The following is a 57,671-nucleotide window of genomic DNA, read 5'->3' as shown; positions in this document are numbered from 1 at the left end:
ACCATGCCGGTGCAGTCGCGGCAGATCCCCTTGGGCTTGTAGGGCGTGGCGAAGAAGCGATCGAGCTTGGCGTTGAACGCCGCGCGACCGCCGAGCGCACTGGCGAGTCCGCCGACGTCGTGCGGCACCAGCCACAAGGTCGACCAGCCCGACGCCTCCTTCATCATGAAGTTGTAATAGGGCTCCTGCGGGTCGAACGGCGCGATCCATGTGCCGTCGTCGGTACGGCCGCGGATGAAGCCGGTGCGCTTGTCGAACACGTTGCGCCAGTTGGCGGCGCGGCGGCGGAACAGCGCGGCGTCGTCGCGGCGGCCGAGCCGCTCGGCCAGCTCGGCCATGGCATGGTCGTCCCAGGCATATTCGAGCGTCGTCGCCGCACCCGCCTTGCCGTCCGCATAGGGCGGGCTGGGGTTGCCCGCGGGCACCTCGTCCGAGATCCAGCCGCGGCGCATATATTCGGCGAGATAGCCGCGCGGCCCGGCAGGGTCGGTCGCGTTCTTGCGCATGTAGTCGTAGGCGGCGGCATAATCGAACGGGATGCCGCGCCGCATCGCGCCGAGATACAGGAACACCGCATTGTCGCCGTGGAACGAGGTGTTCATGAAACCGCGCTCGCGCGCCATGTCGAGTTCGGACGACATGATGTCCCGCACGACCTCGGGCTCGAGCAGCTCGAGCAGCACGATCTGGTTGCGCCCGGTATCCCAGAACGGCACCGGGCCGTAGCGGTCGTGCGTCGCGGTCTGCACCTCGCCGTTGCTGTCGGCGAAGCGCTCGCCCTTGCGCGCGATCAGCCGGGGGCTGGCGAAGGACTGGAACAAGGTGGAGTAGAACAGCCGCCGCTGCTTCTCGCTGCCGCCGCTCACCTGCACTCGGTCGAGCAGCGTCGACCAGGCCGCGCGCGCCGCGCCGCGGATGCCGTCGAAGTCCCAGCGCGGGCTCTCGGCGCGCAGCCGCGCCTCGGCGTCGGCGTAGCTGGCGCCATGCGCGACCTTGACGAGTACCTGCTCGCCCGCGCGGGTGGTGAAGTCGGCGTAGGCGCCGGCGAACCCGCCCTCGATCGCGCGCGCATCGGGCATCACGTCCGCGCCGCCGATGCCATAGCCCTGACCACCGCCAGCGGACTTGCGGAACGTGCCGAAGCGCTTGAACGGCTTGGAGAAGACCGCGACGAAATAGCGGCCATCGCGCGCGCCGTGATCATCGTTGGCGGTCGCGGCACCGCGCACGGTGCGGTCGTTCACCACCTCGACCGCGCCGCCGCGGCGGTTGAGGTTGAGGATCAGATGCGCCCGCTCGGTGGCGGGGAAGGTGAAGCGCATCAGCCCGGTGGCGCGGGTCGCGGTCAGCTCGGCCTTGACGCCGATGCTGGTGAGGTCGGCGGCGTAATAGCCCGGCGACGCCAGCTCCTTGGCCTTGTCGTAATAGGCCTGGGTCGACGCGGGCGGCACCGTCCAGTCGCCGACCACGGGCATGACGAAGGGCTGCGCGCCCCCGCCATAGGTCGGCCCGCCGCCCGCGGTGAAGCCGATCATCGTCGGGTTGCTGTAATAATAAGGCGTCGCCACGCCGGTGGGATAGCTGAGCGGCACGTTGACGTTGACCGGCGCCGCCTCGACCGCGCTGTGCGGCAGCCGCGCGCCCGGCGAGGTGATCCCCGAGTAGGTCGGCTCACCCGGCGGGGGTGCGTTGCCGATCAGCTCGGGGCGGTCGAGCGGCGCGGTGCCGACGCGCGGGTCCGCGAGGTCGACGCCGGACGGACCCGCCTGCTGGCCGCGGCCGCCGCTCGCCGTCAGCGCCGCGAGCGCCACCGCGCTCGCCCATGTCGTCGCTCGCCGCATCGTCACTCTCCCGCCCGCGTCGGATGATCCGCTGCCACCCGGCTACACTTCTGATTAGACAGATAAATTAATTTGGTTGTCAATGGGGTGTTGGGCGCGATGCACCCGAACGCCGTGCCCGGCCGTTGCACGCGCGCGAAGGAGTGAGCGGATGGTGGACGGGCGCGGACGCGCGGTGCCGAGCGGGCGATGGTCGCGGCTGGGTGGTTTCGGCAAGCTCGCCGGCGGCGTCGCCGGTGGGGTGATCGCCGAGGGCGCGCGGCGGCTCGCCACGGGTGAACGGCCGCGCATGAACGAACTTTTGCTCACCCCCGCCAACGCCACGCGCGTCGCCGACCAGCTCTCGCAGCTGCGCGGCGCGGCGATGAAGCTGGGGCAGATGATCTCGATGGACGCGGGCGACGTGCTGCCACCCGAGCTCACCGCGATCCTGGCACGCCTGCGCGAGAGCGCGCACCACATGCCCCCGGCGCAGCTCGACCGCGTGCTCGCGCAGCAATGGGGCGAGGGCTGGCGCAAGCGCTTCCGCCACTTCCAGGCGCACCCGATCGCGGCGGCCTCGATCGGCCAGGTCCACCGCGCCGAGTTGCGCGGCGGGCGGGTGCTCGCGATCAAGGTGCAATATCCCGGCGTGGCGGAGAGCATCCATGCCGACGTCGACAATGTCGCCACGCTGCTGCGCGTCACCGGGCTGCTGCCGCGCGAGCTCGACCTGCGCCCGCTGCTGGAGGAGGCCAAGCGCCAGCTCCAGGAGGAGGCCGATTACGCGCGCGAGCTGGCGATGCTCGATCGCTATCGCGATCTGCTCGGCGACGACCCCGCCTATGTCGTGCCCGCGGCCGAGCCGGCGCTGAGCACCGAGCGCGTGCTGGCGATGGACTTCGTCGATGGCGCGCCGGTCGAGGCGCTCGCCGAGGCGGCGCAGGAGACGCGCGACACCGCCGGGGCGGCGCTGGTGCGGCTGGTGCTGCGCGAGCTGTTCGAATGGGGTGTGATGCAGACCGACCCGAACTTCGCCAACTACCGCTGGCAGGCGGAGACCGGGCGACTGGTGCTGCTCGACTTCGGCGCGGCGCGCCCCGTTCGCGCGGAGACGCGCGCGGGCTATCACCGGCTGCTGATGGCGGGGCTCGACGGCGATCGCGCGCGCGTGCGCGACGCCGCGCTGGCGGCGGGGTTTCTCGGGCAGGCGGCGGTGGAACGCCACGGCGCGGCGGTCGACCGCATGATCGACGTGATCCTGAGCGAGCTCGGCCGACCCGGCCTGTTCGACTTCGGGGATCGGAGTTTCGTCGGCGTGATCCGCGAGGAGGCGACCGCGGTGGCGCGGGATCGCTCGACCTGGCACCTGCCGCCGGTGGACACGCTCTTCGTCCAGCGCAAGGTGAGCGGCACCGCGCTGCTGTGCGCGCGGCTCGGCGCGCGGGTCGACGTGCGCGCGCTCGTAGAGCGCTATCGCGGGGTAGAGCTGGCGCAGATAGGGTAGGGGCCTTCAGCTGACCTGAACGAACTACCCTGACCACCTTCTCGCACCATCCTTTCCCCATGACGCGTCACCCTGAACTTGTTTCAGGATCGATCCGTCCGAGCCTACCGCCGATCGGTCGGATGCGCGGCACCGTGGATCCTGGAAACGAGTTCAGGATGACGTCGGGGGCAGGACGGGAGCGCGCCCGGCCACGCTCGACGCGTCAGCCCGAGCGCGCCCATCACCCTCACAGGTTCGCCTGCTCCTCCTCGGGCAGCTCGGCGTCGGGCGGGTAATAGAGCGAGGCGCATTCCTCGCGCAGGCAGCCGCCCTCGATCACGATGTCGTCGCGGTAGGCGTCGGTGATGAACGATAACGTGTCGACGTGCTGCGCCTCCCAGTACATCGCGTGGACGTCCTCGCGTCCGGCGCCGTAGACGACACGGGCGACCTTGGACCAGATCGAGGCCATGGTGCACATGCCGCAGGGCTGTAGCGTCGAGTAGAGCGTCGCGCCGCGCAGCTCGAGCTCGCCGCTGCTCTCGCAGGCGCGGCGGATCGCCATCATCTCGGCGTGCGCGGTGGCGTCGGGCAGCTCGTGGGTCTGGTTGCGCTCGGCCGCGAGCACCTTGCCGTCGAGCACGATCACCGAGCCGAGCGGCGAGGTTGACGGGTCCGATCCCTTCGAGCGCGCCACCGCGATCGCCTCGCGCATCCAGCGTTCGTCTTCCTCGGTCATGCGCACCTCCGTCGCGCTCAACGCCGCCGCCGGTCGGTCGGTCCCGGCCGGCACGGTCTGATCCGGAAATAGCAATGGCTTGGCCGCGGCGGGCGGGGTGGTGTTTGGAGTAGCAAACGCGATGGTCCGACGGTTCGTCGCAGCCGAGGCACGGAAGGCGGTGAGCGGTGGTCGATGCGGCGCGAGCGGAGCGCGCGTCGTCGCCCGTCGGCTATCTCGCAATCGCAGCAACATCTACGCCGGCGCCGGGGGTCGAGGAGGAAGATGATGTCGGATACCGATCAGCCGCGTCGGGCCAGCCGGCGCGACGCGCTGCGGCTGGGGGTAGGCGCGGCGGCGACCGCGCTGGTGGCGTGCCGAGGCCAGGCCGTCGAGGTGATCGGGCTGCGCCAGGACGGCATACCGACGCGCCAGCTCGGCGCGATCACGGGCAATGATCCCGCCGCGATGCGGCAATGGGCGCAGTGGCTCGGACGGCAACAGGACCATGACCTGCTCTATTTCAACCAGGACAGCTGGGAGCAGCTGGAGCAGTCGATCGACTATATCGCCGGCATCGGTCGCCAGGTCCTGGCGCAAGGACGGCGGGTGCAATGGTCGGTGCCGGTCGGCGGACCGGGCGGGTACGACAGCGTCGCGTCGGGTCAACGCGACGACATCTACCGCCGCGTCGCCCGCGCGATCGTCGCCGCTTACCCGCGCGGCGACAGCCGCATCTATGTGCGCCTGCCGTGGGAGTTCAACCTGCCGTCGCAGTCGCTCGCCGCGCGCGACGCGCGCGGGCGCTGGGCGGCGCGGCTCTATGTCGCGGCGTGGCGTCGCATCGCCGGCCTCTTCCGCCAGGTGTCACGCCGCTTCTACTTTGACTGGTGCCCCAACATCGGCGAGGGCGGGATCAACCCGGAGCAATGCTATCCCGGCGACGACGTGGTCGATGTCGTCAGCCTCGATCTCTACTACCAGGGTCAGTATGATGACCAGAATATGCGCGACGGCGGCCGCTCGATCTTCGGCTACCGCCTGTCGCAACCGTTCGGCCTGACCTGGCTGTCGAGCTTCGGCGCGCGCCACGGCAAGCTGATCGGCCTGTCGGAATGGGGCGTCGACGACGACCGCGCCGTGGTGTTCGCGCAGCTGCTCGCCGCCTGGATCGTCGCACAGGGATCGCGTCTGTCGCACCACAATTACTGGAACCGCGCCGACGGCGGTATCAACGCGAAGCTCACCGACGGGCACCTGCCGCGGGTGGCGCGCGTCTACCGCACCGCCTTCGGGCGCTGATCCGGCGCGGGGCTGTCCTACGCCAGCGTGGCTGCGCTAGGGAAACGTGATGTCCGATGACACCTCCCTCTCGAAGGAAGGCGGGGGTGGGGCGCTTCCGCGAGCGCCACGCTGTCGGATATGCCCCCCAACCCTCCCTTGAAGGCGAGGGGCTTGGATCCATCGCGACATTCACCTCTCGGTGATGCGCTCGATCTTTCTCATCGGCGATGGTCTGAACGGCCGGCGCGGTCGATTATAGCTCTCGCACGGATATCCAACATGACTCAACATTCGCGCCAGCCGCGGCCGGGAGAGGAGCCGCAATTACAAGAAGGAATGTGGCGTAGTCAATTGCTTGCGTCGAACAGGTGAGATGCAGAGTGACATGCGATGAAGGTTGAGTCCCGTGCGTGACACCGTCCAGCGACTCAACTTTCTCAACATTCGCGACATCCCGTCCCTAGCTCAGACCCAGCCCTCCAACACCTGGTCGGGCGGGCGATGGCCGTCGGCCCAGCTGCGAATATTGGCGATGACGCGCTCGCCCGAGGCGACGCGGCCCTCATACGTCGCCGAGCCCATGTGCGGGGTCATCACCACGTTGCGCAGCGCGAGCAGCCTTGGGTCGATCTCGGGTTCGTGGCGCCACACGTCGAGCCCGGCGCCGGCGAGCCGCCCCCCCTCGAGCGCGTCGACCAGCGCGTCCTCGTCGAGGATGCCGCCGCGGCTCGCGTTGATGACGAAGACGTGCGGGCGCAGCAGCGCGAGCCGGCGCCGGTCGATCAGGTCGCGGCTGTCGGCGTTGAGCGGCGTGTGGATCGTCAGCACGTCGATCGTGCCGAGCAGGTCGTCGAGCTCGGCGTGCCAGGTCGCGCCGAGCTCGCGCTCGACCGCCGCGGGCAGCCGGCGACGATTGTGGTAGTGGATCGACAGCCCGAAGGCGCGTGCGCGCCGCGCCACCGCCTGGCCGATCCGCCCCATGCCGACGATGCCGAGCGCCTTGCCGCCGATGCGATAGCCCAGCATCCCGCCCGGACTCCAGCCGGTCCACTGGCCCGAGCGGACCAGTTTCTCGCCCTCGGCGAGGCGGCGCGGCACCGAGACGATCAGCGCCATCACCAGGTCGGCGGTGTCCTCGGTGAGGACCCCGGGCGTGTTGGTGACGATGATGCCGCGCGCCCGCGCGGCGCGCAGGTCGATGTGGTTCACCCCCGCGCCGAAATTGGCGATGAGGCGGAGCCGCTCGCCCGCGCCCGCGATCAGCGCCGCGTCGATCGTGTCGGTGACCGCGGGGACGAGCACGTCGCTGTCGGCCATGGCGGCGGCGAGCGCCGGGCGCGAGAGCGGGCGGTCGCCGCGGTTGTTGCTGGTGTCGAACAATTGCTCGAGCCGCTGCATCACGACCTCGGGCAGCTCGCGCGTGACGGTCACCTTGGGATGGGCGCAGCGTCGCGGATCGGCCATGCGCCCGGATTGGCGCAGCCCCGCGCGGGCGTCAACGGTAAGCGGTTGCTGGCGCGCCGCGCGCCTCTTACAGGTTCGCGCGTGGACAGCGGGATCTCAGCGGGACGGCGCGCCGCGGCGGCGGCGGCGATGGCGGCGGCGATGGCGTGCGGGGCGGCGGCGGACGCCGCGCCCGACCTGCGCGAGCCGCCCTATTTCGCCTCGCTCAGCCCGTCGCGCGCGCGGATGCGGACCGGCCCGGGGCGGACCTTCCCGTCGAGCTGGGTCTATGTCCGCGCCGACCTGCCGGTGCGCGTCGTCGCGGTGTTCAAGGAGTGGCGCAAGGTCGAGGACCCCGGCGGCACGCGGGGCTGGATGCTCGCCACGTTGGTGAGCCATATCCGCACCGCGATCGTCACCGGCGGCGAGCCCGCCGAGCTGCGCGACCGCCCCGGCGGCACGCACGTGCTCTGGCGCGCGCAGCCCGGTGTGGTCGGGCGATTGAGCCAGTGCGGCAACGGCTGGTGCCGCTTCGACGTTCATGGCCAGGCCGGGTTCGTCCAGACCGAGCGGCTGTGGGGCGTCGCGCCCGGCGAGGTGCTGCCATGAGCTTCGTGCTGGAGGGCTTCGACACCGACGCGTTCGTCGATTCGACCTTGGCCGAGGACCTGGGCGGGATCGGGGACATCACCTCCGCGGCGGTGATCCCGGCCGCGGCACGGTTCGCGGCGGTCATGGACAGCCGCGATGCGATCATCGTCTGCGGGGTGGAGCTCGCCGCCGCCTTCTTCCGCCGGCTCGACGCTGACGCCGTGATCGAGCCTCTGGTGCGCGACGGTGACCGGGTGTCACCCGGGGCCAAGCTGCTGCGAGTCACCGGAGCGGCGCGCGCGGTGCTGACCGCGGAGCGCTCGGCGCTCAACACGATCCAGCACCTGTCGGGGATCGCGACGCTGACCGGCGCCTATGTCGCGGCGCTGGAGGGCACCGGGGCGACGCTGCTGGACACGCGCAAGACGCTCCCCGGGCTGCGCCGGCTCGAGAAATACGCCACGCGCACCGGCGGCGCGCGCAACCACCGCATGGGACTGTGGGACGCGGCGATGATCAAGGACAATCACGTCGCGGTGGCGGGCGGGGTCGGCCCCGCCGCCGCGCTCGCGCGCGCCGCCGGGATCGCCGACATCATCGTCGAGGTCGACCGGCTCGACCAGATCGCGCCCGCGCTGGAGGCGGGGGCGACCCACCTGCTGCTCGACAACATGCCCCCGGCGATGCTGCGCGCGGCGGTCGCGCTGGTCGACGGGCGCGCGCCGACCGAGGCCTCGGGCGGGGTCTCGCTCGAGACGATCGGCGCGATCGGCGCGAGCGGCGTGACCTATGTCAGCGTCGGTCGCATCACCCAGTCGGCGCCCGCCGCCGATATCGGGCTGGACGTCGCCGCGGCGTGAGGCTGGCGGCTTGCGTCGTCGCGCCCTCCGGCGCAGAGCGCGCGCGCAACCATGAGAGGTCTTCGTGACGCGTCCGCCCCCGATCGTCCGCTTCGAGCGCCTGTATCTGACCTCCTTCGCGCTCGGGCTGCTGATCTGGGCGCTGACCTGGGAGCAATTGTCGACGCGGCTCGCGGCCGACCCGCGCACCGCCGCCTTCGGCTGGATGCTCGCCGCGGCGCTCGCGCTCAACGTCGCGATCGCGCTGTTCCAATGGTATGCGGTGGCGCGCCGCGGGGTTGCCTGGGTGCGCTGGGTGGTGGTGCTGCTGACCACCCTCCACCTGCTGGGGCTGCTGCCCGGCCTGTTCATCGCGCCCCTCGCGCCACCGACGCTGCTCGGGCTGGTGCGCGTCGTGCTCGAGGTGACCGCGGCGGTGCAGCTGTTCGCGCCGGCCGCGCGCGACTGGTTCGGGTTGGACGGGACCGGCAACGACGGGTTGGACGGGGAGCAGGAGGAGCTGGCATGACGCGCTGGTTGGCCGCCGCAGCGCTGGTCGCGCTGCCCGGGAGCGCGGGGGCGCAGGTGCTCTCCTGTGCGCTGCCCGATATGATCGCGGCGCCGCGCCCCGACGGGCCGAGCGCCAGCCAGCCGGCGCGGCGGCTGCCGATCGCCAGCTACACGCTGGCGGTGACGTGGAGCCCGCAATATTGCCGCGACCACGGCGACGACCGCGACGCGCGCTTCCAGTGTGGCTCAGCCAATCGCTTCGCCTTCGTGCTCCACGGTCTGTGGCCCGACGGCGAGGGCAAGACGTGGCCGCAATATTGCCGCGCCACGCCGATCCTGCGCGCTGCGGTGCTGCGGCGCCATCTCTGCGCGACGCCCTCGGCGCAGCTGCTCCAGCACGAATGGGCCAAGCACGGCACCTGCATGGCGGGCTATTCGCCCGAGCGCTATTTCAGCCAGTCGAACGCGATGTACGGCCGGTTGCGCTTCCCCGACATGGCGGCGCTGTCGCACCGACCGCTGACCGCGGGCGCGCTCGCCGGGGCGGTGGCGCTGGCCAACCCAGGGATCCGCGCTGACATGATGCGCGTCACCGCCACCCGCGAGGGCTGGCTCGACGAGCTCTGGCTCTGCGTCGACAAGGCCTTCCGCTACACGCGCTGTCCGGCGCATCAGGGCGGGATGCGACCGGGCGCGCCGCTGCGGATCTGGCGCGGCTGACGCGCGATCAGCGCCGGCGCGCCAGCTCGCGCGTGGCGGCGTCGATCCCGTCGAGCGTCAGCGGGAACATCCGCCCGCGCAGCAGGTCGCGGATCAGCGCGGTTGAGGCGGCATAGTCCCAGTGTGCTTCCGGCGCAGGGTTGAGCCAGGCCGCGGCGGGATAGGCCTCGGTCAGCCGCCCCAGCCAGGTGGCACCGGGCTCGTCATTGTGGTGCTCGACCGAGCCGCCGGGATGCGTGATCTCGTACGGGCTCATCGCCGCGTCGCCGACGAAGAGCAGCTTATAATCGCGGCCATAGGTGTGGAGCAGCTCGAGCGTCGGCGTGCGCGCGTCGAAGCGGCGGCGATTGTCCTTCCACACGCCCTCGTAGACGCAATTATGGAAGTAGAAGAATTCGAGCTCGCGGAACTCGCTGGTGGCAGCCGAGAACAGCTCCTCGCAGGCGGTGACGAACGGGTCCATCGACCCGCCGACGTCGAGGAAGAGCAGCAGCTTGATCGCGTTACGCCGTTCCGGGCGGAGACGCACGTCGAGCCAGCCTTGGCGCGCGGTACCGGCGACGGTCGCGTCCAGGTCGAGCTCGTCGGCGGCGCCTTGGCGCGCGAAGCGGCGAAGCCGCCGCAGCGCCAATTTGATGTTGCGCGTGCCGAGCGCGCGGGAGGAGTCGAGGTCACGGAAGGGGCGCTGCTCCCATACCTTGATCGCGCGCCCGTGCGTCGCCTCGCCGCCGATGCGGACGCCCTCGGGATTGTAGCCCGCGTTGCCGAACGGGCTGGTGCCGCCGGTCCCGATCCACTTGCTCCCGCCCTGGTGGCGCGCGTGCTGCTCGGCGAGTCGCTCGCGCAGCGTCCGCATGATCTCGTCCCACGAGCCGAGCGACTCGATTGCCGCCATCTGCTCGGGGGTGAGGTGGCGCCGTGCCAGCGCGCGAAGCCACTCCTCGGGCAGATCGGCGGGCGCGACACCCTCCGCCGGCAGTGTGCCGCGAAAGACGACGGCGAAGACCTGGTCGAAGCGGTCGAGCAGCGCCTCGTCCTTCACGTAGATGGCGCGACTGAGATAATAGAATTGCTCGGGCGAACGGTCGATCACCGCGGCGTCGAGCGCCTCGAGCAGCAGCAGGTGCTCCTTGAGGCTCGCCGGGATGCCCGCGGCGCGCAGGGCATCGAGGAAGGCGAGGAACATGGCGTCGGCTCAGGGCCGCGGCGCGTGCCGCCGCGCCATGAAGGCGAGCCGCTCGAACAGCATCACGTCCTGCTCGTTCTTGAGCAGCGCGCCGTGGAGCGGCGGGATCGCCCTGGTCGGGTCGCGCTGTTGCAGCACCTCGAGCGGCAGGTCCTCGTGGAGCAGCAGTCGAAGCCAGTCGAGCAGCTCGCTGGTGGAGGGCTTTTTCTTGATCCCGGGCACCTCGCGCACCTCGTAGAAGAGGTCGAGCGCGCGGCTGACCAGCGTCGTCTGGATGCCGGGGAAATGCACGTCGACGATCGCCTGCATCGTTGCCCGGTCGGGAAACCGGATGTAATGAAAGAAGCAGCGGCGCAGGAAGGCGTCGGGCAGCTCCTTCTCGTTGTTCGAGGTGATCACCACGATCGGGCGCTGCGTGGCGCGCACGGTCCGGCCGGTCTCGTAGACGTGGAACTCCATGCGATCGAGCTCCTGCAACAGGTCGTTGGGGAACTCGATATCGGCCTTGTCGATCTCGTCGATCAGCAGCACCGCCGGCGCGTCGCGCTCGAACGCCTCCCACAGCTTGCCGCGGCGGATATAGTTGGCGATGTCATGCACGCGCGGGTCGCCGAGTTGACCGTCGCGCAGTCGCGCCACCGCGTCATAGTCGTAGAGGCCCTGCTGCGCCTTGGTGGTGGACTTCACCGTCCACTCGATCAGCGGATAGCCCGTCGCGCGCGCGATCTCGTGCGCCAGCACGGTCTTGCCCGTGCCGGGCTCGCCCTTGACCAGCAGCGGGCGCCGCAGTCGCACCGCCGCGTTGACGGCGACCTTGAGATCGTCGGTGGCGACATAGTCGCCGGTGCCCTCGAACCGTTCCATGCGTGCGTCATGCGGCGCGTCGGGTCCAGTGACAAGCCAACTCAGCCGTTGCGCGCGGCGGCACGGGCCTCGAGCAGCTGCCACAGACCGCGGTGCTGCGTGAGCAACTGCTCGGCACCGAAGGTGAGCGCACGCACTCGCGCCGGTGCCAGGTCGAGGCCGCGCAGCATCTCGATCGCCTCGTCGCGTGCCGCGGCGAAGCTGGGGCTAGGCTCCTCATCGAGCCGCGTCGCGCAGCGCTCGAGCAGGCCGCGGATCGCGACCCAGTCGAGCACGAAGGCGGCTGCGGCGCCGGTGGCACAGCCGAGCCGGTCGGAGCGCGCCAGCAGCGCCAGCGTGTCGCGCTGCTGCAGGATCGCCGCCGCGGCGCTGGCCTGCCCCGGCGTCGAGGGCTGCGGGCCGGCGGCGGCGGCAAGGCGGACCAGCAGCGCGCGCTCCGCCGCCATCGTGCCCGCCGCGCGCGCGAGCCACGCCGGCGCGAGCGAGTCGACGCCGTACGCGGTGGCGTGATCGACCATGCCGGGGAAAGTGCCGTGGACGACGCACAGGGCGTGGATCGTGTCGGCGATGTCACGCAGTGGTGCAGCGGGGTCGATGAGCGCGCGGGCGTGGCGCGACGCGGCGGTGCCGTCGCGCGCGACCAACGCGAGGATCAGGTCGGCCGGACCGTCCTCTGGGCGCTGACTCGCGTCCGCCATCATTCCTGCCTCCACGCTACCGCGGCACGCCTCGGCCGCGCGCTGCGAGCTAGCTGATCGATGTAAAGGTGCGGTTTACACGGGCCGTCGAACCGCCGCAGCGATCACCTCGTGGACCCGGCCGTTGACCCGGATCGGCCAGAAACCGAGCGCAACGGCGAGTTCCTCGCCGTCGCCGGTCAACAGGGCGGCGGGCACGGTCCCGTCGATCTCGCCATCGCTGGCGCGCTCGAGCGACTCGCCGACCGCGGGCCGGTCGGCGGCGGCGACCAGCGCGAGGAAACGCGTGCCGGTGAGAAGGGCAGGCGGCATATGCAGAAGCGCGGCCGGGGCGGGACGCGGCGCGGTGAGATAACCGCGCAGGCTGATCCGCGCGAGCGCGGCGAGTCCGGTCGCCTCCACGGCCGCGACGATCGAGTCACGCGCGGCGGCGGTTGCCTGCGCCTCGATCGCGCCGGTCTCATCCTCGATCCGCAGCAGGCACCCCTCGGGCAGCGGCTCCACCATCACCGCCAGCGTGCGCCCCGGCACGCGATCGACCGCGACCGACACGCGCTCGCGAGGTGCACCGTCCAGCACGCGTCGCACCGCCGCCGCCAGTGTGTCGCCGTCGCGCTGCGACAGGGCCACGACACCGGTCCGCACTGCGACGCGATCACCGAAACGCGCGCGTGCGGCGGCGTTGGCGTGCGCGATCAGGCCCTCGCCGTCGAGTAGCAGCAGCGGCAGATCGAGCGCGTCCAGGATCGGGTCGAGCAGCGCGGAGGTCTGGGTCGGCCGTCCGTTATCGCCGAGTGTCGCGGCGAGCTCGACGCCGACGAGGATGAGGCGGGGGCGACCGTGGTGGAGCACGTACACCGGCGCGCGCGCGGCACGTTCCTGCCACTCGCCGAAATGACGAACCAGCGTCGACGCAGTGACCTGAAGTCGCGGAGCGTCGCGGCCGGCTTTCGGTTCCACCATAGGTAAATGATTGATGTCATTTACGCTTAAGGGAATTGATCGCCGTCAATGTAAGAAAAAACCGCCGCGGCGGCGCTATCGCCGCCGCGGCTGGTCTGTATCGGGCCACTCACCCGCCGCGCGGGTGGGCGCTCACTGGTCGAGGAACGATCGCATCTTGCGGCTGCGGCTCGGGTGCTTGAGCTTCCGCAGCGCCTTGGCCTCGATCTGCCGGATACGCTCGCGCGTCACCGAGAACTGCTGGCCGACCTCTTCCAGCGTGTGATCGGTGTTCATGCCGATGCCGAAGCGCATGCGCAGAACGCGCTCCTCGCGCGGGGTAAGCGAGGCGAGGACGCGCGTCACCGTCTCCTTGAGGTTGGCCTGGATCGCGGCGTCGACCGGGATGACCGCGTTCTTGTCCTCGATGAAGTCGCCGAGGTGCGAATCCTCCTCGTCACCGATCGGCGTCTCGAGGCTGATCGGTTCCTTGGCGATCTTCATCACCTTACGCACCTTCTCGAGCGGCATGCTCAGACGCTCCGCCATCTCCTCGGGCGTGGGCTCGCGGCCCTGCTCGTGGAGGAACTGGCGGCTGGTGCGAACCAGCTTGTTGATCGTCTCGATCATGTGGACCGGGATGCGGATCGTTCGCGCCTGGTCCGCGATCGAGCGCGTGATCGCCTGGCGGATCCACCAGGTCGCGTAGGTGCTGAACTTGTAGCCGCGGCGATACTCGAACTTGTCCACCGCCTTCATCAGGCCGATGTTGCCCTCCTGGATGAGGTCCAGGAACTGCAGGCCGCGGTTGGTGTACTTCTTGGCGATCGAGATCACGAGGCGGAGATTGGCCTCGACCATCTCCTTCTTGGCGATCCGCGCCTCGCGCTCGCCCTTCTGCACCATGTTGACGATGCGGCGGAACTCGGCGAGCGCCATGCCGGTCTGCTGGCTGATCTCGCTGATCTCGGTGCGGATGCGGTCGATCGCGGGCGCCTCGTTGGTGGCGAAGGCGGCCCATTTCTTGTCACGCCCGCGCACCGCGTCGAGGAAGCCTTCGTCGAGCTCGTGACCCATATATTGGTCAAGGAAATCCTTGCGGTTCACCTTGTGACGCTCGGCCAGTCGGAGCATCTGCCCGCCCAGCGCGGTGAGGCGCCGGTTGTAGCTGTAGAGCTGGTCGACCAGATACTCGATCTTGCTCTGGTGAAACTGCACGCTCTCCACCTCGGCGGTGAGCTCCTCGCGCAGCTTCTGGTACTTTCGCTCCTGCGCGTCGGAGAGATCCGCGCCCGACGCCATCGCGTCGAGCCGGCTCTCCTGCATCTTCGAGAAGTTGCGGTAGATCGCGGTGATGTTGGCGAACTTCTCGAGCGCGAGAGGCTTGAGCGTCTCCTCCATCTGCGCCAGGCTGAGCGTGTTGTCCTCTTCCTCGTCGTCGGACGGCCGCGGCGCGCGGCGCTCGGTCATGTCGTCCTCGTCGTCGGCGGGAGCCTCCTCGGGCTCCTCCTCCTCCTTGAACGACGGGCCGGCGCTCGACTCGCTGATCTCGCCGCTGTCATCCTCGGCGCCCTCGACCTGCTCGGCCGACGGGCCCTTGGACAGCATCGCGTCGAGATCGACGATCTCGCGCAGCTGCATCGTGCCCTCGTTGAGGGCGGTCGACCAGTCGATGATGGCGTTGAACGTGATCGGGCTCTCGCAGAGCCCGAGGATCATCGTGTCACGCCCCGCCTCGATGCGCTTGGCGATCGCGATCTCGCCCTCGCGGCTGAGCAGCTCCACCGCGCCCATCTCGCGCAGGTACATCCGCACCGGGTCGTCGGTGCGATCGATGACCTCTTTCTTCTTCGCTTCCGGTGCAGGAGCCGTGCCATCGGAGTCACTGTCGCCGTCGACCGGCTCCGCCTCGTCGTCGTCGGCGCGCTCCTCCGGCTCGCCGTCCTCGCCGGCTTCCTCGTTCTCGACGATGTTGACGCCCATCTCGTTGAGCGCGGACATCACGTCCTCGAGCTGGTCCGAGGACATCTGGTCCTGCGGCAGCGCCTCGTTGAGCTGGTCGTAGGTGATATAGCCGCGCTTCTTGGCGCGCGCGATCAGCTTCTTGACGCTCGCGTCGTTGAGATCGATCAGCGGAGCGTCGGCCACTTCCGCGCCCTCGTCACCACCGCCACCGTTCATCTTCGCCATCAATCGTCCTCAAGTCCAAGCGCGCGGGCGTCTTCGTTTGCCTGCACCAGATTTGCAAGCCGCTCATCCAGCGCACGTTGTTCGTTCACCAACGCCACTTGTCGTTCGAACGCCTCGGCGGTGAAGCGCGCCTTCATCGCGGAAGTTGCTTCCGCCAGAGCCGCATCCACCTCCGGCCGGGCGACCAGGATCGCGATCGCCTCGTCGAGGTCGTCGCGCGCCTGCTTCTCGTCGCCGCTGGCGCGCGTGAACGAATAGGGCATCGTATCGGCTCTCAAGAGGTCATGAGCGACCGTATCGAAACCGGATCGCACCAATATGGTGACCAGTCGTCCGCTATCAAGCGGATCGCCGCGACGATCCTCCAGCGCGACATCGATCACCGCCTCGAACAGCCGTCCGAGCGCCCCCTCGGCGAGGCGCAGCCCGCCGAGCACTTCCATGTGACGCGCGATCTCGGCGGGGTGGCGGATCAGCCCGGCGAGCACCGCCTTGGCGAGAACGCGGTCGATACCGCCCGCGGCGCCGACGCGCTTGGCGTCCTCGGTGACGGGCGCGGGCGGCGGCGTCCACTTCTGCCCGGGGCGGCGCTGCGCCATCGGGTAGAAGGGCGTGCGCTGCTGGAACGGTTGGCGGATGCGCGCGAACTGCTCGTCGAAGCGGTGACGGAACTCGGCCTGATATTCGGCCCGGACGCTCGGGTCGGTGATCGACTGGACGAGGTCGCCGAGGCGGCGCTTGAAGCCGGCGCGCTGCTCGGGCGTGGTCAGCGGCTCGGCGGCGAGCTCGTGCTGCCAGAGTCGGTCGACCAGCGGCTGCGCGGAGCGCACCAGCGGCTCGAACGCGCCCGGCCCCTGCGCGCGCATCAGGTCGTCGGGATCCTGGCCTTCGGGCAAGGTGACGAAGGCGAGGCTGCGCCCCGGCGCGAGCAGCGGCAGCGCGCGCTGCGCCGCGCGGATCGCGGCTTTCTGCCCGGCCGCGTCGCCGTCGAGGCAGACATAGGGCACGTCGACGACGCGCCACAGTCGCTCGAGCTGCGCCTCCGTCAGCGCGGTGCCGAGCGGCGCCACCGACTCGCCGATGCCGTGCTGCGCCAGCGCGACCGCGTCCATATAGCCCTCGACCACGAACAGCCGCTCGGCCTTGCGCGCGGCCGCGGCGGCGCGGTCGAGATTGTAGAGCGTCCGCCCCTTGTCGAAGAGCGGGGTGTCGGGCGAGTTGAGGTATTTCGGCTCGCCTTCTCCGATGATGCGCCCGCCGAAGGCGATGACGCGCCCGCGCGGGTCGCGGATCGGGATCATCAGCCGGCCGCGGAATCGGTCGTAGGGCTCCTTGCCCTCGACCTGGATCAGCAGCCCCGCCTCGATCAGCATGGCGTCGCCGAAATCCTTGAGCGCGGCGCGGAGCCGCGTGCGCGAGTCGGGCGCGTAGCCGAAGCCGAAGCTGCGCTGCGTCGCTGCGTTCACCCCGCGCCGGTCGAGCAACGCGCGCGCGTCGGCGCCCTCGCTGCCGCCGAGCTGCTGGGTGAAGAAGTCCGCGGCGGCCTGCATCACGTCGTGGAGCGACTTGGCACGCTCCGCGCGCTCGGCCGACTGGCGGTCTTGCGCCGGCATCTCCATCCCCGCCGCCGCGGCGAGTTCCTTGACCGCGTCGATGAAGGGGAGGCCCCGGTGGTCGGTCAGCCAGCGGATCGCGTCGCCGTGCGCCGAGCAGCCGAAACAGTGATAGAAGCCTTTGTCGTCGTTGACGTAGAAGCTCGGCGTCTTCTCGTTGTGGAAGGGGCAGCAGCCCTTCGACTCGCGCCCGGCGCGGGTAAGCTTGACCGTCTTGCCGACCAGCGCGGTGAGCGACGTGCGCGCGCGCAGCTCGTCGAGGAAGGCGGGGGTGAGACTCACCGACGCATTATACCCCTTATGACGCCATGGGGTGCAGAGGGCAATGTGTCGCGGTGGGACGGGGTGTCTCCATCCATCCGGTCGGCACACCGGTCAGCTTTTTACCCTCATCCCGGCTTGTTCCGGGATCCACTGTTCCGCGTTAGCAACGCTTTCGGCAGTGCGGCTCGGTGGATCCCGGAACAAGTCCGGGATCACGGAAAGGGGGTACGGGGCGAGCAGGGCGAAGCGCTCGCGGCCCCTCTGCCCCTCCGCGAGATCCTCAGCCCGCCCGCGGCCTCATCCCGTCAGCGCCGCCTTCACCAACGCGCTCGCCTTGCTCATGTCGAGCGTGGTGGCGTGGCGCGCCTTCAGCTCGGCCATCACGCGGCCCATGTCCTTCATGCCGCCCGCGCCCAGCTCAGCCTTGATCGACTCGATCGCGGTGCGGGTCTCGTCCTCGCTCATCTGCTGCGGCAGGAAGCGTTCGATCACCGCTACCTCGGCCTGCTCCGCCGCGGCCAGCTCGGGGCGGCCGCCCTGCTCGTACATCGCGATCGACTCGCGGCGCTGCTTGACCATCTTCTGCAGCACCTCGACGACGACCGCGTCGTCGTCTGCCGGCGCCGCGCCGGTCCGCAGCTCGATGTCGCGATTCTTCACCGCTGCCTGGATCAGCCCGATGGTGGCGCGCGCCTCCTTGTCGCCCGCCTTCATCGCCGCGATCTGCGCGGCCTTGATGTCGTCCCTTATCATACCCGTGTCCTTAACCGATTGACGCGTCCGGCGCGCGTCTCTAGCGGGCGGGGCTTAGCGACATTGCCGACCCACACAAGGAGTGCCCGCCTGCCATGGCCGACGCCACGTTTCCGCACGCGCCCAGACCGGATGGAGCGACGGGCGTCCTCGTCCTCGCCAGCGGCGAGGTGGCGTGGGGCCGCGGTTTCGGCGCGACCGGCCAGGCGGTCGGCGAGGTGTGCTTCCACACCGCCATGACGGGTTACCAGGAGATCATGACCGACCCGAGCTTCGCCGGTCAGATCATCACCTTCACCTTTCCCCACATCGGCAATGTCGGCGCCAATCCCGACGACGTCGAGGCCGACAACCCGCACGCGCTCGGTATGATCGTGCGCGAGGATCCTACCGCGCCGAGCAACTTTCGCGCCGTGGAGAACCTCGCCGGCTGGATGGAGCGGCACGCGCGCATCGGGCTCGCTGGGATCGACACGCGCGCGCTGACTCGGCGCATCCGCGGCGGCGGGGCGCCGACGGGCGTGGTGGCGCACGCGCCCGATGGCGCGTTCGACCTCGACCTGCTGCTCAAGCTGGCGCGCGGCTGGCCCGGGCTGGAGGGGATGGACCTCGCCAAGGACGTGACTCGCGAGACCCACGGCAGCTGGGAGGGCGGGATCTGGCGGCTCGGCTTCGGCTATGGCAGCGCCGGCGAGGGCGCGCGGCCGCACGTGGTCGCAGTCGATTACGGCAGTAAGTTAAACATCTTCCGCAACCTCGTTCAGGCGGGGGCGAAGGTGTCGGTGGTGCCCGCGACCGCGACCTTCGACGAGATCATGGCGCTCGCGCCCGACGGCATCTTCCTCTCCAACGGACCCGGCGACCCCGCCGCGACGGGCGAGTATGCGGTGCCGGTCATCCGCGAGCTGCTCGACACCCGCAAGCCGCTGTTCGGCATCTGCCTCGGCCACCAGCTGCTCGCGCTGGCGGCGGGCGCGCGGACGACCAAGATGTTCCAGGGCCACCGCGGCGCCAACCACCCGGTCAAGCGGCTGAGTGACGGCGCGGTCGAGATCACTAGCATGAACCACGGCTTCGCGGTCGAGCGTGCGACCTTGCCGGCCAACGCGCGCGAGACGCACGTGTCGCTGTTCGACGGCAGCAACGCGGGGATCGAGCTGACCGACCGGCCCGCGTTCAGCGTGCAATATCACCCCGAGGCGAGCCCCGGACCGCAGGACAGCCTGTACCTGTTCGAGCGGTTCGTGGCGGCGCTGCGCGCGGCCTGAGATCGCGTCGCGACGAGATAGCGGGCGAGCGGCGGTGCCCTCGCCTGAAACAAAGAAGCCTTGAAGGCAGGATCCGACGCATGCCCAAACGCACCGACATCTCCTCCATCCTCGTCATCGGCGCGGGGCCGATCATCATCGGCCAGGCGTGCGAGTTCGACTATTCCGGCACGCAGGCGATCAAGGCGCTCAAGGAAGAGGGCTATCGCATCGTCCTGGTGAACTCGAATCCGGCGACGATCATGACCGATCCGGAGCTGGCCGATGCCACCTACGTCGAGCCGATCACCCCCGAGGTGGTCGCCACGATCATCGCCAAGGAACGCCCCGACGCGGTGCTGCCGACGATGGGCGGGCAGACCGCGCTCAACACCGCGCTGGCGCTGTTCCGCGACGGCACGCTGGAGAAATACGGCGTCCAGATGATCGGCGCCGACGCCGAGGCGATCGACAAGGCCGAGGACCGGCTCAAGTTCCGCGACGCGATGGACAAGATCGGGCTCGAGAGCGCGCGTAGCCATATCGCGCACACGGAGGCGGAGGCGCTCGCCGGGCTCGAAAAGGTAGGGCTGCCCGCGATCATCCGGCCCAGCTTCACGTTAGGGGGGACGGGCGGCGGCGTCGCCTACAACCGCGAGGAGTTCCTGGAGATCGTCCGCAAGGGGCTCGACGCCTCGCCCACCACCGAGGTGCTGATCGAGGAATCGCTGCTCGGCTGGAAGGAATATGAGATGGAGGTGGTCCGCGACCGCGCGGACAATTGCATCATCATCTGCTCGATCGAGAACATCGACCCGATGGGGGTCCACACCGGCGATTCCATCACCGTCGCGCCGGCGCTGACGCTGACCGACAAGGAATATCAGATCATGCGCAACGCCAGCATCGCGGTGCTGCGCGAGATCGGCGTCGAGACCGGCGGCTCCAACGTCCAGTTCGCGGTCAACCCCAAGGACGGGCGCCTCATCGTCATCGAGATGAACCCGCGCGTGTCGCGCTCTTCGGCACTGGCCAGCAAGGCGACCGGCTTCCCGATCGCCAAGGTCGCCGCCAAGCTGGCGGTCGGCTACACGCTCGACGAGATCGAGAACGACATCACCGGCGCCACTCCGGCCTCGTTCGAGCCGACGATCGACTATGTCGTCACCAAGATCCCCCGCTTCGCCTTCGAGAAGTTCAAGGGCGCGCAGGCGACGCTCGGAACCGCGATGAAGTCGGTCGGCGAGGTGATGGCGATCGGGCGCAACATCCACGAGTCGGTGCAGAAGGCGCTGCGCGGGCTGGAGACGGGCCTGTCGGGCTTCAACGATGTCGAGCGGCTCGCCGGCGCGCCGCGTGCCGAGATCGAGGCCGCGCTCGCCGCGCCGACGCCCGACCGGCTGCTGGTCGCCGCCCAGGCGCTGCGCGAGGGCTTCACCGTCGCCGAGGTGCACGCCATCGCCAAGTACGACCCCTGGTTCCTCGACCGGATCGCCGAGATCGTCGCCGCCGAGGCCGAGGTGATGGCGAACGGCCTGCCGATCGACGCGCCCGGCATGCGCCGGCTCAAGGCGATGGGCTTCTCCGACAAGCGGCTCGCCTGGCTCGCGCTCCAGTCGGCCAACCTGCGCGGCATGGAGCGCGGCATCGCACGCGGCTCGGGGCTGATCCACGAGGCGGTCAAGGCGATGACCGGCGGCGTCACCGAGGAGGAGGTGCGCCAGCGTCGCATCAAGCTCGGCGTCCGCCCCGTGTTCAAGCGGATCGACACCTGCGCCGCCGAGTTCGAGGCCAAGACGCCCTACATGTACTCGACCTACGAGGCGCCGATGTTCGGCGAGCCCGAGAACGAGGCGCAGCCGAGCGACCGGCGAAAGATCGTGATCCTGGGCGGCGGGCCGAACCGGATCGGGCAGGGGATCGAGTTCGACTATTGCTGCTGCCACGCCTGCTTCGCGCTGGCGGAGCAGGGCTATGAGACGATCATGGTCAACTGCAACCCGGAGACGGTGAGCACCGACTATGATACGTCGGACCGGCTCTATTTCGAGCCGCTCACCGCCGAGGACGTGCTCGAGATCCTCCACGTCGAGCAGCAGTCGGGCGAGCTGGTCGGCGTGATCGTCCAGTTCGGCGGCCAGACCCCGCTCAACCTCGCGCGCGCGCTGGAGCAGGCGGGCATCCCGATCCTCGGTACCTCGCCCGACGCGATCGACCTCGCCGAGGACCGCGAGCGTTTCGCCGCTCTGGTCAACCGGCTCAAGCTGCGCCAGCCCGCCAACGGCATCGCGCGCAGCCGCGAGGAGGCGCTCAACGTCGCCAACCGCATCGGTTATCCGGTGCTGATGCGGCCGAGCTACGTGCTCGGCGGTCGCGCGATGGAGATCGTCGACAGCGACCAGCAGCTCGAGGATTATATCCAGACCGCGGTGCAGGTCTCGGGCGACGCGCCGGTGCTGATCGACCAATATCTGCGCGACGCGGTCGAGGTCGACGTCGACGCGATCTGCGACGGCGATCAGGTGGTGGTCGCGGGCGTGCTCCAGCATATCGAGGAGGCGGGGGTCCATTCCGGCGACAGCGCCTGCTCGATCCCGCCCTATTCACTCGCGCCCGAGATCGTCGCCGAGATCGAGCGGCAGACAGAGGCGCTGGCCAACGGCCTGTCCGTGCGTGGGCTGATGAACATCCAGTTCGCGGTGAAGGACGGGCTGGTCTACCTCATCGAGGTCAACCCGCGCGCCAGCCGCACCGTACCCTTCGTCGCCAAGGCGATCGGCGCGCCGATCGCCAAGATCGCGGCGCGCGTGATGGCGGGCGAGAAGCTCGCCGACCTGCCGACGATCGATCGCGACATCGATTATTTCGCGGTCAAGGAGGCGGTGTTCCCGTTCAGCCGCTTTCCCGGGATCGACCCGGTGCTGTCACCCGAGATGAAGAGCACCGGCGAGGTCATGGGGATCGACCGCGACTTCACCACCGCCTTCGCCAAGTCGCAGCTCGGCGCGGGCACGGTACTGCCCAGCACGGGCGCGGTGTTCGTCAGCGTCAAGCAGGGCGACAAGGAAGCGATCGTCCCGGCGGTGCGCACGCTGGTCGAGGCCGGCTTCGCGATCGTCGCCACCACCGGCACGGCGGACCATCTCGAGCGCGCCGGGCTCCCTGTCGAGCGGATCAACAAGGTGGCACAGGGCCGGCCGCACATCGTCGACCGCATCAAGGACGGCAAGATCGACCTGATCTTCAACACAACGGAGGGCTGGCAGAGCCTCAAGGACTCGCAGCCGATCCGCGCCTCGGCGGTGAACGGCAAGATACCCTATTTCACCACCGCCTCGGCGGCGGTGCAGGCGGCCGCCGCGATCGGCGCCGGTGTGGCGGGCAATTCCGGGAGCAAGCTTGAAGTGCGTCCGCTGCAGGCCTATTATTCGCAGCCGCACAACTGATCCCCAGACAATCCGGATGGTGCGGGCGGTCGCGACGACGCGACCGCTCGGGGGGTGTTATTCGAAGGATAGACGATGGCGACGGTCGAGAAGATGCCGATGCTGCAGGAGGGCTATGAGAAGCTGAACGCCGATCTCAAGCGCCTCAAGACCGAGCGGCCGCAGATCGTCGACGCGATCGAGGAAGCCCGCGCGCACGGCGATCTCTCCGAGAACGCGGAATATCACGCCGCCAAGGAGCGCCAGGGCCAGATCGAGGCGTCGATCGCCGACATCGAGGACAAGCTCAGCCGCGCGCAGATCATCGACCCGCGCGACCTGTCGGGCGACAAGATCGTCTTCGGCGCGACCGTCACGCTGATCGACGAGGACGACAAGCCGGTGCGCTACCAGATCGTCGGCCAGACCGAGGCCGACGCCAAGACCGGCCGCATCAGCTACAACTCACCGCTCGGCCGCGCGCTGATCGGGCGCAGCGTGGACGACGAGGTCGAGGTCGCGGTGCCCGCGGGTGACCGCTACTATGTGGTGTCGAAGATCGAGTTCATCTGAGGGGCATCGCTCGCGAGTGGTGCCGATGGGCAACCAGGCGCCTCTCGTCATCCCGGCCCTGAGCCGGGATCCATGTCGCCGCGGGAGCAACGACCTCTGTCAACGCGACACCATGGATGCGCGTCGATGCCGGAGCGACGATTTCTTGAGGGCGTGAGCGTTCCAGCCTGCTCCATCGACTCGTAGGCCTGCTCCGGCATGCGCCGGAGCCCAGAGCCAGCAACGCTATCGCCCGCCGTTCTGGGCTCCTGCGTGCGCAGGAGCACGATGGTTCAAGCCGGGTGGTTCACACTCTAATTGATCGGGCGCTCGGAGGCTGACGGCGCTTGCCCCGCGTCGGCCCGGCAGTTCAGCTCCGCTCACCGTTGAGCCGCCGCGCCACCGCGACGAACTCGGCGACGCTGACCGTCTCCGCCCGGCGAGTCGGATCGATCCCCTCCGCCTCGGCCGCCGCGATCGCGCCGGGCACGCCGCGCAGGCTCTGCCGCAGCATCTTGCGGCGCTGCCCGAATGCCGCCGCGGTCAGCCGCTCGAGCGTCTCCAGCCGCATGCCGGCCGGCGCCTCCTCGGGCACGATGTGGACGACGGCCGACATTACCTTGGGCGGCGGCGTGAAGGCGGAGCGGTGCACCGGCATGGCGATGCGCGCGCTCGCGCGCCACTGTGCCAGCACCGCCAGCCGGCCATAAGCGTCGCCGCCGGCCGGCGCGACGATCCGCTCCGCCACCTCGCGCTGGAACATCAGCGTGAGCGACTGCCACCACGGGCGCCACTCGGCCGAGAGCCAGCCGACCAACAGAGCGGTGCCGACGTTATAGGGCAGGTTCGAGACGATGTGCGGCGCGGTGGTGAACAGCGCGCGCGCGTCGATCGCGGTGGCGTCGCCCTCGATCACCTCAAGCTGTTTCGGGAAGGCCGCGCCGAGCTCGGCCAGCGCGGGGATGCAGCGGCGGTCGCGCTCGATCGCGGTGACCCGCGCGCCCGCGGCGAGCAGCGCGCGGGTCAGGCCGCCGGGGCCGGGGCCGACCTCGAGCACCTCCGCGCCGGCGAGATCACCCGGCACGCGCGCGATGCGGGCGAGCAGCTGCGAGTCGAACAGGAAATTCTGCCCCAGCGCCTTGGAGGCGTTGAGACCGTGGCGCGCGATGACGTCGCGCAGCGGTGGCAGCGCCACCGGCGCGGGCGGGTCGCTCACGCCGGCTGGGCGCAGCGCGCGCGCTGCTGGGCCGCGGCGTCCGCCATCGCGATCGCGGCGATCGTCGCGCCGGGATGCGCCACGCCCGTGCCGGCGATGCCGAAGGCGGTGCCGTGATCGGGCGAGGTGCGGACGATCGGCAGCCCCAGCGTGATGTTGACCCCGTCGTCGAAATAGAGCGTCTTCAGCGGCACCAGTGCCTGGTCATGATAACAGCACAGCGCGACGTCATAATGTTCGCGCGCGCGGGCGTGGAACATCGTGTCGGCCGGGAAGGGGCCGCGCGCGTCGATGCCCTCGGCGACGAGCTGCTCGATCGCGGGGCGGATCACATCGATCTCCTCGCGCCCCATCGCGCCGTCCTCGCCCGCGTGCGGGTTGAAGCCCGCGAAGGCCAGCCGCGGTGCGGTGATGCCGAAGTTGCGTGTCAGCCCCCGCGCGGTGACCCGCGCCTTGGCGACGATCAAGTCGACGCTCAGCAGCCCCGACACCGAGGCAAGCGCCACGTGCGTCGTGATCGGCACCACGCGCAGTCCTGGCCCGGCGAGCATCATCACGGCATTGTCGCGCGCGATGCCGCAGCGCTCGGCGACGAACTCGGTCTGGCCCGGATGCGTGAAGCCGACGCCGTAGAGCTGCGACTTGGAGACGGGCCCGGTCACCAACGCGCGCCCAGCGCCCGAGCGCACCAGCCCTGCGGCGAGCTCCAGCGCATGGAGCGCGCAGCGCGCGCCGTCGGCGTCTGGCTGACCCGGCACGATCTCGCCCGCGTCCTGCACGGTGAGCACCGGCAGCGCCTCGGCGAAGATGCGGTCAACCGCGGCCAGGTCGCTCACCGGCGCGATCGGCCCGTCCCATACGCGCGCCACCGCGCGCACGTCACCGACCGCCACGAACGGTGCGAGCGCTCGCGACTCGCGCTCCATCCACGCCTTGGCGATCGTCTCCGGCCCGATCCCCGCGGGATCCCCCATCGAGATGACGATCGGCTGGGTCACGCGGCGGTCCTCAGCGATACTCGATCACCGCGTCGCGACGGAGGTCGCGGAGCGCCTGCTGCGCACGCAGGTTGACGCGCTGCTGCTCGAGCTGGTTCTGCACCTGCTGCGCGCCGGGCAGCTGACCGCCCTGCGCTTCGTCGCGGCCGCACAGCACCAGCGTGCGTACGCCCTCGGTCGGCGAGCCGAACGGCGGGGTCGCCTGGCCGACCTGCAGGTTGACCATGATGTTCTGCAGCTGCGGCGGCAGGTCGCGGATGCGGATCGCGTCGTTGTTGACCACCTCGGCGTTGAGCGTGCCGGCGACCTTGTCGACCGAGCCGCAGCCCTGCAGCTTCTGGATCGCCTCGGCGAAGGCCGAGGTGCGCGCGGTTGCCTGCGCCTGGGTGGTCCCGTTGGGGAACTTGATCGTCAGCTGCTTGAGGCTGAGCTTCGAGTCGCGCGGGTCGGCGCTGCCGACGCGGCGCTTGTCGACCAGGTACAGGATCGAGAAGCCGCCGGGCGTCGCCACCGGTCCGGCGACCTGGCCGACCTGCATCGTCGTCGCCGCCTGGGCCAGCGCGTCGGGCAGCTGCGCGGCGCGCACCCAGCCGAGATCGCCGCCGACGCCGCGGGTCGATGCCTCGGAGAAGTTGCGCGCGAAATAGGCGAACGGCGCCTTGCCCTGGCCGATCTGCGCGATCAGCTGGCGGGCATTGGTGAACACCTGCTCCTGCCGGTCGGGCGTGGCGGCGAGATAGATCTCGTTGAGGTGGAATTCCTCGGTACCTTTGGCCGCCTCGAGCCGGTCGAGGATCGCCTTCACCTCCTCGTCGCCGACGTTGACGAACGGCTCGACCCGTTTGCTGAGATAACGGCTCCACGCCAGCTCGCCCTCGATCTGGCGGCGGATCGAGCGGTCCGACGAGCCGTTCTCGCGCAGGAAGGCGGCGAACTGCTCGGGCGTCTTGCCGAAGTTGCGCGCGACCCGGGCGAAGCTCTGGTCGATCTGATCCTTGGTGATCGTGACCTCGGCCGTCTTGGCCTGCTGGATCTCCAGCGTCTCGTCGATGAGCTGACGAAGCACCTGGAGCTGGAGCCGCTCGCGCTCCTGATCCGAGAGCTTGACGTTGTTGGCGGCGGCGATCAGCGCGACGCGCTGGTCGACGTCGGTGCGCGTGATCACCGCCTCGTTGACGATGGCGGTCGCCTTGCGGATGTTCGGATCGACGTTGCCGAAGACCTGAAGGTTGGCTGGCAGGCCGAGCCCGGTCGGATCGACGCCCTGCGCCTCCTGCTCGGCGCCGTCCTGGTCGGCGCCGACCTGCTGCGCGGCGGTCTGCGCGATCGCCACGCCGGCCGTTCCCACCATCAGCAGCGCCGCCAGCAACCGGCGGGTCAGCGCCGCGCCCCTCGTCTTGGTCATCACGTTCGTCTCGAAATCCTTATCGCGTCGCCGCACGTCGATCGCGTCCACCACGGCGCCCGGACAAGGGCCGCAGCGGCCGTTCCTGCCTGGAGCGAACTGAACAGGGGCTTAGCGGCCGAGGTTCTTGAAGGAAAGCGTCAACAGGTAACTGTCGCCGCGGCGGGCATCGCCGACGGTGCGATAGTCGCGCTTCCACGTCACGCCCAATTCGAGACAATCGTCCTGATAAGCGACGCCGAGCCGGTGCCGGATCGGGGTGAAACCATCGGCCTGCGACAGCGGATCTTCGGCGCGGTCGGTGAGGTCGACGACCGCCGAGCCCCACAGCGACCAGAAGCGCGCGAAGGCGACGCGGCCGCCGGCGCGGACTTCCTCGCGGTCCTGCAGATCCTCGAGCTCGGTGATATTGCGGTTGAGGCGGAGATAGCCGACGGTCGCGTAGGTCCGGCGCGAGCCGACCGTAGCGTCCAGCTCGTTGCGGCGCACCGCGAGATTGTCCTTGTCCAGTCGGTAGCGGTGCGTGAGCGTGACGAACTCGCCGATCCGCACGTTCGTGCGGCCGACGATGTCGGAGAAGCGGTCGGACAGGCCGGTGCCGTCCGGCAGGATGCTCGGCCGCGAGTTGAGCCGGTAACTCTGGCCGACGTTCGTGGTGATCGCGATGCCCGGCAGATCGAGCGACCAGTCCGCACCATAGGTCACTCGGCTCGAGTCCTCCCATCGGTCATAGCCGGGGAAGCGGTTGAGTGCGAACAGGTTCGAGTCCTCGAGATCGACCGCGCGCGCGTCCTCGTTGGGCACCTGGATATTGCGGGTGCGCGGCGTGGCGACCACCTGCACCCGCGGCGAAAAGCGCTGCAAGCCGCCGAACAGCTCGCCGACGAAGGGCCAGCGCACGTCCGCGGCGAGCGCGCCGATCGCGCGCGTCTGGAAGCCCTCGACGCCGCGATACTGGTCGACCGCGGTGGCGACCGTATCGTCCGAATTGTAGGCATCGCCGCGGGCGAAAGCGGTGAGCGTCACCTCCTGACCCATGACGGTGACGCCGCGCCAGTCCCATCGCGCGCTGGCGAAGGCGCGCTGCGTGTCCTGACCCGCGCGGCGGCCGATCGCGAGCGTGTTGAACTGAAGCTGGAGCACGCCGCCGAGCGGTGCGTCGGTGATGCGGCGGCGATAGTCCAGCTCGGGCAGCGCTACCGGCTGCATGCCCTGGCGGTCGCCGACGCGCAGCGTCTGCACCGCCCAACCGGCGAGCGAGAGATAGCTGTCGGTGTCAATCCGTTCGAGCGCGATCGTGGTGCGGAGCCGGTCGTCGTTGGAGATATCGTAGCGCCGGAGGAAAGTGCGGTCGGTCACGATCCGCATCGAGCCCGAGAGGCTCCAGTTGGGATCGAGCTGAAACCGCCCGCTGCCGTCGAGATAGCCGCGGAAGGCGCGCGTCGTGTCCGAGACGAAGCCGCTCGATAGGTCGTCGCTGCGCCGGCTGCTGGTGGCGTAGCCCGCGATCGAATAGGCGCCGAGCTCGTTGACCGCGCTGTAGCGCGCCTCGAGCATCGGCACCTCGGACGAGAACAGGTGCGGCGCGACGACGAGCGAGCGGTTCGGCCCGAGCGCGAAGTTGAACGGCAGCACCAGCTCGGCGCCGTTGAGGCGGGTGAGACCGATCGACGGGGTGAGCAGGCCGCTGTCGTTGCTCTGGGCGATCGAGTGACTGAAGCGCGGCAGGGACGGGCTGGTCAGGCCGAAGAGATGGAAGCGCGCGCCCTCGTAGGAGACGCGCTGGCGGTCGGCGTCATAGGTCACCTTGACCGCGGTGATCTTCCACGCGGGCTCTTTCGGGCACCCGTCCGAGTCGGTCACGGCGCAGGGCGAATAGACCGCGTGGTCGAGATTGTAGATGCCGCTCGGCTCGCGCGTGCCGCGCACCGCGGCGAGCCGGCCGCCCTGCTCGAGCACCACCAGCAGATTGTCGACCACGCCGTCGCGCAACGTGTCGGTCAGCTCGATCGAGTCGCCATAGGCGATGTCGCCCTCGGGATCGGTCACTGCGACGTTGCCGGTCGCCACCACCTTGCCGGTCTTGCGGTTCCATACAACACGCTCGGCGCGTAGCCGGTCCGCGCCGCGCGTCATCCGCACCTCGCCGGTGGCGGTGACGACGTCGGCGTTGGTGTCATATTCGAGCGCGGTCGCGCTGAACTGGACCCGCTCGGTCTCGGTCGTCGTCCCCGGCGCGGACGACGAGGCGAGGGGCGTGGCCGGCGCGCCCGGCGCCTGCGCCGCGGCCGGGGCGGTGGCGAGCAGCCACAGCGCACCGCCGGCGAGAAGATCGTTACGCGTCACGTCGCTCCCGTTGCACCCCCGCGCGCGCGGCCGGGATGGCGACGGCGCAACGCCGCCCTATCGCATCGCGCAGGCGTGGCTGCAACGCTTTGCCAGTTCACGCGCTCGGGCCTATTCAACGCGCATGATCGAGAAGGACAGTCGCATGAAGATCGCGTTCGCCGCCACCCGGCCCGATACCGCCCCCGTCCCGGGTGAGGTGCTGGCGCTGCCGGTACCGAAGGGAGGCGGCACCGCCGGGCTGGTCGACGGCGCCGACGCACTGCTCGCCGCGGCGGCCGCGGGCCAGCGCTTCGACGGCGAGGCGGGCGGCGTCGCCGAGCTGTTCGTCCCCGGTGAAAGCGGCACCCGGCGCGTGCTGCTGCTCGGCGTCGGCGCGGGCGACGACGCCGCCTACGAGCGCGCGGGTGGCGCGCTGACCGCGCGGCTGCTCACCAGCGGCGTCACCGCGGCGGTGGCGGACCTCGGCGCCGCGGCACCGCTGGCGGCGGCGCGCTTCGCGGCGGGCGCGGCGCAGCGCGCGTGGCGCTTCGACGAATATCGCACCAAGCTGTCCGACAAGCAGAAGCCGACGCTGGCCTCGCTCACCGTGGTGGGGAGCGACGCCGCCTGGCGCGATCGCGCCGCGGTGACCGACGGCGTCGCGCTGGCACGGCTGCTCGCCACGCTGCCGCCCAACATCCTCTATCCCGAGACCTTCGTCGAGCGCGTGCTCGGAGCGGTGGACGGGCTGGGCCTCGAGGCGACGGTGCTGACCGAGGAGGAGATGCGCGCCCTCGGCATGGGAGCGCTGCTCGGCGTCAGCCAGGGTTCGCGCCGCGAGGCGCGCATTCTCGCGCTGCGGTGGAGCGGTGGGGGGGAGGGTGTCCCACTCACCGCGCTGGTCGGCAAGGGCGTCACCTTCGACACCGGCGGCATCTCGATCAAGCCCGCCGCGGGCATGGAGGACATGAAGTGGGACATGGGCGGCGCCGCCGCGGTGGCGGGCGCGATGCTCGCGCTGGCGAAGCGTGGTGCCAAGGCCAATGTCATCGGCGTGATGGGGCTGGTCGAGAACATGCCCGACGGCAACGCGCAGCGCCCGGGAGACGTCGTCACCACCATGTCGGGCCAGACCGTCGAGGTGATCAACACCGACGCGGAAGGGCGGCTGGTGCTGTGCGACTGTCTCACCTGGGTGCAGCGTGAGCACAAGCCGACGCGGATCGTCGATCTCGCGACGCTGACCGGCGCGATGATCGTCAGCCTCGGCAACGAATATGGTGGTCTCTTCAGCAACGACGAGGCGCTGGCCGATGCGCTGCTCGCCGCCGGGCGCACCTCGGGCGACCAGCTGTGGCGATTCCCGCTCGCCGACGCCTATGACCGGCTGATCGACTCGCCGATCGCCGACGTGAAGAACGTCGGGCCGCGCGGTGCCGGCTCGATCACCGCGGCGCAGTTCCTCCAGCGCTTCGTCGACGCCGGCGTCGCCTGGGCGCACCTCGATATCGCGGGCATGGTCTGGGCCGACAAGGACGGGCCGACCTGGGCCAAGGGCGCCACGGGTTATGGCGTGCGCGTGCTCGACCGCTTCGTCGCGGACACCTGCGAGGGGTGAGCGCGGTGGGGGGCGAGCCGGGCGAGCGGACCGTGCAGGTGGATTTCTACCACCTGACTCGGATGCCGCTCGAACGCGCGCTGCCGCAGGTGGCGGAGAAAGTAGTGGCGAATGGTGCGCGGCTGCTGATCGTCGCCGCCGAGGCGGAGCAGCGCCTCGCGCTCGATCGGCTGCTGTGGAGCTACGCGCCGTCGAGCTTCCTGCCGCACGCACGGCTGGGTGAGGCAGACGACGGTCGCCAGCCGGTGCTGATCACGGGCGCGCTCGATGCCGCCAACGGTGCGCGCCACGTCGCGCTGGTCGACGGCGAGTGGCGCGACGACGCGCTCGACTTCGACCGCGTCTTCCACTTCTTCGCCGAGGATCGGATCGCGCCCGCGCGCGCGGCGTGGAAAGCGCTGGCGGAGCGTCCCGGTGTGACGCGGCGCTACTGGAAACAGAATGAGAGCGGGCGCTGGGAGCAGGCGGCGTAGCGCTTGCCTCGCGTCACGCCCCCGCCTAGTGGAGCGCCACTTCCCTTATCTATCAGCAGGAGCCCGTGACCGTCATGGCCGCGAACCGTACCTTCTCGATCATCAAGCCCGACGCGACGCGTCGTAACCTGACCGGCGCGGTCACCAAGATGCTCGAGGAGGCGGGGCTCCGCGTCGTCGCGTCCAAGCGTATTCAGATGACCGAGGAACAGGCCCAGGGCTTCTATGCCGTCCACAAGGACCGTCCGTTCTTCAACGATCTGGTCGGCTTCATGATCTCGGGTCCGGTCGTGGTCCAGGTGCTCGAGGGCGAGAATGCGGTGCAGCGCAACCGCGACATCATGGGCGCCACCAACCCCGAGAACGCCGCGCCGGGGACGATCCGCAAGGAGCTGGCCGAGTCGATCGAGGCCAACACGGTGCACGGCTCCGACTCGGACGAGAATGCCGCGATCGAGATCGCCTACTTCTTCAAGCCGGAAGAGCTGGTCGGCTGAGATGACAGCGCCGGCGTGGCGACTGCGCCGCGCCGGCGCGGCGGACGCGGACGCGCTCGCGCTGATCGCGGGCGCGACCTTCCTGGAGGCGTTCGCGGGCGTGCTCGACGGCGCCGACATCGTCGCCCATGTCGCGCGCAACAGCAGCCCTGCGGCGTTCGCGCGCTACATCGTCGCGGGCGGGGTCGCGACCCTGGCCGAGATCGAGCCCGGTGCGGCGCCGGTCGGCTATACGCTGCTCACCGCACCCGATCTGCCGGTTGCGCGGCGTGACGGCGACATCGAGCTCAAGCGGATCTACGTGCTGGCGCCGTATCACGGTACCGGGCTCGGCGCAGCGCTGATCGCACGCGCACTCGCCGACGCGCGGGCGGCCGGGTGCGGACGCGTGCTGCTGGGCGTGTACGGCGGGAACCGGCGCGCGCATCGCTTCTACGAGAAGCACGGCTTCACCGTCGCGGGCGAGCGCCGCTTCCTCGTCGGCGCGACATGGCACGACGATCGCGTGTACGGACGGGCGGTGTAGGCCGGCCGGGCGAGACGGAATAGTCGCCGGGGGGGGACGCTCCGGCTGAACCCGCGCCTGCCGTCATTTCGGACGTGGTTCAGGATCCACCCCGCCGCGGACACCTCGGCACTTGGTAGTGCGGCCCGGTGGAGCCTGAGACAAGCTCAGGATGACGCCGACAGGGGGGAGGGACGGTCGCCCTCTCTCACGAGCGGCCGCACCGCCGCTCTGACTCAACCCTCCCGCCACGCCCCTTCGCGCACGAAGCGGGCCAGCACCTCGGGGTATAGCTGATGCTCCGCCGCCAGTACCCGTTCGGCCAGCGCGTCGGGTGTATCGCCGGGTACGATCGACACCTCGGCCTGTCCGAGCACCGCGCCGCCATCGAGCTCCTCGGTGACGACATGGACCGAGCAGCCGGCGACGTCGTCTCCCGCCGCGATCGCCCGCGCGTGCGTGTCGAGCCCCTTGTACTTGGGCAGCAGCGAGGGGTGGATGTTGACGATCCGCCCGCGCCAGCGGGCGACGAAATCGTCCGAGAGCAGGCGCATATAACCCGCTAACGCGATCACCTCGACGCTCGCCTCGCGCAGCGCCGCGTCGAGCGCGGCCTCATAGGCTGGCTTGCCGATCCCGCGCGGCGACCGCGCGAAGGTCGCCAATCCGCTCTCGCGCGCCCAGGCGAGCCCCGCCGCCTCGGGCTTGTCCGAGGCGACCAGCGCGATCGCATACGCCTCACCCGCCGCCGCGGCGAGCGAGCGCATGTTCGACCCGCGGCCCGAGACCAGCACCGCCACCCGCACCGGCGCGCTCATGCGCGGTGAGTCGCGGTCCAGTCGGCGCGCGCGCTCCACGTCTCGGTCGAGCCCGAGACCGTGCAGCCGCGCTCGCCCGCCTCGATCCGGCCGATCGGGTGGACCGTCTCGCCCGCATCCTGCAGCGCCGCGGTGACCTCGTCGACCTGGTCCGCCGCGACCACCACCGCCATGCCGATGCCGCAGTTGAAGGTGCGCGCCATCTCCTCCGGCTCGATCGCGCCCTGCGCCTGGAGGAAGGCCATCAGCCGAGGCTGCTCCCAGGCGTCGGCGTCGACCGTGGCGTGCGTGCCCGCGGGCAGCACGCGCGGCAGGTTCTCGAGCAGGCCGCCGCCAGTGATATGGGCCAGGCCCTTGATCCGGTGACCGCGCAGCAGCGGCAGCAGGCTCGCGACATAGAGGCGGGTCGGTGCCATCAGGTGGTCGATCAGGAGCTTGTCTGGGTCGAACAGCGCCGGGCGGTCGAGCTTCCATGCCTTGTCGGCGGCGAGGCGGCGCACCAGCGAGAAGCCGTTGGAGTGGACGCCCGAGGAGGCGAGTCCCAGGATGACGTCACCCGGCGCGATCGTCGCGCCGGTGAGCACGTCGCCGCGCTCGACCGCGCCGACGCAGAAGCCGGCGAGGTCATAGTCGCCCACCTCGTACATGCCGGGCATCTCCGCGGTCTCGCCGCCGATCAGCGCGCAGCCGGCGATGCGGCAACCCTCCGCGATCGAGGCGACGACTCGCTCGGCGACCGCGGTGTCGAGCCGACCGGTCGCGTAATAATCGAGGAAGAACAATGGTTCAGCCCCCTGAACGATCAGGTCGTTGGCGCACATGGCGACGAGATCGATGCCGACGCCCTCGTGCCGCTCCCACTCGATCGCCAGCTTCAGCTTGGTGCCGACGCCATCGTTGGCGGCGACCAGCAGCGGGTCGGTGAAGCCCGCCGCGCGCAGATCGAAGAAGCCGCCGAAGCCGCCCAAATCGGCGTCGGCGCCGGGGCGACGGGTAGCGCGGGCCAGCGGCGCGATGGCGCGGACCAGCGCGTTGCCGGCCGCGATCGAGACGCCGGCCTGCTCGTAGGTGTAACCTTCGTTGCTCATGGCGACGCGACTAGCCACATCGCGCTTGGATTTCCACGCCTGCTTCGCCAAAAGACGCGCGACATGCGCCGCCTCCCCGTCATCATCGCCGCCGTGGCCGCGAGCGCGCTCGGCGCCGCCGCGGTCGTCGCGCAGATCGAGGGCGGCGACCGTGGCGTCGCCGCCGTGGACAGCTCGGACGATTTCGAGGTCAGCGGCGTGCGCGTCGATGTCTCGGGACCCAGTGCCGAGGCGGCGCGGCTCGCCGGCTGGCGCGAGGCGCAGCGCAAGGGCTTCACCCAACTCGCGCAGCGGCTCGGCGCGGGCGAGCGGACGCTGCCGGACGGCGCGCTCGACTCGATCGTCTCGAGCATCGTCGTCGAGCAGGAGCAGATCGGCCCCAACCGCTATATCGCGCAGCTCGGCCTGCTGTTCGACCGCGCGCGCACCGCGGCGCTGCTCGGCGTCTCGGCCTATGTCGAGCGCTCGCCGCCTTTCGTCGTCGTGCCGGTGCAATGGGCGACGGGGGTGGGAACCGCGTTCGAGCAGCGCACTTTGTGGCAGGAGGCATGGGCGCGCTTCCGCACCGGCGGCAGCACGATCGACTATGTCCGGCCGAGCGGCACCGGGCCCGACCCGCTGCTGCTCAACGTCGGCGAGACGCAGCGCCCCGACCGTGCCTGGTGGCGCGCCGTGCTCGACCAATATGGCGCCAGCGACGTGCTGATGCCGACCGCGCGGCTGACGCGGCAGTGGCCGGGCGGGCCGGTGGTGGGCAGCTTCGAGGCGCGTTACGGCCCCGATCATCGTCTGCTGCGCGGCTTCACGCTGCGCGTCGGCAGCGCGCGCGGGATCCCGGCGCTGCTCGACGAGGCGGTGCGACGGCTCGACTCGATCTATCAGGAGGCGCTGCGCGGCGGCGCGCTCGACCCGGACAGCGGGCTCAATCCGATCATGCCCGAGGCGACCCCGACCCCGGTCGACCTCACCGAAGGCTTCGACGATCTGTCCGCGCCCGCGGCGCTCACCAGCAGCATCACGGTGCAGTTCGACACGCCCGACGCGGGCGCGGTGACCGGCACCGAGGGCGCGCTGCGCGGCGTGCCGGGAGTCACGTCGGCGGCGACCACCAGCCTCGCGCTCGGCGGCGTCTCGCTGATGGCGGTGAGCTTCGCGGGGACGCCCGAGGTGTTCCGCGTCGCGCTGGAGGCGCGCGGCTGGCAGGTGTTCGGCAGCGGCACCACGCTGCGGATCCGGCGCGCGCCGCCCGGCGCCACACCGACGCCGTCCGCCCCCGCCGCCGCGCCCCCGCGCGGGCCGGCGGGATGAGCCAGTTCGCGCTGCCGCTGGCGTTGCCCATCGACGCGCGCGACGCCGAGTTCCTCGTCACCGACTCGAACGCCGCGGCGGTGCGGCTGCTCGATCACTGGGCCACCTGGCCCGTGCGCACCGCCATCATCGCGGGGCCGACGCGCTCCGGCCGAACCCTGCTGGGGCAGATATTCGCGGCGCGCTCGGGCGGCCAGCTCATCGACGATGCCGAGCGCCAGGAGGAGCAGGCGCTGTTTCACGCGTGGAACCGGGCGCAGGACGGGCGCCGGCCGCTGCTGCTGCTCGCCGCCGCGCTGCCCCCCGCCTGGGCGGTCGCGCTGCCCGACCTGCGCACGCGGCTCGCCGCCAGCCCGGCGGCGACGATCGGCGCGCCCGACGACGCGCTGGTGCGCGCGCTGCTCGAGCGCGGCTTCGCGCGCCGCCATCTCGACGCGCGGCCTGAGCTGATCGCCTGGCTCGCCGCGCGCGTCGAGCGGAGTCATGCCGCTGTCATCGATGCTATAGAGAGACTGGACCGTGCCGCGCTGGCGGGTCGGCGCCGATTGTCGATCCCATTGGCGCGCGAAACCCTCCAGCCCGACGCGGCGTTCACCGCGCAGAGCGATCAGCCATGACCCGACCCACCACCATCGCCCGCGTCGACGCCGAGGACGTGCTCGAAGATCCCTTCGTCGACCGCGACGGTGCGCGCTATTTCAACCGCGAGCTGTCGTGGCTGTCGTTCAATCGCCGCGTGCTGGAGGAGGCGTGCAATCGCGCCCATCCGCTGCTCGAGCGGCTACGCTTCCTCGCCATCTCGGGGGCGAACCTCGACGAATTCTTCATGGTCCGAGTCGCCGGACTCAAAGGCCAGCAGCTCCAGGACGTCGAGGCGCGCTCGGCCGATGGGCTCACGCCGAGCCAGCAGCTCGCCGCGATCGTCGCCGAGGCCGACTCGCTGATGGCGAGCCAGCAGGCGGTGTGGCGCGACATCCGCGCCGAGCTCAACGCGGCTGGCATCACCGTGCTCGGCAGTCACGCGCTCGCCACCGCGCTCGACAACGAGCAGCAGGCCTGGCTCGAGACCCACTTCCACGAGCAGCTCTTCCCAGTGATCACGCCCCAGGCGCTCGATCCGGCGCATCCTTTTCCGTTCCTGCCCAACCGCGGCATGGCGGTGATGTTCGACCTGGTGCGCCGCTCTGACAAGGAGCCGATCCGCGAGCTGGTGATGCTGCCGCCGGGCATGCCGCGCTTCGTCCGCGTACCCGGCGACGGCGCGCGCTACGTCGCCACCGAGTCGATCCTCAAGCGCTTCGCGCCCGCGCTCTTCCCCGGCTATGAGGTGCTCGGCGCGGCCGAGTTCCGGCTGCTGCGCGACAGCGACATCGAGATCGAGGAGGAGGCGGAGGATCTCGTCCGTTACTACGCCAACGCGATCAAGCGCCGGCGCCGCGGGCGCGTGATCCGGCTCGAGCTCGAGACCGGCATGCCCGAGACGCTCGCCGCGGTGCTGCGCGACGAGCTCGGCGGCGCCGACGCCATCGTCACCGAGACGGGCTCGTTCCTTGGCATCGGCGACCTCTCACTGCTCGCCGACGAGGATCGGCCCGACCTCAAGTTCGTCCCCTTCACGCCGCGCTTCCCCGAGCGCATTCGCGAGTTCGGCGGTGACTGTTTCGCCGCGATCCGCTCCAAGGACATCGTCGTCCATCATCCGTACGAGACGTTCGACGTGGTGCTCGCCTTCCTCAAACAGGCGGCCAACGACCCCGACGTCGTCGCGATCAAGCAGACGCTGTATCGCGCGGGCAAGCAGTCCGCGGTGATCAGCGCGCTGATCGCGGCGGCGGAGGCGGGCAAGTCGGTCACCGCGGTGGTCGAGCTCAAGGCGCGCTTCGACGAGGAGCAGAACCTGCAATGGGCGAGCGCGCTCGAGCGCGCCGGCGTGCAGGTCGTCTACGGCTTCATCGACTGGAAAACGCACGCCAAGGTGGCGATGGTGGTGCGGCGCGAGAACGGCAAGTTCCGCACCTACTGCCATTTCGGCACGGGCAATTATCACCCGGTGACGGCGCGGATCTACACCGACCTGAGCTTCTTCACCGCAGACCCGCGCGTGGGCCGCGACGCGGCGCGGTTGTTCAACTACATCACCGGCTATGTCGAGCCGGGCGACATGGAGAAGGTGGTGCTCAGCCCGCGCAGCCTGCGCGAGCGGCTGATGCAGGACATAGATCGCGAGATCGAGCACGCGCGCGCCGGCCGCCCCGCCGCAGTCTGGGCCAAGATGAACTCGCTGGTCGATCCGACGATCATCGAGAAGCTCTACGAGGCGAGCAACGCCGGGGTGGAGATCGACCTCATCATCCGCGGCATCTGCTGCCTCAAGCCGCGTGTGCCGGGCATGTCGGAGAACATCCGCGTCAAATCGGTGGTCGGCCGCTTCCTCGAGCACAGCCGGATCGCCGCCTTCGGCAACGGCGCCGCGCTCCCGAATGACAACGCCCTCGTCTATATCTCCTCCGCCGACTGGATGCCGCGCAACTTCGATCGGCGTGTCGAATATCTGCTGCCACTCGACAACGAAACGGTGCACGACCAGGTGCTCGACCAGGTGATGGTGGCCAATCTGATCGACAATGAGCAGAGCTGGGAGCTCCAGCCCGACGGCAGCTACGTGCGCGTCGAGCCGGGCGACAAGCCGTTCAACCTTCACCGCTACTTCATGGTTAACCCGTCGCTCTCGGGGCGCGGCGCGGCGCTGGACGGCGACGAGGTGCCGGTGCTGTCGCTGAGGCGTCGACGGTGAGGCTGCTGCCGACGCGGCGTATCGCCCGTGCCGCCGAGATCGACAGCGGCGATCCGCCGCGCACCGCGATCATCGATATCGGGTCGAACTCGATCCGGCTCGTCGTCTACCAGGGGCCGCCGCGGCTCCCCTCGATCCTGTTCAACGAGAAGGTGCTCGCTGGGCTCGGGCGCAGCCTAGCGCAGTCCGGTGCCATCGACGCGCAGGCGATGGCGACCGCGCACACCGCGCTCCACCGCTTCGCCGCGCTGGCGCGCGCGATGGAGGTGACGCGGCTGCGCACCGTCGCCACCGCGGCGGTGCGCGACGCCGATAATGGTGCCGCGCTGGTCGCGGTGGCCGAGGAGGCCGGTCTGAGCGTCGAGACGCTGCCGGGCGAGAAGGAGGCCGAGGCGGCCGGCCTCGGCGTGCTCTCCGGCATTCCCGATGCCGACGGCATCGTGGGTGACCTCGGCGGCGGCAGTCTCGAGCTGGTGCGGGTACGCGGCGGCGCGCTGCACGAGCGCGCCTCCTTCCCGCTCGGCGTGCTGCGGATCGGCGCACTGCGCGAGCGGAACCTGCTCGACAAGAGGGTCGGTGCGCTGCTCGCCGCGGGCGGCTGGGGCGGGGCCGGACAGGGCACGCCGCTGTACCTCGTCGGCGGTTCGTGGCGGTCGCTCGCGCGGCTCGACATGGTGGTGACGCATTACCCGCTGCCGGTGATCCACCAATATGGCATGTCGGCGGACACCATCGCGCGGCTACGGCGAACGCTGGCGCATGTCAGCAAGGCGCGGCTCCGCGACATCCCCGGCATCTCGGGCGGGCGCGTGCCCACGCTGGGCGACGCCGCCGCGCTGCTCGCCGCGGTGCTGCGACATCTCGGCAGCACGCAGACGATCGTCTCGGCCTATGGCCTGCGTGAGGGGCTGCTCTACGACGAGCTCAGCGCGGCGGAGCGCGCGCTCGATCCGCTGATCGTCGCCACGCGCGACGAGGGTCGCGTGAGCGGGCGGTTCCCCGAGCACGGCGACCTGCTCGACGCCTGGATCGCGCCGCTATTCGCGGGCGAGGAGGCCGGCGACGCGCGGCTGCGCACCGCCGCCTGCCACCTCGCCGACGTCGGCTGGCGCGCCAATCCGGATTTCCGCGCCGAGCGGGGGCTGGAGATCGCGCTCCACGGCAATTGGGTCGGGATCGACGCGCGCGGCCGCGCGATGCTCGGCCAGGCGCTCTGGACCGGGATGGGCGGCACCGCGACCCCGCCGCCGCCGCTGACGCTGCTCGCCGACGAGCCGTCGCTCAAGCGCGCCGCCGCCTGGGGCAATGCGATGCGGCTGGGGCAGCGGCTCAGCGGCGGCGTGGCCGGGCCGCTGGCGCGCTCGTCGCTCCGGGTCGAGGCCGGGGAGCTGGTGGTAACGCTGACGGGCGACGACGCTGGGCTCTACGGCGAGACGGTGCAGAAGCGGCACAAGGCGCTGGCGCAGGTGATGGGACTACAACCGCGGCTGGGCTGAGAGGAGAATGGAGCAGGCGCACGCTTCTTCCTCCTTCCGACCAGCGTTATCCTGAGCTCGTCTCAGGATCCATCCCTCCGCGTACGCAGCGGCCACCTAGTGCGCGGAATGGTGGATCCCGGACCTTGTCCGGGATGACGGAAGTCGGGGGGCGGGGCGGTGAGCCCGTAGCCTACAGCCCTCAGCCGCAGCTCAGCCGGACGATCGTCCCCCCCGGGTCGGTCTCCACGTTGAGCCGGTCGGCGCGGTAGTCCATCGTCAGCGCGTCGCCGGTGGCGTAGCGCCGCACCGTGCGCGCACCACTCAGGCGCTGCGCCTCCGCCACCGACGCGTCCGCTGCCCGCCCGACCAGCGCCGCCGCGGCACCGGCGTCGCAGCGCGTGCCGGGCGCCTCAGCCCCAGCGACCGCCGTGGCGGCGACCGGTGTCGCCACCTCGGGCGCGCAGCCCGCCGACGCGGCGAGCACGATGCACGCGACCGCGACCCGCGTCACGCCGCCTGCTCCGTCCGCGTCATCTTGAGCTTGCCGCCCTGTACCGCGAAGCCGAGCCGTCCCTCGACCAGGTCGAGCGCGTCCTGGCCGAACTGATCGAAGCGCCAGCCCTGCAGGATCTGAAGCCCGTGGCGTTGCCCCGCCGCCAGCGCCTCGAGCTCGTCGCCGCGCGCGAGCAGGCGCGGCGCGACGTCGATGTCGCGTGCGCGGATCTTGAGCAGCAGCTTGAGCAGGTCCGCCACCAGCACGCCCTCGCGCCCGAGCCCGGGCTTGCGATCCTCGCGCGGCGGCAGCTCGGCGTCGGGCAGCGGTCCCGCCGACTCGATCGCCGCCATCAGCCGTGCGCCGATGTCGTTGCCCGCCCAGGTCTGCGACAGGCCGCGCACCTTGGCGAGATCGACCTGCTTGCGCGGGGGATGGCTGGCGAGATCGGCGATCGTCTCGTCCTTGACGATGCGGCCGCGCGGCAGGTCCTTGGCCTGCGCTTCCAGCTCGCGCCAGCGCGCGATCGCCTTGAGACGGCCGAGAACCTCGGGCTTGCGGCTCGACACGCGGACGCGCTTCCAGGCGACGTCGGGGTCGTTGGCGTAATTGGCCGGGTCGGCGAGCCGTTCCATCTCCTGGTCGAGCCACGCGCCGCGGCCGGTCTTGCGCAGTCGCTCCAGCATCTTGGGGAAGATCGCCGCGAGATGCGTGACGTCGCCGATGGCATATTCGATCTGCCGCGCGTCGAGCGGGCGGCGCGCCCAGTCGGTGAAGCGCGCGCCCTTGTCGACCGAGATGCCGAGCCAACTGTCGACGAGGTTGGAGTAACCGATCTGCTCGCCCTGCCCGAGCGCCATCGCGGCCACCTGCGTGTCGAACAGTGGATGCGGCGTCTTGCCGGTGAGATTGTAGATGATCTCAATGTCCTGCCCGCCGGCGTGGAACACCTTGAGCACGTCCTCATTGTCGACCAGCAGCGCGAGCAGCGGGGCGAGGTCGATGCCCGGCGCCATCGGGTCGATCGCGGCGGCCTCCTCGGTGTCGGCGATCTGGATGAGGCAGAGCTCCGGGTAATAGGTGCTCTCGCGCATGAACTCGGTGTCGACCATCACGTACGGCGCCTCGCTGAGGCGGGAGCAGAGATTGGCCAGCGTCGCGCTGTCGGTGATCAGGGGGTGAACGTGCATAAGCGCCTGCCCATAGCCGGGCAGGCGCGGGTTGACAAAGAGGGTAATGACGCGAGAGGGCGGCGACCATCCGACAACCGCCGCCGCGGCGCGTCGCGGGCCGCCGTGCCGCCGCTCTCCGCGGCGCCGGCGCCCGGAGCGAAGCGCGGCGCCGTAGCCAGAGTTTCCGCCCCATGCACGCCTATCGCTCCCACACCTGCGCCGCGCTGACCGCCGACGACGCGGGCCAGACCGTCCGCCTCTCGGGCTGGGTGCATCGCAAGCGCGACCATGGCGGGGTGCTGTTCGTCGACCTGCGCGATCATTATGGCGTCACTCAGATCGTCGCCGACAGCGATTCGCCCGCGCTGGCGCTGCTCGAGGGAGTGCGCGTCGAGTCGGTGGTGACGATCGACGGCGAGGTGAAGCGGCGCAGCGAGGCGACCGTCAACGGCGCGCTCGCGACGGGCGAGATCGAGGTGTACGCGCGCGCCGCGACGGTGCAGAGCGCCGCGGCCGAGCTGCCGATGCCCGTCTTCGGCGACGCCGAGTATCCGGAGGAGATCCGGCTGCGGAACCGGTACCTCGACCTGCGCCGCGACAAGCTCCACGCCAATATCATGCTGCGCTCGAGCGTGATCGCCTCGATCCGCCGCCGCATGGTGGAGCAGGGCTTCACCGAGTTCCAGACCCCGATCCTCACCGCCTCCTCTCCCGAGGGCGCGCGCGACTATCTCGTCCCGAGCCGGGTCCACCCAGGCAAGTTCTACGCGCTGCCGCAGGCGCCGCAGATGTTCAAGCAGCTGCTGATGGTGGCGGGCTTCGACCGCTATTTCCAGATCGCGCCCTGCTTCCGCGACGAGGACGCGCGCGCCGATCGCAGCCCGGGCGAGTTCTACCAGCTCGACTTCGAGATGAGCTTCGTCACGCAGGACGACGTCTTCGCCGCGATCGAGCCCGTACTTCACGGCGTCTTCGAGGAATTCGCGGAATGGCAGGGCAAGAGTCGCACCGTCTCGGCGCTGCCGTTCCGCCGCATCCCCTACCGCGAGTCGATGCTGAAGTACGGCAACGACAAACCCGACCTGCGCAACCCGCTGATCATCAGCGACGTCGGGACGCAGTTCGTCGGCTCGGGCTTCGGCCGCTTCGCCTCGATCGTCGAGGCGGGCGACGTGGTACGCGCGATCCCCGCGCCGAACACCGCCGACAGGAGCCGCAAGTTCTTCGACGACATGAACGCCTGGGCGCAGGCGGAGGGCTATGCCGGGCTCGGCTACGCCACGCGCAAGGGCGGCGAGTGGGGCGGGCCGATCGCCAAGAACCACGGCGAGGAGAAGATGAACGCGCTCGCCGAGGAACTCGGTCTCGGGCCGGACGACGGGCTGTTCTTCGCCGCCGGGAAGGAAGCGCAGGCGGCCAAGCTCGCCGGGCTGGCGCGCACCCGCGTCGCCGACCAGCTCGGGCTGATCGACACGTCGCGCTTCGAGTTCTGCTGGATCGTCGACTTCCCGATGTTCGAATATGACGAGGACAACAAGAAGGTCGACTTCAGCCACAATCCCTTCTCGATGCCGCAGGGCGAGCTGGAGGCGCTGGAGACAAAAGACCCGCTCGACATCCTCGCCTATCAGTATGACATCGTCTGCAACGGCATCGAGCTGTCGTCGGGCGCGATCCGGAACCATCGCCCCGACATCATGTACAAGGCGTTCGAGATCGCGGGCTATACCAAGGCCGACGTCGACACCAACTTCGCGGGCATGATCAACGCCTTCAAATTCGGTGCGCCGCCGCACGGCGGGTCGGCGCCGGGGATCGACCGGATCGTGATGCTGCTCGCCGACGAGCCAAATATCCGCGAGGTGATCGTCTTCCCGATGACGCAGAAGGCCGAGGACCTGATGATGGGTGCGCCCAGCTTCGTCTCGGCCAAGCAGCTGAAGGAGCTGAACATCAAGGTGACCGCGGAGCTGCCGAAGGACAAGGACGCGCTGGTGGCGCCCAAGGCGGGGTGAGGGGAGAAGGGTAGGGGAGCACCCTTTACCCATAAGCGCCACCCCGGCGGAAGCCGGGGTCCAGTTGGGGAACGGCGGTGAGTCCCACCATAGCCTTCCCGACTGGACCCCGGCGTCCGCCGGGGTGGATAGAGGTGCGTAGATCAGTGACCGGGCACCCGCTCCCACGGACGCCCCAACCCGTCACGCCGGCTCGAAGTGGCCGTCACCCTGCAGCACGCGCAGCTTGCCGTCCGCGATCGCGAAGACCGCGCCGTGCAGCCGCAGCTTGCCCGCGTCGACTCGCTCCTGCACGAAGGGGAAGGTCATGAGGTTGGCGAGCGAGACCTTGACGCCTTCCTGTTCCAGCGCGGTCTGGCCCTCGGCGCCCTGGCCGTGCTCATGGATCACCTTCTCGCGCGCGTCGTCGAGCAGGTCGATCCAGTCCGCGACGAACCCGCCATAGCCCGGCTCCGCGCCCTTGAGGTCGCCCGACAGCGCCGCCTTGACGCCGCCGCACGCGCCGTGGCCGAGCACCAGGACTTCCTCGACCTGCAGCACGGTGATCGCGAACTCGAGCGCGGCCGAGACACCGTGGCGCCCGCCCCCCTTCTCGAACGGCGGCACCAAAGCGGCGACGTTGCGGACGACGAAGACCTCGCCGGGACGGCTGCCGAAGATGGTGGCGGGATCGACCCGGCTGTCCGAACAGGCGACGACCATCACCTTGGGCGACTGCCCTGCGGCGAGCTCGGTCCAGCGCTCGCGCTCCTCCAGCCACTCGTTGCCGCGAAAGCGGTAATAGCCCTCGACCATATCGTTAAACTTGCTCATTTGTCAGATACCCTTCCGTTGTTTCGAAGACGGCCAGCCGCTATCTGCGACGGCATGAACGAGATGACTCCGCTTTCGGCTCCGACGCGCCAGCGCAAACCCGACTGGATCCGCGTCAAGGCACCCACCAGCGAGGGCTTCGCCGCCACGCGCGCGCTGATGCGCTCGAAGAGCCTCACCACCGTGTGCGAGGAGGCGGCCTGCCCGAACATCGGGGAGTGCTGGACCAAGAAGCACGCGACCGTGATGATCCTCGGCGACACCTGCACGCGCGCCTGCGCCTTCTGCAACGTCAAGACGGGCATGCCGCGCGCGGTCGACCCGATGGAGCCGCAGAACGTCGCCGACGCCGCCGCGCAGATGGGCCTGGAGCATATCGTCGTCACCTCCGTCGACCGCGACGACCTGCCCGATGGCGGCGCGCGGCAGTTCGTACGGGTGATCGAGGCGATCCGTCGTACCAACCCGACGACGACGATCGAGATCCTCACACCCGATTTCCGCAACAAGCACGAAGCCGCGGTGGAGGCCATCGTCGCGGCGCGCCCAGACGTGTATAATCACAATCTGGAAACCGTGCCGCGGCTCTACCCGACGATCCGGCCAGGGGCGCGCTATTACGCCTCGCTCCGCCTGCTCGAGAGCGTCAAGAAGCTCGACCCCTCGATCTTCACCAAGTCCGGCATCATGCTCGGGCTCGGGGAGGAGCGGCTCGAGGTGCATCAGGTGATGGACGACATGCGCTCGGCCGACATCGATTTCCTGACGATGGGGCAATATCTCCAGCCGACGCCGCGCCACGCCAAGGTGGCCGAGTTCGTGCCCCCCAAGGCGTTCGACGCTTATGCCGCGATCGCGCGCGCCAAAGGCTTCCTGCTCGTCGCATCCTCGCCGCTGACTCGATCCAGCTATCACGCCGGCGACGATTTCGCGAAGATGCGGGCAGCGCGCGAGGCGAAGCTTGCCCAAGCATAGCGAGACCCGCCGGCTGCCCTACAGCCCCGAGCAGATGTTCGACCTCGTCGCCGACGTGCGCCGCTACCCCGAGTTCCTGCCCTGGGTCACCGCGATGCGCGTGCGCCGCGACGGCGACACCGAGACTTTGGCGGACATGATCGTCGGCTTCAAGGGCCTGCGCGAGACCTTCACCTCGAAGGTCGCAAAGGCGCGGCCGGACACGATCCGCGTCGAGTACGTCGACGGGCCGCTCAAATATCTGCACAACGACTGGCGCTTCCGCCCCGACGGGGAGGGTGGGTCGCTGGTCGACTTCGCCGTCGATTTCGCCTTCAAGAACCGTATGTTCGAGATGCTCGCCGGACAGGTGTTCGGTGTCGCGCTGCGCAAGATGATCGGCGCCTTCGAGGAGCGCGCGCGCGCGCTCTACGGCGACTCGTCGGCGGGTTCTTCCGCTACCTCGGGCAGCAGCAGCTCGAGCGCACACAACGCCGCCTGAAGCCGCACCCCGGCGCGCCCGAGATCGCCGAAGAAGCGCTTGTCGGCGACCACGTTGGCGGGGTCACCGGCGCGCTCGGCGCGCGCGAACACCACGGTGCCTACCGGCTTCTTCTCGCTGCCGCCGCCCGGACCCGCGACCCCGGTGATCGCCACCGCCACGTCGGCGGTGGACTGGGCCAGCGCGCCCTGCGCCATGCTCCATGCCACCGCGATCGACACCGCGCCGAACGTGTCGAGCACGTCGCCGCTGACGCGCAGCTGGCGCTGCTTGGCCTCGTTCGAATAGGTGATGAAACCCGCGTCGAACACGTCGGACGAGCCCGCGATCTCGGTCAGCGCGGCGGAGACCAACCCGCCGGTGCAGCTCTCCGCCACCGCGACGCGTCGCCCGGCGGCGCGGTTGGCCTCGATCACGCGGCGCGCCGCGTCGACGAGCTGCTGGGGCAGGACCTCGTCGCTCACGGCTGGCTCGCCGCGGCGCAGACCGGCAGGTCGGGGATGGCGTCGCGCTTGCCCTTGTTCTTCTCCGCCTTGAGGTACTGCAGTGTCGCGACGACGATGCCCGCCGTGTTGCGCGCCGGCAGCGGTTCGAGCAGCGTCACCAAGCGGTCGAGCGTGCCGCAGTCGCCGGGCTGGATCCGGCCGGTGATCTGCGGCGCCAAGAGCGAGGTCAGCATCGGCCGGGCATAGTCGCTCAGCAGCAGCAGTTCCACCGCCGGGTCGCTGAGCTTCGCGATCGCGGTGCGCGCCGCCGGCCAGGCGCGGTCGGCCTCGCGATCGTACTTCTGGAGCAAGGTGCTGTCCGACTTCCGCAGCAGGCTGGACGCGGGCAGGGCGGCACAGACGCGGCCGGCGTCGCGGATGATATCAGGCATCGCCACCAGCGCGATCGACTCGGCATCGGTGCTCGACAGGCAGCGATCCTGGGCGGCGGCGGGCGGCGCGGCAAGCAGCGCGAAGCCGGCGAACGCGGTCGCGAGCGGGGGCAAGCGGCTCATGCGTCAAGCCCGGCGGGCAGCGTCACGGTCGCGACCGCCTGCGCGGCGATGCCCTCGCCGCGTCCGGTAAAGCCGAGTCGCTCGGTGGTCGTCGCTTTCACGCTGACCCGATCGGTCGGGAGGCCGAGAAGTTCCGCGATGCGCGCCTGCATCGCCGCGCGGTGCGGCCCGATCTTCGGAGCCTCGCACATCAGCGTGAGGTCGACGAAGGTGATACGCCCGCCGCGCGCCTCGACCAGGGAGCGCGCGTGCGCGAGAAACTGTCCCGATTCGGCACCCCGCCACCGCGGGTCGCTCGGTGGGAAATGCGTGCCGATGTCGCCCGCCGCGATCGCTCCGAGCACCGCGTCGGTGATGGCGTGGAGCGCGACGTCGGCGTCGCTGTGGCCGGAGAGACCCTGGTGGTGCGGGATGAGCACGCCGCCGAGCCACAGCTCCTCGCCGTCCTCGAGCCGGTGCACGTCGAAGCCGCTGGCCGAGCGGGTCTCCACGCCGACCCGTGCCGCTGCCGCGGCGAAATCGGCGGGATAGGTGATCTTGTCGAGCATCATGTCCCCTTCGACCTGCGCCACGCTCAGCCCGAGCGCGCGCACCATCTGGGCGTCGTCGGTCGCAGAGCCGCCCTCCCACGTCGCGTGGGCGCGCGCCAGGGTCGCGGCGTCGAACGCCTGCGGCGTCTGGACGCGCGCGAGGGTCTCGCGCGCGACCGTCGCACCGTCCGCCGCTACCAGCGTGTCGGCGACCGGCAGCACCGGGATCGCGCCCGGCGCATCGTCGAGCGCGGCGAGCAGCCGGTCGATCACCGCATGCGGCACGAACGGCCGCGCCGCGTCGTGCACCAGCACCCGAGTCGCACCAGCGGTCACGTCGAGACCCGCGCGCACCGAATCGCGGCGCTCGGCGCCCCCGATCACCCATTCGGCGCCGGGCACCGCCGCCGCGATCATGTCCTGCTGCCCTACGCCGACCACGACGATCACCCGATCGATCGCGGGATGCGCCGAGAGCGCGGCGTGGCTCCACGCCACCATCGGCCGGCCGGCGATCGGGGCATATTGCTTGGGTGCGGCGCTGCCGCTGCGCGAGCCGCTGCCGGCGGCGACGATGAGGGCGACCGTGGTCATGGCGGCGCGCCTAGCCGCTCCGCGCCGAGCTTGCCAGAGCGGCGCGCGTCGACTACCTGCCTATTTTTCGAGCAGCAGCGATGAACCAGCCTCTACCTAGCCGTCTCACGCCGATCCGCATCGGCGAGGTGAGCGTCGACCAGCCGGTCGTTCTCGCGCCGATGACCGGCGTCTCCGACCAGCCGTTTCGTACCTTGGTGCGCCGCTACGGCTCCGGGCTCAACGTCACCGAGATGATCGCGAGCCAGGCGGCGATCCGCGAGACGCGACAGTCGCTGCAGAAGGCGATGTGGCACGTCTCTGAAGAGCCGGTGTCGATGCAACTGGTCGGCTGCACCCCGCACGAGATGGGAGAGGCGGCTCGGCTGGCGCGCGACAAGGGCGCCGCGATCATCGACATCAACATGGGCTGCCCGGTCCGCAAGGTGACCAACGGCGACGCGGGATCGGCACTGATGCGCGACCTCGGGCTCGCCGCGGCGATCGTGAAGGAAGTGGTGCGCGCGGTGGACGCGCCGGTGACGCTCAAGATGCGGATGGGCTGGTGCCACGACAGCCTCAACGCGCCCGAGCTGGCCCGGATCGCGGAGGATCTCGGCGTGCGCATGGTCACGGTCCACGGCCGCACCCGAAACCAGATGTACAAGGGCAGCGCGGACTGGGGCTTCGTCCGCTCGGTCAAGGACGCCGTCTCGATCCCGGTGATCGTCAACGGCGACATCTGCACGATCGACGACGCCGAGACCGCGCTGGCGCAGTCCGGCGCGGACGGGGTGATGATCGGCCGCGGTGCGTACGGTCGACCGTGGCTACTCGGTCAGTTGATGCATTGGTTCGCCACCGGCGAGCGCCGGCCCGACCCGACGCTCGAGGAGCAATATGACGTGATCTCAGAGCATTACGAGATGATGCTCAGCCACTATGGCATCGTTACCGGCGTCAACATGGCGCGCAAGCACATCGGCTGGTACACCAAGGGGATCCACGGTTCGGCCGAGTTCCGCAACGCCGTGAACCAGGAGCCCGACCCGACGCGGGTCAAGGCGATGCTCGCCGACTTCTACGCGCCGCACCGGATGCGGGACGCCGCGTGAGATCGGCGCAGCGCGGGCCGAGCGAGGCCGAGCTGCTCGCCGCGCTGCCGGTCGCGGTGCTGGTGGTCGACCCCGAGGACTGCGTCGAGCGCGCCAACGCCGAGGCCGAGACGCTGCTCAACCTGTCCGAGCGAGCGATCCGCGGCCAGACCGTGGCCGAGCTGCTCGGCGTGGCCGACGCGGAGACCCGCCGTGCCGGTCACGCCTTCGCGGCCTTCGACGTCGAGGTCGAGACGCGCGGCGGCGCCCGCGTCCGGGTCGACCTGATCGAGGCCGCGGTGGTCGACCAGCCCGGCTGGCGCACGATCACGCTCCACCATGCCGCGGCGTCGCGGCGCCTCGGGGTCTCGGGCGATCGCGCCGCGGCGGCGCGCGCCGCGGTCGGGGCGGCGGCGATGCTGGCGCATGAGATCAAGAACCCGCTGTCGAGCATCCGCGGCGCGGCGCAGCTGATCGCCGACGGCGCCGCGCCCGACGAGCTCACCGGGCTGGTCATCACCGAGGTCGACCGTATCGCCGCGCTGATCGACCATATGGAGGATTTCACCGACACCCGCCCGCGCGAGGTGGCGCCGCTCAACATCTACCCGCTGCTGGCGCACGCGCGCGGCGTGGCGCTAGCCGGGTTCGCGCGCGACATCCCGATCGAGGAGCGCTACGATCCGTCGCTGCCGCCGGTGCTCGGCAACCGCGACGCGCTGCTCCAGGTCGTGCTCAACCTGCTCAAGAATGCCGCGGCGGCGCTGGGGGGGCGCGGCGAGCGGCGGATCACGCTCACCACCGCCTATCGTCACGGCATCACCGTGGCGACCGGCAAGGGACGCGAGCGGATCGCGCTGCCGATCGAGCTGTGCGTGATCGACACCGGTCCCGGCGCGCCCGACGATATCGCCGACCACCTCTTCGACCCGTTCGTCTCGGGGCGGCCCGAGGGCAAGGGGCTGGGGCTGGCGCTGGTCGACAAGCTGGTGCGCGACATGGGCGGCATCGTCCAGTACGCGCGCGAGGGCCAGCCGCACCACACCGTCTTCCGCCTGCTGCTGCCGCGCGCCGCGTGACCGGCGGCAAGGTCCTGATCGTCGACGACGACGATGCGGTCCGCACCGTGGTGGCGCACGCGCTGCGCCGCGCCGGTCACGCGGTGCGCACCGCCGCGAGCCTCGCCGACATGGCGCGTGAGCTGCGCACCCATCCCCCCGACGTGCTGGTGACGGACGTCGTGCTCCCGGACGGCGACGGCATCGACCATGCCGGGCGGCTCGCCACCGAGCGCCCCGACCTGCCCGTGATCGTGCTCTCCGCGCGCAACACGCTGACCACCGCGGTGCGCGCCACCGAGGCGGGCGCCTACGACTATATCCCCAAGCCGTTCGACCTCGACACGCTGACCCGCACGGTCGCGGCGGCGCTCAAGCGTGGCGGCACCGCGGCGGAGGAGCGCGCGGTCGAGGAGGAGGCGCTGCCGCTGATCGGCCGCTCGCCCGCGATGCAGGACGTGTATCGCGTGATCGCGCGGGTGATCTCGAACGACCTCACCGTGCTGGTCTCGGGTGAGTCGGGCACGGGCAAGGAGCTGGTCGCGCGGGCGATCCACGACCTCGGCGCGCGCCGTGCCGCCCCGTTCGTGCCCATCAACATGGCGGCGATCCCACGCGAGCTGATCGAGGCCGAGTTGTTCGGGCACGAGCGCGGCGCGTTCACGGGTGCGGCACAGCGTAGCGCCGGCCGGTTCGAACAGGCGGCCGGTGGCACGCTCTTCCTCGACGAGATCGGCGACATGCCGATCGAGGCGCAGACGCGGCTGCTCCGCGTGCTCCAGTCGGGCGAGTTCACCACGGTGGGCGGCGCGCGCACGATCCGCGCCGACGTCCGCATCGTCGCCGCGACCAACCGGGACCTGCAGCAGGCAGTCGCGGGCGGGCAGTTCCGCGAGGACCTCTACTATCGGCTCAACGTCGTGCCGATCGCGTTGCCCGCGCTGCGCGAGCGGCGCGGCGACATCGCCGAGCTCGCGCGCCACTTCCTCGACCGCGCCGCCGAGGCGGGACTGCCGCGCAAGACGCTCGCCGCCGAGGCGATCGCCGCCCTCGAGGCGCACGACTGGCCCGGCAATGTCCGCGAGCTGGAAAACCTCATGCGCCGCCTCGCCGCGCTCTCCCGCGACGACCGGATCGGCGCGGCCGAGGTGGTGGAGACGATCGGCGCCGCACCCAGCTCGGCCGAGCCGCTGCCCGATCCCGGCATCGAGGCGGCTGTGCGCGCGATGATCGACCGGCTCGCGCGCGAGGCTCCACGCGCGCTCGACGACGGCTCGCTCTACGATCGCGTGATCGGCGCGGTGGAGCGGCCGCTCATCGCGGCGATGCTGGCACGGCACGGCGGCAACCAGCTGCGTGCCGCGCGCGCGATCGGGCTCAACCGCAACACGCTGCGCAAGCGGCTCGACGCGCTCGGGATCAGCCCAGGCGCGCGGACGGCGGGATCGGACGAACCATAAACGCCCGAAATATGTGTTCTCTGTGCAACACCGATGTTGTAGCGGAGGAGCGATGATCGCGGGAGTCACTCCCTCCTCTCCCACCACGTCGCCCGCCCACCGGCGGCCGACGGTGACGCCGGCGCTGGAGCTAGCGGTGCTGGCGGTGGCGATCGCGATCGGCGTGGGCAGCTATTTCTCGGTGCGCGGCGAGGGCGGTACGGCCGCGCTGATCGAGCCGCCGGTGGTCGCGCTGCTGCTCGTCGCCAACCTCGTCGCCGGTATCGCCCTCATGATTCTGCTCGGGCGCCGGATCGCGCTCAACCGCGCCGCACGCTCGCCGGTGGGCGGGGAGGGGCGGCTCCATGTCCGGCTGGTGCTGCTCTTCTCGCTTGTCGCGGCGGTGCCCGCGCTGCTGGTGACGATCTTCGCCTCGCTGCTGTTCCAGTACGGTGTCCAATTCTGGTACTCGGATCGTGCGCGCGGCATGTTCGAGAACGCCGCCTCGGTGGCGCAGGAGAGCTACCGCAACGAGTCGGACCGCGTCGGCCGCGAGACGATGACCATGGCGGGCGACCTCGCCGATTATCTTCGCGCCGACCCGATCGAGAGCAAGCGCTTCGCCGCGGGCCTCGCCTATCAGCTCTACCTCCGCAACCTGTCCGAGGCGCTGATCGTCCAGCGCGGGCAGGATGGCGAGCTGCGCACGCGCGCCTTGGTCAATCCCTACGACCGGCAGCTCGAGCGTGTCGTCACCGCGCCGATGGTCGACCAGATCGAGGGCGGCGCGGCATCGGTGGTGGTGCGCTCGGGCGACCGCGTCGGCGTGCTGACCAGGCTCGACTATCAGCCGCACACCTATCTTTACTCGGCGCGCGTGTTCGACCCGCAGCTCGCCAACCAGCTCAACCGCGGCGCGGCGGTGCTCAACGACTATCGCCAGCTCATCGCGCGCGCGCGGTCGCTCCAGCTCCAATTCAACGCCGCGCTGCTGATCGTCTCGCTGCTGATCGTCGGCGTCGCGGTGTGGATCGCGCTGGCGGTTGCCGACCGTCTCGTGCGCCCGGTCGGCGCGCTGGTCGACGCGGCGCGCCGGGTAGGGGAGGGCGACCTTTCCGCGCGCGTGCCCGAGACGCCCGCGCGCGACGAGGTCGGCACTCTCGCCACCGCCTTCAACAGCATGACCGCGCGGCTGGAGACCCAGAACACCGCGCTGGTCACCGCCAACACCCAGCTGGAGAACCGCCGCGCGCTGATCGAGGCGGTGATGTCGGGCGTCTCGGCCGGGGTCATCTCGATCGACTCGCAGGATCGAACGATCCGGCTGGTCAACAGCTCGGCGCAGACATTGCTGGGGCTCGACGCGCCGCCGGTCGGCCGCGTGCTGCGCGCGGTCGCGCCCGAGCTCGACGCGATGCTTGACCAGGGCGCGCGCGAGGCCAACGTCCAGCACAATGTCCTGGGCGAGATGCGCACCTTCGCGGCGCGGATCGCGCGCGACGGTACCGGGCCGATCATCACCTTCGACGACATCACCCAGCAGCTGACCGACCAGCGCCGCGCCGCCTGGGCCGACGTCGCACGTCGCATCGCGCACGAGATCAAGAACCCGCTCACCCCGATCCAGCTCGCCGCCGAGCGGTTGCAGCGCCGCTACGGCAGCAAGATCGAGGCGGGTGACACCACCTTCGCGCGGCTGACCGACACGATCGTCCGCCAGGTCGGCGACCTGCGCCGCATGGTCGACGAATTCTCCTCGTTCGCGCGCATGCCCAAGCCCGTGTTCCGCGAGGAAGCGCTGGTCGACATCGCACGCCAGACGATGTTCCTGCACGAGGTCGCGCACCCCGGGATCCGTTTCCTGCTCGAGCATGACGAGCCCGCGCCGACGCTGGTGTGCGACCGGCGTCAGCTCGGCCAGGCGCTCACCAACATCGTCAAGAACGCGGTCGAGGCGGTCGAGGCCGCCGATGTCAGCGAGGGCGCGGTGACGATGGTGTTGCGCGAGGGGGAGGGCCGCGTCGTGATCGAGGTGGCCGACACCGGCGTCGGCCTCCCGCTTGAGCGCGACCGCATCGTCGAGCCCTATATGACGACACGCGCGCGCGGTACAGGCCTGGGCCTCGCGATCGTCAAGAAGATCGTGGAGGAGCATTTCGGCACGATGACCTTCGCCGACCGCGCCGGCGGCGGCACCGTGGTGACGCTGTCGTTCGACGCGTCGCTGCTCGCCCCGCTCGCCGCCGAGGACTCCTCTCCGCCCGGCGCAGGCTCCACCGACGACGATCGCACGATCGCCGCATTGACAAGAAATCGGATCTAGACAGCTATGGCGATCGACATCCTCGTCGTGGACGACGAACTCGACATCCGCGAACTCGTGGCCGGCGTGCTCGAGGACGAGGGCTATGAGACCCGCATGGCGGGCGACAGCGACGCCGCGCTGGAGGCGATCGCGACGCGTCGCCCCAGCCTGGTGCTACTCGACGTGTGGCTGCAAGGCTCACGCCTCGACGGGCTCGACCTGCTCGAGGAGATCAAGCGCCGCGATCCCTCGATCCCGGTGTTGGTGATCTCGGGCCATGGCACGCTCGACACCGCCGTCGCGGCGATCCGCAAGGGCGCCGCCGACTTCATCGAGAAGCCGTTCCAGGCCGAGCGCCTGCTGCTGATGGTCGAGCGCGCGACCGAGACCGAGCGGCTGCGCGCCGAGGTGGCGAGCCTACGCGCCGCGTCCGGCCGCGGCACCGACCTCACCGGCAGCTCCACCGCGGTCAACGCGGTGCGCGCGACGCTCAAGCGAGTCGCCGGCACGGGCAGCCGCGTGCTCATCGTCGGTCCCGCCGGTGTCGGCAAGGAGGTGGCGGCGCGGCTGCTCCATGGCTGGAGCCAGCGCGCCCACGCCAATTTCGTCATCGTCAGCACCGCGGGCATGAGCCCCGACCGGGTCGAGGAGGAATTGTTCGGGGTGGAGGAGGGCGGAGACCTCGTCCGCACCGGCCTGCTCGAGCAGGCCCACGGCGGGACGCTGTTTCTCGACGAGATCGCCGACATGCCGCAGGCGACGCAGGCGCGTATCCTGCGCGTGCTGACCGACCAGAGCTTCACCCGCGTCGGCGGCACGCGCGTGGTCAAGGTCGACGTGCGCGTCGTCTCCGCCACCGCGCGCGACCTCTCGCTCGAGATCGCAGACGGCCGCTTCCGCGAGGACCTTTTCTACCGCCTCAACGTGGTGCCGGTGACGATCCCGCCACTGGCGGAGCGGCGGGAGGACATCCCGGCGCTCGTCGAGCATTTCGTCGCGCACTACGCCGCCGAGCGCCGCGTGCCCGTGCCTGAGATCGCGACCGACGCGCTGGTCGCGCTTCAGTCCTACGACTGGCCGGGCAACGTGCGCGAGCTGCGCAACGTGGTGGAGCGGACCATCATCCTCGCCCCCGGCGACCGCATCGGGCGCATCGACCTGGATCTCCTCCCCGCCGAGGTGCTCGGCGGCCACGACGCCGGCCCGGGCGCGACCGCGATCATGGGCGCGCCTTTGCGCGAGGCGCGCGAGACCTTCGAGCGTGAATATCTGCGCGTTCAGATCCGGCGTTTCTCGGGCAATATCTCGCGCACCGCGAGCTTCATCGGGATGGAGCGCTCGGCGCTGCACCGCAAGCTCAAGCTGCTGGGGATCACCGAGACGCGGGAGGAGTAATCGCTCTCAATCGTTCCGCTCGAGCAGCCGTCGAGCTTGTCGAGGCGGTGGGGGAGGTGCCATGAGCGCCAACCTCTCGACGGGCGGCTTCTCGGCCTCGCTCGACGCCTGCTCGAGCCGTACGGGGAGGTCTCGCGCTCCGCCGCAACCACCGTCGCCCCCCACCTAGACGCGCCCACACTGAGACCCTAACTTAACCCTTCCGCTTACAGCGCGACCCACCCGACGCCGACAACGGCGCACCCTGCGGGGAACCTCCCGCCAAGAACAAGGACCTTCTCATGGCCGACAAGCAGACCTCGCTCCAGGACCTTTTCCTCAACGCGCTGCGCAAGTCCAAGACCCCTGTCACGATGTTCCTCGTCAAGGGAGTCAAGCTCCAGGGCATCGTCACCTGGTTCGACAATTTCTCGGTGCTGCTGCGGCGCGACGGCCAGTCGCAGCTGATCTACAAGCACGCCATCTCGACCATCATGCCCGCCGGCCCGATCGATGTCGCCGGCATCGTCGGCCAGCTCGGTGAGGGCAGCAAGAAGCAGCTGCTGCAGGACATCTTCCTCTCCGCGGTGCGCAAGTCGGAGGATCCGGTGACGATGTTCCTCGTCAACGGCGTGATGCTGCAGGGTGCGATCGCCGGTTTCGACCTGTTCTGCATGCTGCTGCAGCGCGACGGCATGTCGCAGCTGGTCTACAAGCACGCGGTCTCGACGATCCAGCCCTCCCGCCCGCTCAACCTGGCCGAGGAGCAGGCCGGGGGCGAGGACGAGTGAGGGTGGGCGCATGAGCACCGGCTTCGAGCGCGACCGGGACGAATTCTCCCGCGGCGCGCGCGCGATCGTGGTCTATCCCGACCTCGGCGGCTCGTCGCGTGACGCCGAGGCACGGTTGGAGGAGACGGCCGGCCTCGCCGAGGCGATCGGCGTCGTCGTCACCGACCGCGTCGCGCTGCGCATCCGCACCCCGCGCGCCGCGACGCTGATGGGCGCCGGCCAGATCGAGGAGCTCGCCGCGCGCGCGCGGATGGAGGAGGCCGGGCTGGTCGTCGTCGACGGCAGTCTCACCCCGATCCAGCAGCGCAACCTCGAGACCGCGCTCGAGACCAAGGTGATCGATCGAACCGGGTTGATCCTCGAGATCTTCGGCGAGCGCGCCGCCACCGCCGAGGGTCGGCTCCAGGTCGAACTCGCGCACCTCGACTATCAGTCGGGCCGGCTGGTGCGCAGCTGGACCCACCTCGAGCGCCAGCGCGGCGGCTTCGGCTTCCTCGGCGGCCCGGGCGAGACCCAGATCGAGGCCGACCGACGGCTAATCCGCGACCGCATGGCGCGGCTGCGGCGCGAGCTGGAGCAGGTGACCCGCACGCGCGGACTCCACCGCGAGCGACGCCAGCGCGCGCCTTGGCCGGTGATCGCGCTGGTCGGCTACACCAATGCGGGCAAGTCGACGCTGTTCAACCGGCTCACTGGCGCACACGTGATGGCCGAGGACCTGCTCTTCGCCACGCTCGACCCGACGCTGCGCCAGATCACCCTGCCCGGCATCGACAAGGCGATCCTGTCGGACACGGTGGGCTTCGTCTCGGAGCTGCCGACCCAGCTGGTCGCGGCCTTCAAGGCAACGCTGGAGGAGGTGGTCTCGGCCGACCTCCTCATCCACGTCCGCGACGTGGCGCACCCCGACACCGCGGCGCAGAAGGCCGACGTCGAGGGCGTGCTCGCCGACGTCGGCGTGAGCGAGACGACGCCGCGGATCGAGGCGTGGAACAAGCTCGACCTGCTCCACGGCGAGGCCCGCACCGAGCTGCTCGACGAGGCGGCGCGGCGCGACGACGTGGTGGCGCTCTCGGCGCTGACGGGGGAGGGAGTGGACGATCTGATCCGCCACGTCGCCGACCTGCTGACGCGGGGCCACCAGCGCTACGCCGTCGCGCTCGACGCGGCGGACGGGGCGGGCGCGGCGTGGCTCCACGCCAACGGCGAGGTGCTCGACCAGCATGTCGAGGGAGACCGGGTCCGCTACGACGTGCGGATGGCGCCCGCGGTGCACGAGCGTTTCCTGTCGCGGCAGGCGTGAGCCGTTAACGTCACCTCGATGGGAGGCCGCCACCCTCTCTGCGTTCGCCTCGACTAGCCGTCGAGCTTGTCGAGCCGACGTATCGAGAGGTCGTCGCCCGCGGCCCCGCTCGATACGCTCGATCCCTATGCGAGGCGAACGGAAGTGATTGACCCATCGACCGGGTCAGTCGCCGCGTCGGCTTTCTTCCCCGCCTTGACCTGCTGCCACAGCGCCTCTTTCTCCTCCAGCGGCAGCGCCGCGAAACCGGCGCCGCCCGCCGCCTCGATCGCGCGGAAACGCCGCTCGAACTTGGCGTTGCCGGCGCGCAGCGCCTCCTCCGGGTCGACCCCCAGGTGTCGCGCCCAGTTCACCAACGCGAACAGCAGGTCGCCGATCTCCTCGACGCGCTCGGCCTGATCGCGCGCGGCCTCCACCTCGGCCAATTCCTCGTCGACCTTGGCGCGCGACCCGCTCGCGTCGGGCCAGTCGAAGCCGGTGCGCGCGGCGCGCTTCTGCAACTTCTCCGCGCGGATCAGCGCGGGCAGGGCCACCGCGACGCCGTCGAGCGCCCCGGCCGCGCCCTTGTCGGCGCGCTCGGC

General features: G+C 70.3%; 49 protein-coding genes and 1 pseudogene (2 of these 50 only partly in view). 27 read left to right on the top strand and 23 right to left on the bottom strand.

The features are described from left to right. Positions 1–1,841 carry the 5' portion of a GH92 family glycosyl hydrolase gene (locus K7957_RS03285; RefSeq protein WP_223010524.1) on the bottom strand. Its footprint begins 499 nt before the window's first position, so the window shows 1,841 of its 2,340 coding nt (coding positions 1–1,841); it begins with the start codon at positions 1,839–1,841; its stop codon lies beyond the left edge, outside the window. Positions 1,842–1,992: 151 nt separating this feature from the next. Here K7957_RS03285 and K7957_RS03280 point away from each other — a divergent pair, with 151 nt between their 5' ends. Continuing rightward, on the top strand, positions 1,993–3,327 hold the full coding sequence (locus tag K7957_RS03280) for an ABC1 kinase family protein (RefSeq protein ID WP_223010523.1): 1,335 nt from the start codon (positions 1,993–1,995) through the stop codon (positions 3,325–3,327). A 229-nt stretch (positions 3,328–3,556) separates the two neighbouring features. Here the strand turns inward: K7957_RS03280 and K7957_RS03275 are convergent, their stop codons facing one another. After that, positions 3,557–4,048 (bottom strand): nucleoside deaminase, encoded by a 492-nt coding sequence (locus K7957_RS03275; protein WP_223010522.1) that lies wholly within the window; start codon positions 4,046–4,048, stop codon positions 3,557–3,559. Positions 4,049–4,315: 267 nt separating this feature from the next. Here K7957_RS03275 and K7957_RS03270 point away from each other — a divergent pair, with 267 nt between their 5' ends. After that, a complete protein-coding gene (locus tag K7957_RS03270; protein WP_223010521.1) occupies positions 4,316–5,329 on the top strand; it encodes a glycoside hydrolase family 26 protein in 1,014 nt (337 codons plus the stop codon). Positions 5,330–5,776: 447 nt separating this feature from the next. On the opposite strand, the gene K7957_RS03265 is transcribed toward K7957_RS03270, so the two are convergent. Continuing rightward, positions 5,777–6,775 carry a 2-hydroxyacid dehydrogenase gene (locus K7957_RS03265; RefSeq protein ID WP_223010520.1) on the bottom strand — a complete coding sequence of 333 codons (999 nt, stop codon included), beginning with the start codon at positions 6,773–6,775 and terminating at the stop codon, positions 5,777–5,779. A gap of 81 nt (positions 6,776–6,856) precedes the next feature. Between K7957_RS03265 and K7957_RS03260 the strand changes: the two genes are divergently transcribed. The 4 genes from K7957_RS03260 (at position 6,857) to K7957_RS03245 (ending at position 9,414) form a co-directional block, all read left to right on the top strand. Continuing rightward, positions 6,857–7,363 carry an SH3 domain-containing protein gene (locus K7957_RS03260; protein WP_343228286.1) on the top strand — a complete coding sequence of 169 codons (507 nt, stop codon included), beginning with the start codon at positions 6,857–6,859 and terminating at the stop codon, positions 7,361–7,363. Next, complete coding sequence (nadC, locus tag K7957_RS03255; protein ID WP_223010519.1) at positions 7,360–8,205, top strand: carboxylating nicotinate-nucleotide diphosphorylase; 846 nt, start codon at positions 7,360–7,362, stop codon at positions 8,203–8,205. Before K7957_RS03260 ends, nadC begins: the two co-directional genes overlap by 4 nt. Positions 8,206–8,269: 64 nt before the next feature. Continuing rightward, positions 8,270–8,713, top strand: a complete 444-nt coding sequence (locus K7957_RS03250) for a hypothetical protein (RefSeq protein WP_223010518.1) — start codon at positions 8,270–8,272, stop codon at positions 8,711–8,713. Beyond that, positions 8,710–9,414: a ribonuclease T2 family protein gene (locus tag K7957_RS03245; RefSeq protein ID WP_223010517.1), complete on the top strand. Its 705-nt coding sequence runs from the start codon at positions 8,710–8,712 to the stop codon at positions 9,412–9,414. Before K7957_RS03250 ends, K7957_RS03245 begins: the two co-directional genes overlap by 4 nt. 7 nt (positions 9,415–9,421) lie before the next feature. Here K7957_RS03245 and K7957_RS03240 read toward each other — a convergent pair whose 3' ends face one another. From K7957_RS03240 to K7957_RS03210, 7 genes are all read right to left on the bottom strand, one after another. After that, a complete protein-coding gene (locus K7957_RS03240) occupies positions 9,422–10,600 on the bottom strand; it encodes a vWA domain-containing protein (protein WP_223010516.1) in 1,179 nt (392 codons plus the stop codon). Between the two features lie 9 nt (positions 10,601–10,609). Further along, positions 10,610–11,464, bottom strand: coding sequence for an AAA family ATPase (locus tag K7957_RS03235; RefSeq protein ID WP_223010515.1), 855 nt, complete (start codon positions 11,462–11,464; stop codon positions 10,610–10,612). Positions 11,465–11,505: 41 nt separating this feature from the next. Next, positions 11,506–12,162, bottom strand: a complete 657-nt coding sequence (locus tag K7957_RS03230; protein WP_246616624.1) for a DUF6975 family protein — start codon at positions 12,160–12,162, stop codon at positions 11,506–11,508. A 75-nt stretch (positions 12,163–12,237) separates the two neighbouring features. Further along, on the bottom strand, positions 12,238–13,125 hold the full coding sequence (locus K7957_RS03225; RefSeq protein ID WP_223010513.1) for a hypothetical protein: 888 nt from the start codon (positions 13,123–13,125) through the stop codon (positions 12,238–12,240). Between the two features lie 132 nt (positions 13,126–13,257). Continuing rightward, positions 13,258–15,294, bottom strand: a complete 2,037-nt coding sequence (rpoD, locus tag K7957_RS03220; protein ID WP_223010512.1) for an RNA polymerase sigma factor RpoD — start codon at positions 15,292–15,294, stop codon at positions 13,258–13,260. Then, complete coding sequence (gene dnaG, locus K7957_RS03215; protein ID WP_223010511.1) at positions 15,294–17,189, bottom strand: DNA primase; 1,896 nt, start codon at positions 17,187–17,189, stop codon at positions 15,294–15,296. The genes rpoD and dnaG overlap by 1 nt, the downstream gene beginning before the upstream one ends. A gap of 279 nt (positions 17,190–17,468) precedes the next feature. Next, a complete protein-coding gene (locus tag K7957_RS03210; protein WP_223010510.1) occupies positions 17,469–17,924 on the bottom strand; it encodes a GatB/YqeY domain-containing protein in 456 nt (151 codons plus the stop codon). A gap of 95 nt (positions 17,925–18,019) precedes the next feature. Here K7957_RS03210 and carA point away from each other — a divergent pair, with 95 nt between their 5' ends. The 3 genes from carA (at position 18,020) to greA (ending at position 23,169) form a co-directional block, all read left to right on the top strand. Further along, positions 18,020–19,192 (top strand): glutamine-hydrolyzing carbamoyl-phosphate synthase small subunit, encoded by a 1,173-nt coding sequence (gene carA / locus K7957_RS03205; RefSeq protein WP_223010509.1) that lies wholly within the window; start codon positions 18,020–18,022, stop codon positions 19,190–19,192. 80 nt (positions 19,193–19,272) lie between these two features. After that, entirely contained in the window at positions 19,273–22,617 is a 3,345-nt protein-coding gene (gene carB, locus K7957_RS03200) for a carbamoyl-phosphate synthase large subunit (RefSeq protein WP_223010508.1), read from the top strand. A 75-nt stretch (positions 22,618–22,692) separates the two neighbouring features. Further along, entirely contained in the window at positions 22,693–23,169 is a 477-nt protein-coding gene (gene greA, locus K7957_RS03195; protein ID WP_132907901.1) for a transcription elongation factor GreA, read from the top strand. A gap of 349 nt (positions 23,170–23,518) precedes the next feature. Here greA and rsmA read toward each other — a convergent pair whose 3' ends face one another. The 4 genes from rsmA to K7957_RS03175 form a co-directional block, all read right to left on the bottom strand. Continuing rightward, on the bottom strand, positions 23,519–24,364 hold the full coding sequence (gene rsmA, locus K7957_RS03190) for a 16S rRNA (adenine(1518)-N(6)/adenine(1519)-N(6))-dimethyltransferase RsmA (protein WP_223010507.1): 846 nt from the start codon (positions 24,362–24,364) through the stop codon (positions 23,519–23,521). Then, positions 24,361–25,362 carry a 4-hydroxythreonine-4-phosphate dehydrogenase PdxA gene (gene pdxA, locus K7957_RS03185; protein WP_223010506.1) on the bottom strand — a complete coding sequence of 334 codons (1,002 nt, stop codon included), beginning with the start codon at positions 25,360–25,362 and terminating at the stop codon, positions 24,361–24,363. The genes rsmA and pdxA overlap by 4 nt, the downstream gene beginning before the upstream one ends. Before the next feature lie 10 nt (positions 25,363–25,372). Next, complete coding sequence (locus K7957_RS03180) at positions 25,373–26,767, bottom strand: peptidylprolyl isomerase (protein ID WP_223010505.1); 1,395 nt, start codon at positions 26,765–26,767, stop codon at positions 25,373–25,375. Positions 26,768–26,878: 111 nt separating this feature from the next. Then, entirely contained in the window at positions 26,879–29,113 is a 2,235-nt protein-coding gene (locus K7957_RS03175; RefSeq protein ID WP_343228285.1) for an LPS-assembly protein LptD, read from the bottom strand. Positions 29,114–29,258: 145 nt separating this feature from the next. Here K7957_RS03175 and K7957_RS03170 point away from each other — a divergent pair, with 145 nt between their 5' ends. The 4 genes from K7957_RS03170 to K7957_RS03155 all read left to right on the top strand — a co-directional run bounded on the left by K7957_RS03170 (position 29,259) and on the right by K7957_RS03155 (position 32,209). Then, complete coding sequence (locus tag K7957_RS03170; protein WP_223010504.1) at positions 29,259–30,713, top strand: leucyl aminopeptidase; 1,455 nt, start codon at positions 29,259–29,261, stop codon at positions 30,711–30,713. A gap of 32 nt (positions 30,714–30,745) precedes the next feature. Then, positions 30,746–31,186, top strand: coding sequence for a DNA polymerase III subunit chi (locus K7957_RS03165; protein ID WP_223011098.1), 441 nt, complete (start codon positions 30,746–30,748; stop codon positions 31,184–31,186). Positions 31,187–31,260: 74 nt separating this feature from the next. Further along, on the top strand, positions 31,261–31,683 hold the full coding sequence (ndk, locus tag K7957_RS03160) for a nucleoside-diphosphate kinase (RefSeq protein ID WP_223011097.1): 423 nt from the start codon (positions 31,261–31,263) through the stop codon (positions 31,681–31,683). A gap of 1 nt (position 31,684) precedes the next feature. Further along, the gene (locus K7957_RS03155; protein WP_223010503.1) at positions 31,685–32,209 is read left to right on the top strand and encodes a GNAT family N-acetyltransferase; all 525 of its coding nucleotides are present in this window, start codon (positions 31,685–31,687) and stop codon (positions 32,207–32,209) included. A 215-nt stretch (positions 32,210–32,424) separates the two neighbouring features. Here the strand turns inward: K7957_RS03155 and purN are convergent, their stop codons facing one another. After that, on the bottom strand, positions 32,425–33,006 hold the full coding sequence (gene purN, locus K7957_RS03150; RefSeq protein ID WP_223010502.1) for a phosphoribosylglycinamide formyltransferase: 582 nt from the start codon (positions 33,004–33,006) through the stop codon (positions 32,425–32,427). Beyond that, entirely contained in the window at positions 33,003–34,094 is a 1,092-nt protein-coding gene (purM, locus tag K7957_RS03145; protein ID WP_223010501.1) for a phosphoribosylformylglycinamidine cyclo-ligase, read from the bottom strand. Before purM ends, purN begins: the two co-directional genes overlap by 4 nt. A gap of 63 nt (positions 34,095–34,157) precedes the next feature. Here purM and K7957_RS03140 point away from each other — a divergent pair, with 63 nt between their 5' ends. The 4 genes from K7957_RS03140 to K7957_RS03125 are packed head-to-tail and all read left to right on the top strand — an operon-like array spanning position 34,158 to position 39,692. Next, positions 34,158–35,402, top strand: a complete 1,245-nt coding sequence (locus tag K7957_RS03140; RefSeq protein WP_223010500.1) for a heavy-metal-associated domain-containing protein — start codon at positions 34,158–34,160, stop codon at positions 35,400–35,402. Further along, positions 35,399–36,019, top strand: coding sequence for an HdaA/DnaA family protein (locus K7957_RS03135; RefSeq protein ID WP_223010499.1), 621 nt, complete (start codon positions 35,399–35,401; stop codon positions 36,017–36,019). Before K7957_RS03140 ends, K7957_RS03135 begins: the two co-directional genes overlap by 4 nt. Beyond that, complete coding sequence (locus K7957_RS03130) at positions 36,016–38,196, top strand: RNA degradosome polyphosphate kinase (protein WP_223010498.1); 2,181 nt, start codon at positions 36,016–36,018, stop codon at positions 38,194–38,196. Before K7957_RS03135 ends, K7957_RS03130 begins: the two co-directional genes overlap by 4 nt. Before the next feature lie 5 nt (positions 38,197–38,201). After that, positions 38,202–39,692 carry a Ppx/GppA phosphatase family protein gene (locus K7957_RS03125; RefSeq protein WP_425517161.1) on the top strand — a complete coding sequence of 497 codons (1,491 nt, stop codon included), beginning with the start codon at positions 38,202–38,204 and terminating at the stop codon, positions 39,690–39,692. Positions 39,693–39,873: 181 nt separating this feature from the next. Here K7957_RS03125 and K7957_RS20520 read toward each other — a convergent pair whose 3' ends face one another. Then, positions 39,874–40,185, bottom strand: a complete 312-nt coding sequence (locus tag K7957_RS20520) for an I78 family peptidase inhibitor (RefSeq protein WP_343228283.1) — start codon at positions 40,183–40,185, stop codon at positions 39,874–39,876. Then, on the bottom strand, positions 40,182–41,357 hold the full coding sequence (gene rnd, locus K7957_RS03115; RefSeq protein WP_223010497.1) for a ribonuclease D: 1,176 nt from the start codon (positions 41,355–41,357) through the stop codon (positions 40,182–40,184). Before rnd ends, K7957_RS20520 begins: the two co-directional genes overlap by 4 nt. A 173-nt stretch (positions 41,358–41,530) precedes the next feature. On the opposite strand from rnd, the gene aspS reads away from it, so the two are divergent. Beyond that, positions 41,531–43,354 carry an aspartate--tRNA ligase gene (gene aspS, locus K7957_RS03110; RefSeq protein ID WP_223010496.1) on the top strand — a complete coding sequence of 608 codons (1,824 nt, stop codon included), beginning with the start codon at positions 41,531–41,533 and terminating at the stop codon, positions 43,352–43,354. Between the two features lie 183 nt (positions 43,355–43,537). On the opposite strand, the gene K7957_RS03105 is transcribed toward aspS, so the two are convergent. Beyond that, complete coding sequence (locus K7957_RS03105) at positions 43,538–44,167, bottom strand: carbonic anhydrase (protein WP_223010495.1); 630 nt, start codon at positions 44,165–44,167, stop codon at positions 43,538–43,540. A gap of 54 nt (positions 44,168–44,221) precedes the next feature. On the opposite strand from K7957_RS03105, the gene lipA reads away from it, so the two are divergent. Further along, complete coding sequence (gene lipA, locus K7957_RS03100) at positions 44,222–45,142, top strand: lipoyl synthase (RefSeq protein ID WP_223010494.1); 921 nt, start codon at positions 44,222–44,224, stop codon at positions 45,140–45,142. Further along, positions 45,129–45,623 (top strand): type II toxin-antitoxin system RatA family toxin, encoded by a 495-nt coding sequence (locus K7957_RS03095; protein WP_223010493.1) that lies wholly within the window; start codon positions 45,129–45,131, stop codon positions 45,621–45,623. Before lipA ends, K7957_RS03095 begins: the two co-directional genes overlap by 14 nt. Here the strand turns inward: K7957_RS03095 and K7957_RS03090 are convergent. Genes K7957_RS03090 through K7957_RS03080 form a run of 3 tightly spaced genes read right to left on the bottom strand, consistent with a single transcriptional unit; the run spans position 45,551 to position 47,747 of the window. Beyond that, positions 45,551–46,087, bottom strand: coding sequence for a CinA family protein (locus K7957_RS03090; protein ID WP_223010492.1), 537 nt, complete (start codon positions 46,085–46,087; stop codon positions 45,551–45,553). The genes K7957_RS03095 and K7957_RS03090 overlap by 73 nt on opposite strands. Continuing rightward, positions 46,084–46,623, bottom strand: coding sequence for a hypothetical protein (locus K7957_RS03085; RefSeq protein ID WP_223010491.1), 540 nt, complete (start codon positions 46,621–46,623; stop codon positions 46,084–46,086). The genes K7957_RS03090 and K7957_RS03085 overlap by 4 nt, the downstream gene beginning before the upstream one ends. Then, entirely contained in the window at positions 46,620–47,747 is a 1,128-nt protein-coding gene (locus K7957_RS03080) for a bifunctional 2-C-methyl-D-erythritol 4-phosphate cytidylyltransferase/2-C-methyl-D-erythritol 2,4-cyclodiphosphate synthase (protein WP_223010490.1), read from the bottom strand. The genes K7957_RS03085 and K7957_RS03080 overlap by 4 nt, the downstream gene beginning before the upstream one ends. Before the next feature lie 80 nt (positions 47,748–47,827). Between K7957_RS03080 and dusB the strand changes: the two genes are divergently transcribed. The 7 genes and pseudogenes from dusB (at position 47,828) to hflX (ending at position 57,090) form a co-directional block, all read left to right on the top strand. Next, entirely contained in the window at positions 47,828–48,841 is a 1,014-nt protein-coding gene (dusB, locus tag K7957_RS03075) for a tRNA dihydrouridine synthase DusB (protein ID WP_223010489.1), read from the top strand. Beyond that, the gene (locus K7957_RS03070; RefSeq protein ID WP_343228282.1) at positions 48,838–49,899 is read left to right on the top strand and encodes a two-component system sensor histidine kinase NtrB; all 1,062 of its coding nucleotides are present in this window, start codon (positions 48,838–48,840) and stop codon (positions 49,897–49,899) included. Before dusB ends, K7957_RS03070 begins: the two co-directional genes overlap by 4 nt. Then, positions 49,896–51,338, top strand: a complete 1,443-nt coding sequence (ntrC, locus tag K7957_RS03065; RefSeq protein ID WP_223010488.1) for a nitrogen regulation protein NR(I) — start codon at positions 49,896–49,898, stop codon at positions 51,336–51,338. The genes K7957_RS03070 and ntrC overlap by 4 nt, the downstream gene beginning before the upstream one ends. Positions 51,339–51,390: 52 nt before the next feature. Further along, a complete protein-coding gene (locus tag K7957_RS03060) occupies positions 51,391–53,640 on the top strand; it encodes a sensor histidine kinase (RefSeq protein WP_223010487.1) in 2,250 nt (749 codons plus the stop codon). A gap of 6 nt (positions 53,641–53,646) precedes the next feature. Then, on the top strand, positions 53,647–55,017 hold the full coding sequence (ntrX, locus tag K7957_RS03055; protein ID WP_223010486.1) for a nitrogen assimilation response regulator NtrX: 1,371 nt from the start codon (positions 53,647–53,649) through the stop codon (positions 55,015–55,017). A 269-nt stretch (positions 55,018–55,286) separates the two neighbouring features. Next, a pseudogene (hfq, locus tag K7957_RS03050) lies at positions 55,287–55,787 on the top strand (RNA chaperone Hfq); the annotation flags it as partial. Positions 55,788–55,797: 10 nt separating this feature from the next. Beyond that, on the top strand, positions 55,798–57,090 hold the full coding sequence (hflX, locus tag K7957_RS03045) for a GTPase HflX (protein WP_223010484.1): 1,293 nt from the start codon (positions 55,798–55,800) through the stop codon (positions 57,088–57,090). A gap of 125 nt (positions 57,091–57,215) precedes the next feature. Here hflX and mazG read toward each other — a convergent pair whose 3' ends face one another. Continuing rightward, positions 57,216–57,671: the 3' portion of a nucleoside triphosphate pyrophosphohydrolase gene (gene mazG, locus K7957_RS03040; RefSeq protein WP_223010483.1), read on the bottom strand. It continues 363 nt past the right edge of the window; the window shows 456 of its 819 coding nt (coding positions 364–819); its start codon lies beyond the right edge, outside the window; its stop codon occupies positions 57,216–57,218.

The sequence above is a fragment of the Sphingomonas yunnanensis genome (assembly GCF_019898765.1).
GTDB classification, from domain to species: Bacteria; Pseudomonadota; Alphaproteobacteria; order Sphingomonadales; family Sphingomonadaceae; genus Sphingomonas; species Sphingomonas yunnanensis.
The sequence above is the reverse complement of the archived record's forward strand: the minus strand, read 5'-3'. Positions and strand labels throughout refer to the sequence as shown.

Coding starts and splice junctions, on each gene's coding strand:
- K7957_RS03280 (WP_223010523.1), top strand. CDS start 1,993: ATGGTGGACGGGCGCGGACGCGCGGTGCCGAGCGGGCGATGGTCGCGG.
- K7957_RS03275 (WP_223010522.1), bottom strand. CDS start 4,048: ATGACCGAGGAAGACGAACGCTGGATGCGCGAGGCGATCGCGGTGGCG.
- K7957_RS03270 (WP_223010521.1), top strand. CDS start 4,316: ATGTCGGATACCGATCAGCCGCGTCGGGCCAGCCGGCGCGACGCGCTG.
- K7957_RS03265 (WP_223010520.1), bottom strand. CDS start 6,775: ATGGCCGATCCGCGACGCTGCGCCCATCCCAAGGTGACCGTCACGCGC.
- nadC (WP_223010519.1), top strand. CDS start 7,360: ATGAGCTTCGTGCTGGAGGGCTTCGACACCGACGCGTTCGTCGATTCG.
- K7957_RS03245 (WP_223010517.1), top strand. CDS start 8,710: ATGACGCGCTGGTTGGCCGCCGCAGCGCTGGTCGCGCTGCCCGGGAGC.
- K7957_RS03240 (WP_223010516.1), bottom strand. CDS start 10,600: ATGTTCCTCGCCTTCCTCGATGCCCTGCGCGCCGCGGGCATCCCGGCG.
- K7957_RS03235 (WP_223010515.1), bottom strand. CDS start 11,464: ATGGAACGGTTCGAGGGCACCGGCGACTATGTCGCCACCGACGATCTC.
- K7957_RS03230 (WP_246616624.1), bottom strand. CDS start 12,162: ATGGCGGACGCGAGTCAGCGCCCAGAGGACGGTCCGGCCGACCTGATC.
- K7957_RS03225 (WP_223010513.1), bottom strand. CDS start 13,125: ATGGTGGAACCGAAAGCCGGCCGCGACGCTCCGCGACTTCAGGTCACT.
- rpoD (WP_223010512.1), bottom strand. CDS start 15,294: ATGGCGAAGATGAACGGTGGCGGTGGTGACGAGGGCGCGGAAGTGGCC.
- K7957_RS03210 (WP_223010510.1), bottom strand. CDS start 17,924: ATGATAAGGGACGACATCAAGGCCGCGCAGATCGCGGCGATGAAGGCG.
- carA (WP_223010509.1), top strand. CDS start 18,020: ATGGCCGACGCCACGTTTCCGCACGCGCCCAGACCGGATGGAGCGACG.
- carB (WP_223010508.1), top strand. CDS start 19,273: ATGCCCAAACGCACCGACATCTCCTCCATCCTCGTCATCGGCGCGGGG.
- greA (WP_132907901.1), top strand. CDS start 22,693: ATGGCGACGGTCGAGAAGATGCCGATGCTGCAGGAGGGCTATGAGAAG.
- K7957_RS03180 (WP_223010505.1), bottom strand. CDS start 26,767: ATGACCAAGACGAGGGGCGCGGCGCTGACCCGCCGGTTGCTGGCGGCG.
- K7957_RS03170 (WP_223010504.1), top strand. CDS start 29,259: ATGAAGATCGCGTTCGCCGCCACCCGGCCCGATACCGCCCCCGTCCCG.
- ndk (WP_223011097.1), top strand. CDS start 31,261: ATGGCCGCGAACCGTACCTTCTCGATCATCAAGCCCGACGCGACGCGT.
- K7957_RS03155 (WP_223010503.1), top strand. CDS start 31,685: ATGACAGCGCCGGCGTGGCGACTGCGCCGCGCCGGCGCGGCGGACGCG.
- purN (WP_223010502.1), bottom strand. CDS start 33,006: ATGAGCGCGCCGGTGCGGGTGGCGGTGCTGGTCTCGGGCCGCGGGTCG.
- purM (WP_223010501.1), bottom strand. CDS start 34,094: ATGAGCAACGAAGGTTACACCTACGAGCAGGCCGGCGTCTCGATCGCG.
- K7957_RS03140 (WP_223010500.1), top strand. CDS start 34,158: ATGCGCCGCCTCCCCGTCATCATCGCCGCCGTGGCCGCGAGCGCGCTC.
- K7957_RS03135 (WP_223010499.1), top strand. CDS start 35,399: ATGAGCCAGTTCGCGCTGCCGCTGGCGTTGCCCATCGACGCGCGCGAC.
- K7957_RS03130 (WP_223010498.1), top strand. CDS start 36,016: ATGACCCGACCCACCACCATCGCCCGCGTCGACGCCGAGGACGTGCTC.
- rnd (WP_223010497.1), bottom strand. CDS start 41,357: ATGCACGTTCACCCCCTGATCACCGACAGCGCGACGCTGGCCAATCTC.
- aspS (WP_223010496.1), top strand. CDS start 41,531: ATGCACGCCTATCGCTCCCACACCTGCGCCGCGCTGACCGCCGACGAC.
- K7957_RS03105 (WP_223010495.1), bottom strand. CDS start 44,167: ATGAGCAAGTTTAACGATATGGTCGAGGGCTATTACCGCTTTCGCGGC.
- lipA (WP_223010494.1), top strand. CDS start 44,222: ATGAACGAGATGACTCCGCTTTCGGCTCCGACGCGCCAGCGCAAACCC.
- K7957_RS03085 (WP_223010491.1), bottom strand. CDS start 46,623: ATGAGCCGCTTGCCCCCGCTCGCGACCGCGTTCGCCGGCTTCGCGCTG.
- K7957_RS03080 (WP_223010490.1), bottom strand. CDS start 47,747: ATGACCACGGTCGCCCTCATCGTCGCCGCCGGCAGCGGCTCGCGCAGC.
- dusB (WP_223010489.1), top strand. CDS start 47,828: ATGAACCAGCCTCTACCTAGCCGTCTCACGCCGATCCGCATCGGCGAG.
- K7957_RS03060 (WP_223010487.1), top strand. CDS start 51,391: ATGATCGCGGGAGTCACTCCCTCCTCTCCCACCACGTCGCCCGCCCAC.
- ntrX (WP_223010486.1), top strand. CDS start 53,647: ATGGCGATCGACATCCTCGTCGTGGACGACGAACTCGACATCCGCGAA.
- hflX (WP_223010484.1), top strand. CDS start 55,798: ATGAGCACCGGCTTCGAGCGCGACCGGGACGAATTCTCCCGCGGCGCG.